54 protein-coding genes, 1 tRNA gene and 1 riboswitch (2 of these 56 running past the window's edge) are annotated in these 56,482 nt (G+C 61.0%); of the genes, 26 read left to right on the forward strand and 29 right to left on the reverse strand.

The window, feature by feature from the left end; genetic code table 11:
• Together FHT93_RS07210 and FHT93_RS07215 are read right to left on the reverse strand one after the other, a co-directional pair.
• Positions 1–375: the start of a LysR family transcriptional regulator gene (locus FHT93_RS07210; RefSeq protein ID WP_113210670.1), read on the reverse strand. The gene continues 525 nt to the left of window position 1, outside the view; 375 of the gene's 900 nt are visible here — the first part of the coding sequence; its start codon is at positions 373–375; its stop codon lies beyond the left edge, outside the window.
• A 106-nt stretch (positions 376–481) separates the two neighbouring features.
• Positions 482–1,897 (reverse strand): DUF882 domain-containing protein, encoded by a 1,416-nt coding sequence (locus tag FHT93_RS07215; RefSeq protein WP_183846885.1) that lies wholly within the window; start codon positions 1,895–1,897, stop codon positions 482–484.
• A gap of 289 nt (positions 1,898–2,186) precedes the next feature.
• On the opposite strand from FHT93_RS07215, the gene FHT93_RS07220 reads away from it, so the two are divergent.
• The 5 genes from FHT93_RS07220 (at position 2,187) to FHT93_RS07240 (ending at position 7,528) form a co-directional block, all read left to right on the forward strand.
• Complete coding sequence (locus FHT93_RS07220) at positions 2,187–3,491, forward strand: hemolysin family protein (RefSeq protein WP_183846887.1); 1,305 nt, start codon at positions 2,187–2,189, stop codon at positions 3,489–3,491.
• Positions 3,492–3,613: 122 nt separating this feature from the next.
• The gene (locus FHT93_RS07225) at positions 3,614–5,518 is read left to right on the forward strand and encodes a potassium transporter Kup (RefSeq protein ID WP_112546810.1); all 1,905 of its coding nucleotides are present in this window, start codon (positions 3,614–3,616) and stop codon (positions 5,516–5,518) included.
• Positions 5,519–5,716: 198 nt separating this feature from the next.
• Positions 5,717–5,884 carry a hypothetical protein gene (locus FHT93_RS07230; RefSeq protein WP_018114511.1) on the forward strand — a complete coding sequence of 56 codons (168 nt, stop codon included), beginning with the start codon at positions 5,717–5,719 and terminating at the stop codon, positions 5,882–5,884.
• A 116-nt stretch (positions 5,885–6,000) separates the two neighbouring features.
• Positions 6,001–6,204 (forward strand): hypothetical protein, encoded by a 204-nt coding sequence (locus FHT93_RS07235; RefSeq protein ID WP_018114048.1) that lies wholly within the window; start codon positions 6,001–6,003, stop codon positions 6,202–6,204.
• A 301-nt stretch (positions 6,205–6,505) separates the two neighbouring features.
• Positions 6,506–7,528, forward strand: a complete 1,023-nt coding sequence (locus tag FHT93_RS07240) for a GlxA family transcriptional regulator (protein ID WP_112546808.1) — start codon at positions 6,506–6,508, stop codon at positions 7,526–7,528.
• Positions 7,529–7,654: 126 nt separating this feature from the next.
• On the opposite strand, the gene FHT93_RS07245 is transcribed toward FHT93_RS07240, so the two are convergent.
• The 9 genes from FHT93_RS07245 to FHT93_RS07285 all read right to left on the reverse strand — a co-directional run bounded on the left by FHT93_RS07245 (position 7,655) and on the right by FHT93_RS07285 (position 20,631).
• Complete coding sequence (locus tag FHT93_RS07245) at positions 7,655–8,986, reverse strand: diguanylate cyclase (RefSeq protein ID WP_029616363.1); 1,332 nt, start codon at positions 8,984–8,986, stop codon at positions 7,655–7,657.
• A 204-nt stretch (positions 8,987–9,190) separates the two neighbouring features.
• Positions 9,191–10,021: a response regulator gene (locus FHT93_RS07250; RefSeq protein ID WP_029616362.1), complete on the reverse strand. Its 831-nt coding sequence runs from the start codon at positions 10,019–10,021 to the stop codon at positions 9,191–9,193.
• 168 nt (positions 10,022–10,189) lie between these two features.
• Complete coding sequence (locus FHT93_RS07255) at positions 10,190–12,703, reverse strand: FAD-dependent oxidoreductase (protein ID WP_112969326.1); 2,514 nt, start codon at positions 12,701–12,703, stop codon at positions 10,190–10,192.
• A 237-nt stretch (positions 12,704–12,940) separates the two neighbouring features.
• Positions 12,941–13,216 (reverse strand): hypothetical protein, encoded by a 276-nt coding sequence (locus FHT93_RS07260; protein ID WP_112546805.1) that lies wholly within the window; start codon positions 13,214–13,216, stop codon positions 12,941–12,943.
• Positions 13,217–13,316: 100 nt separating this feature from the next.
• The gene (locus FHT93_RS07265) at positions 13,317–15,950 is read right to left on the reverse strand and encodes a mechanosensitive ion channel family protein (protein WP_183846889.1); all 2,634 of its coding nucleotides are present in this window, start codon (positions 15,948–15,950) and stop codon (positions 13,317–13,319) included.
• Between the two features lie 90 nt (positions 15,951–16,040).
• Positions 16,041–16,598 (reverse strand): DUF924 family protein, encoded by a 558-nt coding sequence (locus FHT93_RS07270; RefSeq protein ID WP_112546804.1) that lies wholly within the window; start codon positions 16,596–16,598, stop codon positions 16,041–16,043.
• A 21-nt stretch (positions 16,599–16,619) separates the two neighbouring features.
• The gene (locus FHT93_RS07275) at positions 16,620–17,669 is read right to left on the reverse strand and encodes a histidine kinase dimerization/phosphoacceptor domain -containing protein (RefSeq protein WP_018114385.1); all 1,050 of its coding nucleotides are present in this window, start codon (positions 17,667–17,669) and stop codon (positions 16,620–16,622) included.
• 275 nt (positions 17,670–17,944) lie between these two features.
• The gene (locus FHT93_RS07280) at positions 17,945–19,390 is read right to left on the reverse strand and encodes an MFS transporter (protein WP_183846891.1); all 1,446 of its coding nucleotides are present in this window, start codon (positions 19,388–19,390) and stop codon (positions 17,945–17,947) included.
• 161 nt (positions 19,391–19,551) lie between these two features.
• Positions 19,552–20,631, reverse strand: a complete 1,080-nt coding sequence (locus tag FHT93_RS07285) for a glycosyltransferase family 2 protein (RefSeq protein ID WP_112969323.1) — start codon at positions 20,629–20,631, stop codon at positions 19,552–19,554.
• A 189-nt stretch (positions 20,632–20,820) separates the two neighbouring features.
• Here FHT93_RS07285 and FHT93_RS07290 point away from each other — a divergent pair, with 189 nt between their 5' ends.
• Positions 20,821–21,510, forward strand: a complete 690-nt coding sequence (locus FHT93_RS07290) for an isoprenylcysteine carboxylmethyltransferase family protein (RefSeq protein ID WP_183846893.1) — start codon at positions 20,821–20,823, stop codon at positions 21,508–21,510.
• A gap of 15 nt (positions 21,511–21,525) precedes the next feature.
• Here FHT93_RS07290 and FHT93_RS07295 read toward each other — a convergent pair whose 3' ends face one another.
• The 8 genes from FHT93_RS07295 to FHT93_RS07330 form a co-directional block, all read right to left on the reverse strand.
• A complete protein-coding gene (locus FHT93_RS07295; protein ID WP_112546800.1) occupies positions 21,526–22,179 on the reverse strand; it encodes a DUF1442 domain-containing protein in 654 nt (217 codons plus the stop codon).
• 227 nt (positions 22,180–22,406) lie between these two features.
• Positions 22,407–22,482, reverse strand: a tRNA-Lys gene (locus tag FHT93_RS07300).
• Between the two features lie 127 nt (positions 22,483–22,609).
• Positions 22,610–23,521, reverse strand: coding sequence for a PhzF family phenazine biosynthesis protein (locus tag FHT93_RS07305; protein ID WP_018115611.1), 912 nt, complete (start codon positions 23,519–23,521; stop codon positions 22,610–22,612).
• A gap of 62 nt (positions 23,522–23,583) precedes the next feature.
• Positions 23,584–24,318 carry an NUDIX hydrolase gene (locus tag FHT93_RS07310; RefSeq protein ID WP_183846895.1) on the reverse strand — a complete coding sequence of 245 codons (735 nt, stop codon included), beginning with the start codon at positions 24,316–24,318 and terminating at the stop codon, positions 23,584–23,586.
• Positions 24,315–25,424, reverse strand: coding sequence for an endonuclease/exonuclease/phosphatase family protein (locus FHT93_RS07315; protein ID WP_183846896.1), 1,110 nt, complete (start codon positions 25,422–25,424; stop codon positions 24,315–24,317). Before FHT93_RS07315 ends, FHT93_RS07310 begins: the two co-directional genes overlap by 4 nt.
• A gap of 124 nt (positions 25,425–25,548) precedes the next feature.
• Positions 25,549–26,568 (reverse strand): ABC transporter ATP-binding protein, encoded by a 1,020-nt coding sequence (locus FHT93_RS07320; RefSeq protein ID WP_183846898.1) that lies wholly within the window; start codon positions 26,566–26,568, stop codon positions 25,549–25,551.
• Positions 26,556–28,250, reverse strand: coding sequence for an iron ABC transporter permease (locus tag FHT93_RS07325; protein ID WP_183846900.1), 1,695 nt, complete (start codon positions 28,248–28,250; stop codon positions 26,556–26,558). The genes FHT93_RS07320 and FHT93_RS07325 overlap by 13 nt, the downstream gene beginning before the upstream one ends.
• Before the next feature lie 7 nt (positions 28,251–28,257).
• Positions 28,258–29,235: an ABC transporter substrate-binding protein gene (locus FHT93_RS07330; RefSeq protein ID WP_112969317.1), complete on the reverse strand. Its 978-nt coding sequence runs from the start codon at positions 29,233–29,235 to the stop codon at positions 28,258–28,260.
• A gap of 224 nt (positions 29,236–29,459) precedes the next feature.
• Here FHT93_RS07330 and FHT93_RS07335 point away from each other — a divergent pair, with 224 nt between their 5' ends.
• From FHT93_RS07335 to FHT93_RS07345, 3 genes are all read left to right on the forward strand, one after another.
• The gene (locus FHT93_RS07335) at positions 29,460–29,771 is read left to right on the forward strand and encodes a hypothetical protein (RefSeq protein ID WP_183846902.1); all 312 of its coding nucleotides are present in this window, start codon (positions 29,460–29,462) and stop codon (positions 29,769–29,771) included.
• Between the two features lie 195 nt (positions 29,772–29,966).
• A complete protein-coding gene (locus FHT93_RS07340; RefSeq protein ID WP_113147419.1) occupies positions 29,967–31,025 on the forward strand; it encodes an aldo/keto reductase in 1,059 nt (352 codons plus the stop codon).
• A 94-nt stretch (positions 31,026–31,119) separates the two neighbouring features.
• Positions 31,120–32,163 (forward strand): DUF2278 family protein, encoded by a 1,044-nt coding sequence (locus FHT93_RS07345; RefSeq protein ID WP_183846904.1) that lies wholly within the window; start codon positions 31,120–31,122, stop codon positions 32,161–32,163.
• Positions 32,164–32,187: 24 nt separating this feature from the next.
• On the opposite strand, the gene FHT93_RS07350 is transcribed toward FHT93_RS07345, so the two are convergent.
• On the reverse strand, positions 32,188–33,405 hold the full coding sequence (locus FHT93_RS07350) for a PLP-dependent aminotransferase family protein (RefSeq protein WP_183846906.1): 1,218 nt from the start codon (positions 33,403–33,405) through the stop codon (positions 32,188–32,190).
• Between the two features lie 303 nt (positions 33,406–33,708).
• On the opposite strand from FHT93_RS07350, the gene FHT93_RS07355 reads away from it, so the two are divergent.
• The 4 genes from FHT93_RS07355 to FHT93_RS07370 all read left to right on the forward strand — a co-directional run bounded on the left by FHT93_RS07355 (position 33,709) and on the right by FHT93_RS07370 (position 36,136).
• The gene (locus FHT93_RS07355; RefSeq protein ID WP_029616541.1) at positions 33,709–34,806 is read left to right on the forward strand and encodes a branched-chain amino acid aminotransferase; all 1,098 of its coding nucleotides are present in this window, start codon (positions 33,709–33,711) and stop codon (positions 34,804–34,806) included.
• Between the two features lie 171 nt (positions 34,807–34,977).
• The gene (locus FHT93_RS07360) at positions 34,978–35,187 is read left to right on the forward strand and encodes an AbrB/MazE/SpoVT family DNA-binding domain-containing protein (protein ID WP_112546792.1); all 210 of its coding nucleotides are present in this window, start codon (positions 34,978–34,980) and stop codon (positions 35,185–35,187) included.
• Positions 35,187–35,564 (forward strand): type II toxin-antitoxin system VapC family toxin, encoded by a 378-nt coding sequence (locus FHT93_RS07365; RefSeq protein ID WP_183846908.1) that lies wholly within the window; start codon positions 35,187–35,189, stop codon positions 35,562–35,564. The genes FHT93_RS07360 and FHT93_RS07365 overlap by 1 nt, the downstream gene beginning before the upstream one ends.
• Positions 35,561–36,136 carry a class I SAM-dependent methyltransferase gene (locus FHT93_RS07370; RefSeq protein ID WP_113115134.1) on the forward strand — a complete coding sequence of 192 codons (576 nt, stop codon included), beginning with the start codon at positions 35,561–35,563 and terminating at the stop codon, positions 36,134–36,136. Before FHT93_RS07365 ends, FHT93_RS07370 begins: the two co-directional genes overlap by 4 nt.
• A gap of 51 nt (positions 36,137–36,187) precedes the next feature.
• Here FHT93_RS07370 and ilvC read toward each other — a convergent pair whose 3' ends face one another.
• Both ilvC and FHT93_RS07380 read right to left on the reverse strand, forming a co-directional pair.
• The gene (gene ilvC, locus FHT93_RS07375; protein WP_018115625.1) at positions 36,188–37,207 is read right to left on the reverse strand and encodes a ketol-acid reductoisomerase; all 1,020 of its coding nucleotides are present in this window, start codon (positions 37,205–37,207) and stop codon (positions 36,188–36,190) included.
• A 46-nt stretch (positions 37,208–37,253) separates the two neighbouring features.
• The gene (locus tag FHT93_RS07380; RefSeq protein ID WP_018115626.1) at positions 37,254–37,919 is read right to left on the reverse strand and encodes a TetR/AcrR family transcriptional regulator C-terminal domain-containing protein; all 666 of its coding nucleotides are present in this window, start codon (positions 37,917–37,919) and stop codon (positions 37,254–37,256) included.
• Positions 37,920–38,091: 172 nt separating this feature from the next.
• On the opposite strand from FHT93_RS07380, the gene FHT93_RS07385 reads away from it, so the two are divergent.
• Positions 38,092–38,448, forward strand: coding sequence for a DUF4087 domain-containing protein (locus tag FHT93_RS07385; protein ID WP_018115628.1), 357 nt, complete (start codon positions 38,092–38,094; stop codon positions 38,446–38,448).
• A gap of 3 nt (positions 38,449–38,451) precedes the next feature.
• On the opposite strand, the gene FHT93_RS07390 is transcribed toward FHT93_RS07385, so the two are convergent.
• A complete protein-coding gene (locus FHT93_RS07390) occupies positions 38,452–39,363 on the reverse strand; it encodes an AraC family transcriptional regulator (RefSeq protein WP_112969311.1) in 912 nt (303 codons plus the stop codon).
• 200 nt (positions 39,364–39,563) lie between these two features.
• On the opposite strand from FHT93_RS07390, the gene FHT93_RS07395 reads away from it, so the two are divergent.
• From FHT93_RS07395 to FHT93_RS07410, 4 genes are all read left to right on the forward strand, one after another.
• Positions 39,564–40,610 (forward strand): NAD(P)-dependent alcohol dehydrogenase, encoded by a 1,047-nt coding sequence (locus tag FHT93_RS07395; RefSeq protein WP_018115630.1) that lies wholly within the window; start codon positions 39,564–39,566, stop codon positions 40,608–40,610.
• A gap of 618 nt (positions 40,611–41,228) precedes the next feature.
• Positions 41,229–41,708 carry a DUF992 domain-containing protein gene (locus FHT93_RS07400; protein ID WP_113148504.1) on the forward strand — a complete coding sequence of 160 codons (480 nt, stop codon included), beginning with the start codon at positions 41,229–41,231 and terminating at the stop codon, positions 41,706–41,708.
• 29 nt (positions 41,709–41,737) lie between these two features.
• On the forward strand, positions 41,738–42,013 hold the full coding sequence (locus FHT93_RS07405) for a hypothetical protein (protein WP_018115632.1): 276 nt from the start codon (positions 41,738–41,740) through the stop codon (positions 42,011–42,013).
• A gap of 52 nt (positions 42,014–42,065) precedes the next feature.
• A complete protein-coding gene (locus FHT93_RS07410; protein ID WP_183847608.1) occupies positions 42,066–42,779 on the forward strand; it encodes a hypothetical protein in 714 nt (237 codons plus the stop codon).
• 157 nt (positions 42,780–42,936) lie between these two features.
• Here FHT93_RS07410 and FHT93_RS07415 read toward each other — a convergent pair whose 3' ends face one another.
• Positions 42,937–44,202 carry an NAD(P)/FAD-dependent oxidoreductase gene (locus FHT93_RS07415; RefSeq protein WP_183846910.1) on the reverse strand — a complete coding sequence of 422 codons (1,266 nt, stop codon included), beginning with the start codon at positions 44,200–44,202 and terminating at the stop codon, positions 42,937–42,939.
• Between the two features lie 88 nt (positions 44,203–44,290).
• Positions 44,291–44,752, reverse strand: a complete 462-nt coding sequence (locus FHT93_RS07420) for an Lrp/AsnC family transcriptional regulator (protein ID WP_029616542.1) — start codon at positions 44,750–44,752, stop codon at positions 44,291–44,293.
• Between the two features lie 150 nt (positions 44,753–44,902).
• Between FHT93_RS07420 and FHT93_RS07425 the strand changes: the two genes are divergently transcribed.
• The 4 genes from FHT93_RS07425 (at position 44,903) to FHT93_RS07440 (ending at position 48,689) form a co-directional block, all read left to right on the forward strand.
• A complete protein-coding gene (locus FHT93_RS07425; protein WP_183846911.1) occupies positions 44,903–45,625 on the forward strand; it encodes an aspartate/glutamate racemase family protein in 723 nt (240 codons plus the stop codon).
• Positions 45,626–45,785: 160 nt separating this feature from the next.
• Positions 45,786–46,703, forward strand: coding sequence for a bifunctional helix-turn-helix transcriptional regulator/GNAT family N-acetyltransferase (locus FHT93_RS07430; RefSeq protein ID WP_112546783.1), 918 nt, complete (start codon positions 45,786–45,788; stop codon positions 46,701–46,703).
• A gap of 60 nt (positions 46,704–46,763) precedes the next feature.
• Complete coding sequence (locus FHT93_RS07435) at positions 46,764–47,387, forward strand: TetR/AcrR family transcriptional regulator (protein ID WP_183846913.1); 624 nt, start codon at positions 46,764–46,766, stop codon at positions 47,385–47,387.
• Between the two features lie 93 nt (positions 47,388–47,480).
• The gene (locus FHT93_RS07440) at positions 47,481–48,689 is read left to right on the forward strand and encodes an MFS transporter (protein WP_183846915.1); all 1,209 of its coding nucleotides are present in this window, start codon (positions 47,481–47,483) and stop codon (positions 48,687–48,689) included.
• Between the two features lie 88 nt (positions 48,690–48,777).
• On the opposite strand, the gene FHT93_RS07445 is transcribed toward FHT93_RS07440, so the two are convergent.
• A complete protein-coding gene (locus FHT93_RS07445) occupies positions 48,778–49,224 on the reverse strand; it encodes a helix-turn-helix domain-containing protein (protein ID WP_112969306.1) in 447 nt (148 codons plus the stop codon).
• Positions 49,225–49,345: 121 nt separating this feature from the next.
• Between FHT93_RS07445 and FHT93_RS07450 the strand changes: the two genes are divergently transcribed.
• Positions 49,346–50,233, forward strand: a complete 888-nt coding sequence (locus FHT93_RS07450; protein WP_183846917.1) for an SDR family oxidoreductase — start codon at positions 49,346–49,348, stop codon at positions 50,231–50,233.
• Between the two features lie 124 nt (positions 50,234–50,357).
• Here FHT93_RS07450 and FHT93_RS07455 read toward each other — a convergent pair whose 3' ends face one another.
• A complete protein-coding gene (locus FHT93_RS07455) occupies positions 50,358–51,110 on the reverse strand; it encodes a pyridoxine 5'-phosphate synthase (protein ID WP_183846918.1) in 753 nt (250 codons plus the stop codon).
• Positions 51,111–51,559: 449 nt separating this feature from the next.
• On the opposite strand from FHT93_RS07455, the gene FHT93_RS07460 reads away from it, so the two are divergent.
• On the forward strand, positions 51,560–52,252 hold the full coding sequence (locus tag FHT93_RS07460) for a MerR family transcriptional regulator (RefSeq protein ID WP_018115643.1): 693 nt from the start codon (positions 51,560–51,562) through the stop codon (positions 52,250–52,252).
• A 74-nt stretch (positions 52,253–52,326) separates the two neighbouring features.
• Here the strand turns inward: FHT93_RS07460 and FHT93_RS07465 are convergent, their stop codons facing one another.
• Together FHT93_RS07465 and FHT93_RS07470 are read right to left on the reverse strand one after the other, a co-directional pair.
• On the reverse strand, positions 52,327–53,454 hold the full coding sequence (locus tag FHT93_RS07465; RefSeq protein ID WP_007817773.1) for an ATP-dependent RecD-like DNA helicase: 1,128 nt from the start codon (positions 53,452–53,454) through the stop codon (positions 52,327–52,329).
• A 59-nt stretch (positions 53,455–53,513) separates the two neighbouring features.
• Positions 53,514–54,821, reverse strand: a complete 1,308-nt coding sequence (locus FHT93_RS07470) for a Mur ligase family protein (RefSeq protein WP_183847571.1) — start codon at positions 54,819–54,821, stop codon at positions 53,514–53,516.
• A gap of 32 nt (positions 54,822–54,853) precedes the next feature.
• A riboswitch (ZMP/ZTP riboswitch) is annotated at positions 54,854–54,934 on the reverse strand.
• A gap of 172 nt (positions 54,935–55,106) precedes the next feature.
• Between FHT93_RS07470 and FHT93_RS07475 the strand changes: the two genes are divergently transcribed.
• Positions 55,107–56,138 carry a sensor domain-containing diguanylate cyclase gene (locus tag FHT93_RS07475; RefSeq protein ID WP_112546775.1) on the forward strand — a complete coding sequence of 344 codons (1,032 nt, stop codon included), beginning with the start codon at positions 55,107–55,109 and terminating at the stop codon, positions 56,136–56,138.
• A 91-nt stretch (positions 56,139–56,229) separates the two neighbouring features.
• Positions 56,230–56,482, forward strand: partial view of a hypothetical protein gene (locus FHT93_RS07480; protein ID WP_018115647.1) — the 5' portion only. The gene runs 128 nt beyond the window's last position; the window shows 253 of its 381 coding nt (coding positions 1–253); the start codon lies at positions 56,230–56,232; its stop codon lies off the right edge, out of view.

A 56,482-nucleotide genomic window follows, 5' to 3' on the forward strand; every position in this document is an offset into this window, starting at 1 on the left:
GATCTGCGCAAAGCTCTTCAGGATCTGCGGCAGCAAGCGCTCGCCGATATCCTCGGGCGCGCCGAGCCGCACCACGCCGCTAAGCTCGGGCATGATGAAGCGCGATACCGCCTCGTTGGAGAGCGCCAGGATATTGCGCGCGTAGGACAGCAGCATTTCACCATGCTGCGTCAGCGTCACCGAGCGCGCATCGCGGCGAAACAGCGTGACGCCGAGTTGCTCTTCGAGCTTCTTGATCTGCATGGAAACAGCCGATGGCGTGCGAAACACGGTTTCGGCCGCTGTCGAAAAATTACCGGTCTCTGCGATGGCGACGAACGTGCGCAACACGTCATTATCGAGCAGAGGAATGGGACGGCGAAATGGGATAGTCATCGTCACATCTTTCAATTTTTCTGAATGACCAAGGTGTATCATTCTATTTGATTGAAAGTCAATCTGCTCCCTATTTTGAGGGTGATCGCGATGAGCCGATCAGAGTTCAGCCCTCGGTGCCGAAACGGCTGGTCTTGAAGCTGGCCCCAGCAGCACCCGAAGCAACCGTCCTGCCCTCGCCCTTCGGATAGGTATTGCCAATCATGGAAGGAGCGGTGAGTTCAACCGAGGTTTCCGGAGACCGCACCGCCCAGGCAATCAGCGCTCGCGCGGACATTTCTCCGACGCCGCCCGAAACATGCTCAGACGCGGAGACCGGCAATACCGCGATCTGCTCCGCCGTCGGTGCGGGATGGGTCAACCGGTCGGCGACGACAGACGTGTTGGCGGGCTTGCGGCCAACGACGAAGCGCGTGAAGTCGGCCGTAGCCGGCTGGACGGATGCAAACACCGGCGCAAGCGTGGCCGCAGGCGGCGCAGACACGGACACCGGCGTCTCGCTCTCGACGGCCTCGACCTCGACCGGGCGCAGCATCGGCAGCGGAACGGTGAGCGAGGCGAGATCGGCAAATCCGCGGTCGGCAACCGCCCGGTCCTCGGGTTTGGCAAGCTGCGGCGCAAGTCCGATATCGGCCCGCTTTTGCGGCGTCGGCAGCATGGCGGTGACAAGGCTTCCGGTCACGACGGGATCGGGTGCCTTAACAGGTGCTGTCGCGCGCGCCGTCAGCAGGGCCGGTGCCGCTGCCTTTGGCGTTACCGGCGCATCGTCATCCTCATCCTCGCTCGCCGCGATTTCGATCGGCGCGGAGCGGATGCCCTTCTTGCGCTCGGCAAGGGCTACCTGATAGCCCGGCAGCGGACGGCCGTCCGCCGGCAGGTGGATCGTGCGCCCGTCCGGGAAGAGCCGCGCCAGCTCCTGGCGCGACATGCGCGGCCAGGCGCGCACATTGCCGACATCGAGATGCACGAAGGGCGAACCCGAGGTCGGGTAATAGCCGACCCCGCCGACCTGCATCTGCATGGCGAGCCCGCGCAGCGTCGCAAGCTTGACGCCGGGAATATAGAAATCCATCGCCTTGCCGAGCATGTGCTGGCTGCGCTTGGCGACACCTGTATTGCGCGAACGGTTGCGCAGCATGTTGTTGGTCGCCGGCGAGCGGTAGGCGGAGACGACGTGGATCGTCTCCTTTGCCCCGCTCTTGCGATAGACTTCCCAGACGAGATCGAGCAGCCGCGGGTCCATTTTGGCCGGCTCGTTGCGCCGCCAGTCACGCAGGAAGCGGTTGATCTGGTTGAGGCCGCGCTGGTCGTACTTGCCGTTGCGCTTGAAGACGATAGTCGCCCGCTCGCCCGTATGCGTGAAGTACAGTTTCAGTGCCCTGTCCTCGGCCGCTGCCTCGCCCGCTCCGGCTATGACGGCAAAGACAAAGGCCGCCACGACCGCCAACCGATGGGCGACGACAGACAGAAACCACGCACAGGCGGTCGTCGGAATGGCGGCGATGGCTTGATGAAGGGACACAGGCTTCGTCCTTGGTGCGAGACACGAAAACATCACAGGCACCGCACACGCGGGCGGCGTTAAGCCTTCATTATGGTCAACAGATCCTTAAGAGGGGGTTTATGAGCCGCCGATTATACGACGCTCGGTTTCAGGCAGATGCCATCCTGCGTTTCCGAGGCGGCGCCGGAAGCGAGAAGTCCGCCATAATTATCTTGCCAAGTGCCCATGATCTTCGCTCGGAACTCTCGCAAAGCGATGCGAGATCGCATAGTTTCGACGGATCGTTATCATCAAAACAGGCCAAAGTTTGTATACCGAAATAGCCATCGTCATTCTTCTCACCATTCTCAATGGCCTCCTTGCAATGTCGGAGCTCGCAATCGTCTCCGCCCGCCCGGCACGCCTCAAGGTCCTGGCGGACCAGGGAAGCAGAGGAGCACGACTGGCTCTGCGCCTGGCTGAAAATCCCGGGCGTTTCCTGTCGACGGTCCAGATCGGCATCACCCTCGTCGGCGTGCTGTCGGGCGCCTTCTCGGGCGCGACACTCGGCGCACGATTCTCCACCTGGCTCCTGGCGCAGGGCCTTCCCGATGCCTGGGCGGACGGGCTCGGCGTCGGTACCGTCGTCGTGGCGATCACCTATCTTTCCCTCATCATCGGCGAGCTGGTGCCCAAGCAGATGGCCCTTCGTGCGCCGGAAGCCGTGGCCGCCAGGGTCGCGCCGACGATGACCTACCTGTCGAAGGCGGCTCTCCCGCTCGTCTGGCTGCTCGACGGCTCGGGCAAGCTCGTTCTCGCCCTGCTCGGCCAGTCCGGAAAAAACGCCGATGGCGTCACCGACGAGGAGATCAAGACCGTTCTCGCCGAAGCACAGAGCGCCGGCGTGATCGAGATCGGCGAATCCGCCATGATCACCGGCGTCATGCGCCTTGCCGACCGGCAGGCCCGCGCGCTGATGACGCCGCGTCGCGACGTCGAGCTGATCGATATCGAAGATTCCGCCGAGGAAATCCGCAAGACCATCCAGTCGACGTCGCGCACGCGACTGCCGGCCCGCAAGGGCAGTTCCGACGAGGTTATCGGCGTTCTCGCCGTCAAGGATTATTACGACGCGCTCGCCGCCAGCAGGTCGGTCGACATCATGACGCTGGTGCGCGACGTTCCGATCATCTCGGACCTCGCTCCCGCCTCCTCGGTGATCGAGGCGATCAGGAGGTCGTCGCAGCATATGGTGCTGGTTTTTGACGAATATGGCCACTTCGAGGGTGTGATCACCTCGGGCGACATCCTGGAATCGATCATGGGCGTCTTCGGCGATGCGGCCTCCGGCGAAGAGCCGGCGATCAAGCGGCGCGATGACGGCTCCTACCTCGTGTCCGGATGGACGCCGATCGACGAATTCTCGGAATTCATGAACTTCCCGCTTGACGAAGACGTCGAATATCAGACCGTCGCCGGTCTCGTTCTGGAAGAACTGAAGCATCTTCCCGAACTCGGGGAGACCTTCGTCAAGAACGACTGGAAATTCGAGGTCATCGACCTCGATGGAAGGCGCGTCGACAAGGTTCTCGTCAGCGCGCTTGCAAAGGATGAGGCACGGGCGGAGATATGACCCGCGCGTCGCCAGTCCGGACGCAATCTGCATGATGCATTCGCGCGCAGCTTGGCGCGCGTTCGACATGCCTTTCTCATCGTGCCGCCCCATATCTATTCCTGTAAATCAAGGGAAGCTCAATGTCCGCCACGACGACGCACGAAGCAGACCGGCCTCAGCACGGCCAGCAGAAGTTTGCCGCGCTTCTGCTCGGAGCTGTCGGGGTGGTCTATGGCGATATCGGCACGAGCCCGCTCTACGCTTTCCGTGAAGCGCTCCGGCCCTTCGCACATGACGGCGTGACCCCGAACGAGGTCATCGGCCTGATCTCGCTGATGATCTGGACGCTGACGATCATCGTCACCTTCAAATACGTGCTGTTTCTCCTGCGGGCCGATAACGAGGGCGAAGGCGGAACCCTGTCGCTGCTCGCGCTGCTGATGAAGAAGACCAGCCGGCATGCGACGATCTTCTTCTTCGCCGGCATCATCGGCGCAGCACTCTTCATCGGCGACGCCATGATTACGCCTGCGCTGTCGGTCCTCTCGGCGCTCGAGGGATTGAAGCTCGTGACCCCGGTCTTCACACCCTACATCCTGCCGGTCGCCATCGCGATCATGCTGCTGCTTTTCCTGGTGCAATCGGTCGGCACCGCCTCCGTCTCGAAACTCTTCGGCCCGATAACGCTGCTCTGGTTCGTCGTCATGGGGCTCGGCGGCCTCATCCATCTCGCTGACGATCCCGCGATCTTCGCAGCGCTCAATCCGCTCTATGCCTTCGACTTCATCACTCATGCCGGTCTCGTCGGCCTCATTGTCCTCGGCGCCGTCTTCCTGACAGTGACGGGAGCCGAAGCGCTCTATGCCGACCTCGGCCATTTCGGCAGGAAACCGATCCAGGCTGCCTGGTTTGCCGTGGTCTTCCCGTCGCTTGCGCTGAACTATCTCGGCCAGGGCGGGCTCGTCCTGGCCAATCCTCAAGCCGTCTCCGATCCGTTCTTCCTGATGTTTCCGGAATGGGCGCTGCTTCCCGTGGTCATTCTTGCGACCGCTGCCACCATCATCGCCAGCCAGGCAGTGATCACCGGCGCCTTTTCGCTGGCACGCCAAGCAATCCATCTCGGCTTCCTGCCCAGGCTTGAGATCTGCTTTACCTCGGCTTCCAATACGGGCCAGATCTATGTGCCGGCCGTCAATATCGCGCTCCTGCTCGGTGTCCTTGCCCTGATCTTCGCCTTCGGCTCCTCCGAGGCACTAGCCACGGCCTACGGAATTTCCGTCACCGGCGCGATGGTCGTCACGACGATCCTCTCCTTCCAGTTTCTCCGTGTCGTCTGGGGGTGGACGGTGCTCGCTGCCGCTGCCGTTCTGCTGCCGCTCTTCCTGCTCGAAAGCGTCTTCCTGGGCGCCAACCTCCTGAAGATCCACGACGGCGGCTATGTTCCGGTGCTGATCGCCGGTGCGCTGATGATCATGATGTGGACCTGGAAGAAGGGCACCATGCTCGTTCGCGAGAAGGCGGCAAGGAACGAGATCCCCTTGGTGCCGTTCATCGCCTCGATCGAACGCAAGTCGGACCACTCTCCCGTCCAGGTGCCGGGAACCGCGATCTTCCTGACAAGCCTCACCGACATGGCTCCGGGCGTGCTGCTGCACAATCTGAAGCACAATCGCGTCCTGCACGCCCGCAACGCGATCCTCAACATCAAGACCGCTCCCCGCCCCTATGTGCCGGAGGCGGAGCGGGTAACGATCGAGAGGCTCTCGGACCGCTTCATCAAGATCCAGCTCCTCTTCGGCTTCATGGAAGACCAGGACGTTTCCAGGGCCTTGCCGCTCTGCCGCAAGGCCGGCTTCGATTTCGAGATCATGTCGACTTCGTTCTATGTCGGAAGACGCAAGCTCGTCGGTGATCCGAACACCGGCCTGCCGGCCTGGCAGGACCGGCTCTTCATCGCCATGGCCGGCTTTGCGATCGACCCCTCGGACTATTTCCAGCTCCCCAGCAACCGCGTGGTGGAGCTTGGCGAGCAGATGGTCATCTGACGGCCGCCGCATAGCTCATCCCATCCGTCGACATGTCGACCGAGAAGGCGTCGGCCGGGGCTGAAGCCAGCCTATGGCGCGCCCCTATGATCTTTCAATTTCGCTGAACCTTAAGGCCAGTTCATTTCATTTGTTTGAACCAGCCCGAGTACCTATATTTTAGTTGTGACGATGAGGCTGAAGAAAAGGAGGCCGATCATGTCGCAACTGGCAGGCTTCAACATTCTCCAGGCTTTCTTCGCGTTTCGAGCCCGCATGTTTCGGGTGGCGGCACGCGAACGGATCAGGCAGGAATTGAAGCATTATCCGCCGCATCTCGCGGCCGATATCTGCGCCCTGCCCGCCCTGGACGAGCAGCAGCGATAGTTCAAAATCGCTTATGGTACTTATAAAATCTATTCGTTTGAATGATGAGTACCGCAAGCGCATATTTCATCTCAAGGATACGGCGATCCCGTGTCTCGCAAGGAAAGGAAACGGCAATGTCCTCGATCACTTACAGAGATGGCGGCAAGAGCCTGTCATCCTACCGCACACATTCTTCGTTCGGTTCCTATGCTGAAAAGCTCGTGCGCGCATGGCGCCGCTGGCAGACGGAACGTCAGATCGAATCCATGCCCCTAGACATCCGCAAGGATATCGGCTGGCCGAGCGCCGATGAGACTGGCAAGAACCGAGCTCACTAACGACAGGGCTCGTGAATGCAAGATCATGCAATGAATGCGACATACCTCCCAAGCTAGAGGCGGTGCCTGTCCCAAGCAGCACCGCCTTTTTCATGTCCGTCGCCTGCCTTTCCCCGGTGAATTTCATAAGACCACCCCGCCGCAGCGACACTTTTTGCTTCGCTCGCGCCGCAAATCTCCTGTCATGTCGCAGATTTGCTCTTCCTAGCCGCATTTTTCCATGCCAGTGTCGCTTTTAGAACATCGGAGCGACGCATTCCACGCGACCAATATGCAGTCGCCCTCGAGCATGGATTTTCCAATGAACAAGATGCAGCTCAAGAAACGTTCCGTAGTCTTCTTCATGGTCCCTCAATTCACCATGCTGCCCTTTTCGGCGGCGGTGGATACACTGCGCATCGCAAACCGCATGCTCGGCTATCAGGCCTATACGTGGCGCCTGACTTCCGTCGACGGCGAAAAGGTCTATTCCTCCTGCGGCATCGGCGTGGAGGCCAATTCCTCGCTCGCCGAAGAGCGCCGCCATCTCGGCGGGGAAAACCGGCCGGGCATGGTGCTCGTCTGTTCCGGCATCGATGTCGAGACCTTCAACAATAAATCCGTCAATGCCTGGCTGCGCGAATCCTACAATCGCGGCGTTGCCGTCGGTTCGCTCTGTACGGGCGCGCATGTGCTTGCCCAGGCGGGTCTCCTGAATGGCAAGCGCTGCGCGATCCACTGGGAAAACCTTCCGGGGTTCTCCGAGGCGTTTCCGCAGGCCGAGGTCTATGCCGACCTCTACGAGGTCGACAACAATCTCTATACCTGTGCCGGCGGCACGGCCTCGCTCGACATGATGCTGAACCTCGTCGGCGAGGATTTCGGCGAAAGCCTCGTCAACCGCATCTGCGAACAGCACCTGACCGATCGCGTGCGCAACCCGCATGATCGTCAGCGACTGCCGCTGCGCGCCCGCCTGGGCGTCCAGAATGCCAAGGTGCTGTCGATCATCGAACTGATGGAAGGCAATCTCGCCGAGCCCCTGTCTCTGCTCGAAATCGCCGAGGGCGCCGGCCTGTCGCGCCGCCAGATCGAGCGCCTCTTCCGCCAGGAAATGGGCCGGTCCCCTGCCCGCTACTATCTGGAAATCCGTCTCGACCGCGCCCGCCACCTGCTGGTGCAGTCCTCCATGCCGGTCGTCGAAGTCGCCGTCGCCTGCGGCTTCGTCTCCGCCTCGCACTTTTCCAAGTGTTATCGCGAACTCTACCAGCGCTCCCCGCAGCAGGAGCGCGCCGACCGCAAGATGACCATGGCAACGGCCCGCCAGCAGGCAGTCGCAGCTTAATGCAGTGACTGCAGTATGATGGAATATGAAAGGCGGCTCGGTGGCCGCCTTTTTTGATTTGCGGCAGCACTGCCACCGTCATGGTCGCGCCTGTCCCGAGGAGGACGGCGCACGCGAATTGCGCCCTTACTGCGCCGCCTCTTCCGTCATCTTGGCATCGGAATAGACAAGGTTACGCCCCTTGTGCTTGGCCATGTAAAGAAACTGGTCTGCCGCGTTCAGATAGTTTTCGAAGGTCTCGTAGCCGGCGATTTCGGCCACGCCGATCGAGACTGTCACCGACAGTTCCTCATCGTCCGCCGTCACCTTCAGACGGGAAATATCCGAGCGGATCTCGTCGCAGAGCTTGGTGGCCGCAAGCGAATCCATCTGCGGGAAGAGGATCGCGAATTCCTCGCCGCCGAGACGCGAGAGAAGATTGTCACTGCCTTCGAAGATCGTCTGTAGCCTGTCTGCGACGGCCTTCAGCACCTTGTCGCCGATCTCGTGGCCATAGGTGTCGTTGAGACGTTTGAAATGGTCGATATCGAGAATGGCAACCGCGCTCGACATTTTCAGGCGCAGGCATTCGTTCACCAGCTTCGGGCCATTGTCGTAGAAGTAGCGCCGGTTATAGAGGCCGGTCAGGTAATCGCAGGCGGCCGCCGCGCGCAGCTGCTTCATCTGCGTCAGCGTCTCGACATTGTTGGCGATGCGGCACTGCAGCTCTTCGACGACGAAGGGCCGGTAGACGAAATCGCTGGCGCCCGCCTTCAGGAAACTTGCCGACAGCATGCGGTCGTTCGACGAGGAAACGCCGATGACGCGCATCTTGTCCGAGCCGAACCGGTGGCGGATGCGCCGCGTCAGCTCATAGCCGCTCATATCTGGCATATGATGGTCTGTCACGACGAGTTCGATGTCGCCGAAGGCTTCGAGTGCCGCGAGCGCCTCGAGGCCGGAACTGGCCTCCACCACCATATATTGCTGCGCCCTCAGCAGATCGACCAGCACCTGGCGCGCCGATGGCACGTCATCGACGACGAGCACGCGCGTCTTGCGGTTCATGATCGCCCGGCGCACCGTCGCGACCAGATTGTCGAGCGCGAACTCGTTATCCTTCAGCACATAGTCGATGACATTGCGTTCCAGGATGCGGGCACGCGTATTGAGATCGAAAGTCGCCGTGAAAACGATGGCCGGAATATTGTGCTCGATCATGCAGTCGAGCGCCTCGCCATAAGGCGCGTCAGGCAGGTTCAGGTCAACCACGGCCATGCCGTAGTCATGGCCTTCCTGGGAGAGCTCCTCGCGCAGCGCCTTCAGCGAGGAACAGCATTTGACATTGAGATTGAGCTCGGTCTGGAAGCGATGGCGGAGCACGGCCGAAAACATCCGGGAATCTTCAACCAGTAGTACACGAACTCCTCCGAACCGAGGACCCGAACCATCTCGCTGAAACTCCCCCTGGAATGCCACAGCTGCCTATCCCCCGACGCGCCCGGAGGGCTCGACTCGCCCTCTCTCATAACGCGCTGGACGATAACCGAGAGCCCCTCCTCCGTGAAGGGGACAAATGGCGGTCGCAATACCTGTGATTGCAAGAATATGCGCCGCCTTTGCGCCACCCCGATGAAGACCGATCATCGGGCCGCTTCTCTGTCGCTGATCTTCGCGGCCGGGTCAGGCAACAGCGCGTTCCCTGCGCATCGACTGGATCTGCAGAAGCGTATCCAGGTTCTGGTTGACGCGGCAGTAGAATTCCTCGTCGATGAACGGGCGCAGCATGAAATCATTGCCGCCGGCCTTCAGGAACCGCGCCGAAAGCAGCCGGTTCGATGAGGAGGAAACGCCGATGATGCGCAGCTCGTGCGAGCCGATCGTGGCGCGGATGCGGCGCGTCAGCTCGAAGCCGTCAATATCGGGCATGTTGTAGTCGGTGACCATCAGGCCGATATCGCGGTTGGCCTTGAGGATCTCAAGCGCCTTGGCGCCGCTCTCGGCGGTGCTGACGCGGAAATTATAGCGCTTCAGGCGGCTGGACAGCAGCGCGCGGGCCGTGGCGCTGTCATCGACGATCAGCACGTGATGGCGATGGTTGGTCAAGAACCGGCAGATCGACTCCGCCAGGAGATCGACGGCAAAGATATTGTCCTTGAGGATATAGTCGACGATATCCTTGGCGAGCAGCTTGTCGCGCATGCCTTCCTGGAAAGTACCGGTAAAGACGATCGTCGGGATCGACAGGTCGACCAGATATTCCAGCGCCTCGCCGTTTTCGGCGCCCGGCAGGTTGATGTTGGAAATCGCCAGCGTGATCGGGTCTGAAGACTTGTCATAGGAAAGCTGCAGCTCTTCGAAGCTGCGGCAGATCTCGACGTCGATGTCGAAGAGCTCCTTCAGGCGCTTTCCGATCATCGAGGTGAAGACGTTGGAATCTTCAGCGAGGATAATACGCGCGCCGGCAAACATTTCTCCGGAATATTGCATTCCCGAAATACCTAGAAACGCCATGGCAAACCTTTAAAGTGGAAATTGTGTCCCCGAACGAAACGGTTACGTGAATTCATTTGAATAATTATTAATCGGCTTGCCATGGCCAGCGATGAAAAAGGCGGCCGATGGTGCGGCCGCCTTTTTCTTCTTCATATGCTTAAGAAACTAGAACAGGTCACAAGGCGGTCAGGCGCGAAGTGCCGCGTTCTCCGTATCGAACGGGCTCTCGCCGACGACGGTGGCGTTGTAGGTGGTGCCGAGGATCTTGATCTTCAGCTTCGTGCCTTCCTTGGCATAATCGGGCCGCAGCATGGCAAGCGCGAGCGAGCGGTTGATGCGGAAGCCGAACGTACCATTGGTGGCGCGCCCGACGAGCTCGCCCGCCTCGTTGTAGATCGCCTCCGAGCCGCGCGCATCGACGTCGTTGCCGGTCTCGACGACCAGCGTCGCGAAATTCCACTTCAGGCCCTTTTCCTTGTAGGAGAGCAGGCCCTCGCGGCCGAGGAATTCCTTCTCCGGCTTGATGAAGCGGTCGAGGCCGGATTCATAGGCATTGTACTCGATCGACATTTCGCGCGGGATCAGTCGATAGGATTTTTCGACCGACATGGAAAGCATGGCGCGGATGCCGAAGGGCTTGATGCCGAATTCGGCGCCGGCTTCCATCAGCTTGTCGAAGATGTAGTTCTGCATCTCGATCGGATGATGCAGCTCCCAGCCGAGTTCGCCGACGAAGTTGACGCGCAGCGCATGGGCGCTCGCCGCACCGACCGAGATCTCCTTGCCCGAAAGCCAAGGGAAATCCTTGTTGTCGAGGCTCGTGCGCGTCAGCTTCTTCAGCACATCGCGCGACTTCGGCCCGGCAAGAACGAGCACGCCCCAGCCTTGGGTGATCGGCGTGAACTTGACGCTGCCGTCTGCCGGCAGGAGCTTGCGCATATAGTCGTGGTCATGCGCCTCATAGGCGCCCGCCGAGACGAGATAGAAAGTGCCGGGCGCGCTTTCATAAACGGTGAATTCTGCGCGCACGCCGCCTTCCTTGGTCAGCATGTGGCAGAGCGCGATGCGGCCGCGCTTCTTCGGGATCGCATTGGCGAAGATCGATTCCAGCCATGCGCGCGCGCCGGGACCGGTGACCAGCGCCTTGGCGAAAGCCGACATGTCGAGCACGCCGACATTCTTGTTGACGTTCATGACTTCGTTGCCGACATGCTCGAAATAGTTCGAGCGGCGGAAGGACCACTTTTCCAGAATGCGGCCGTCTTCGGTCGGGTCGGAATGATTGTGGTTGGTCAGAACGTCGGCGCCAACGCCGATCTGGTCCTTCGGCAGGTCGTAGCCCTCGGGCGCAAACCAGTTGGCGCGCTCCCAGCCATAGACGGAACCGAACACGGCGCCGAGCGCCTTCAGGCGATCGTAGACCGGCGTCGTCTTCAGCGGACGGGCGGCGGCGCGCTCCTCGTCCGGATAGTGCATGGTGAAGACGTTGGCATAGGCCTCCTCGTTCTTGGCGATGAGGTAGCCCTCCTTCGCATAGGGGCCGAAGCGGCGCGGATCGACACCCATCATGTCGACGGTCGGCTCGCCATCGACGATCCATTCGGCAAGCTGCCAGCCGGCGCCGCCGGCCGCGGTGATGCCGAAGGAATGGCCTTCGTTCAACCAGAAGTTCTTGAGGCCCGGCGCCGGGCCGACGATAGGGTTGCCGTCAGGCGTATAGGCGATGGCGCCGTTATAGACCTTCTTGATGCCGACTTCGCCAAAGGCCGGCACGCGGGCGATCGCGGTTTCGATATGCGGCATCAGGCGCTCGAGTTCTTCCTGGAAGAGCTCATATTCGCTGTCATCGGAGGGACCGTTGACATAACAGACCGGTGCGCCCTGCTCGTAAGGGCCGAGCAGCAGCCCACCATTTTCCTCGCGCATGTACCAGGCGCTGTCGGCCTCACGCAGCACGCCCATTTCCGGCAGGCCCTTTGCCTTGCGGGCCAGAATATCGGGATGCGGCTCGGTGACGATATACTGGTGCTCGACCGGGATGACGGGAATGTTGATGCCGACCATATCGCCGGTCTTGCGGGCGAAGTTGCCGGTGCAGGAGATGATGTGTTCGGCGGTGATCTCACCCTTGTCGGTCGTCACCTTCCAGAGGCCGTCAGCCTGCTGCTCGATGGCGGTGACCGTCGTGTTGCGGTAGATCGTGGCACCACGGTCGCGCGCGCCCTTGGCAAGCGCCTGTGTCAGGTCCGCCGGCTGGATATAGCCGTCATCGGGATGCTGGATGGCGCCGAGCAGCCCGTCGGTCTCACAGAGCGGCCAGATCTCCTTCACCTGCTCAGGTGTGAGGATATTGACCTTCACGCCGATCGTCTCGGCAATGCCGGCATAGTACATGAATTCGTCCCAGCGATCCCTGGTGCGAGCGAGCCGAATGTTGGAAACCTTGCTGAAACCGACATTCATGCCGGTTTCCTCTTGCAGTTCCTGATAGAAGCGCACGGAATATTTGTGGATCTGGCCGACCGAGTAGCTCATGTTGAAGAGCGGCAGCAGGCCGGCTGCATGCCAGGTCGAGCCTGATGTCAGCTCCTTGCGCTCGATGAGCACGCTGTCGCCCCATCCCTTCTTCGCAAGGTGATAGAGCGTCGAAACGCCGACGACGCCGCCGCCGATGACCACTGCCCGCGCATGTGACTTCATGGAGAAAATACCCTCTTCTACCTGATATCCGGCAGCCCATACCGGATGAACTCCCAATATCCGGCTTCTCGAGCCGGACGAACCATCTTCGCGAACTATGCAGTGAGGCCTGCGTCATGAGAGGCCTGTTTACGACATGGGAAAAGCTTGCCGCGACGATGCGCAAATAGACAAGCGTCAAAAGCCACGAGGCTCAAAAATTCATAAAAATCGATGGTGGCCGGGCGCAAGCCGCCGTCATTTGATGACGGCGGAACCCTTGACGATCTCGATCGTCTCGTCGCCGGAAAGCCCGATACGGTCGCCATCGGGCGTCGTCATGAAGCAACCGGAAGGACAGAACCGTTCGGAAGCGCCGGCGTCGACGACGACTTCGACGCGGTTGCCGCCCTCGGTGACGGTCAGCACAACCGGGGCCCCGTCCTTGTTGGTAACGGAGGCTGCCAGTGCGAAAGATGTCGTGGAAAGGAGAAGAAGAAATGCGACTGCGGATCGTGTCACGGTATGCGACATAGGCTTTACGCCCTCCCCTGGGCGCTCGTCGCTGCGCCTGCAGCGATCGATTGCCTGAGGTTATAGCGCAAAACCCGTGAATGAGCGCTGAATGGCCCGTTCAGCCTTTGAGCTTGCCGTCCGCCGTCTTGCTGCGCAACTGGCGCACCGGCCGCTCGTCTTCTACCGTTTCTATATCCTTGACCTCGTCTTCAGCCGCGGCCTCTTCGGGCTCATCGGGCTTTTGGACGAGCACCTTCTCCGCCTCCGCATTTGCCTGCCGGTGAATGGTCAGATCGCTCTGCGGCAACGGGATCTCGATGCCCTCCGCCTTGAAGCGCCTGAGGATCTCGATCCTCAGATTGTTGCGCACCGTCAGGCCGTCGCCCATATCGGCCAGGAAGAAGCGCAGCTCGAAATCCAGCGAATAAGGTCCAAAGCGCAGGAACTCCACATGGGGCTCGGGATTGCGCAGGATCAACGGCACGGCCGCTGTCAGCTCCAGCAGAATATCCATCACCTTGCGCGGATCGGCCTCGTAGCTCACGGAAACCGGGATTTCCGAACGGCCGAGCTTGTTGCGATGCGTCCAGTTGCCGACGAGCCCGTTGATCAGATCCGAGTTCGGCACGATGATCGACTGCTTGCGGAAGGTCTCGATTTCGGTGGCGCGCACCGAGATGCGCTTGACGATGCCTTCGGCGGTGCCCGAAACGACATGGTCGCCCACCTTGAAGGGGCGCTCGACCAGCAGGATCAGGCCTGAAACGAAGTTCGACACGATATTCTGCAGGCCGAAACCGATACCGACCGAGAGTGCCGAAGCAACGAGCGCAAGGTTCGAAAGGTCGATGCCGGCAGCCGAAACGCCGAAGATCGCCGCCAGGCCTACGCCGAGATAGCCGATGCCGGTCTTGACGGAATTGCGCACCCCCAGATCGACATGGCTGCGCGCCATGACATTGCTGTCGAGCCATTTCTGCACCCAGCGCGTCGCGAGATAACCGCCGGCAAAGAGCAGGATGCCCGTGAAGATGCCGAGCAGCGAAATGCTGATGCCGCCGAGCCGCACCTCTGTGAATAGCCGGTAGGCAAGCAGCTGCAGATCCTGCACATGGAAGCCCCAGAGCAGCAGGATGAGCGGAATGCCTGTCAGGAGTGCCACGGCGTAGATCAGGAGGCCGACAACCAACCCCACCTGATCGATCGCAACGTCGCCAAGCTTGAAGCGGGTCTGCAGGAAGCGCCCGAGGAACGTATCGGCGAAATTGTCCTGCCGCGAGATCGCCTTGCCGAGCAGCAGGCCGATATAGGTGGTGACGATGATGGCACTGGTGATGATGAGCTGCGTGGCGACGAACCGCGCCAAGCCCACATAGCCCGAGAGCGCTGCAAGGATGAGGCCTGCACCGAAAACACGCAGCAGGATCGCCATGCCGCGCGGCCAGTGACGGCCCGGCGCATCGGGATCGCCATTCTTCGCCAGCATCGGCTTGCCGAAGGAAACGGCAATCAGGATGAGGCCGATGATCAGCGCCGCAAGCAGGCTGCGTACGACCGTCAGAACCAACGGCGATCCCATCGCCTCGCCGATGGCGCCGAAGAGATAATCGAGCGCGTTGACGACGGCCATGGCGATCAGGCAGTAGCCGACCGAGCGGGCGCCGAGATTGGAAAGGCGCACCAGACGCCAGGACGGATCATTCGGCGCAAAGACCGCGTTGACGAAACGGCCGACGAAATAGACGAGGCCGATCGAGCCGAAAAGCGCGCCGATCACAGGCGTGATATCGCTTCTCAGCACATTGAAGCCGTCGAGGAAGATCAGCGACGTCACCAGCAGCACATCCAGCGAAGCCGTGCGGATCAGCGTCGACCAGAAGGCAAAGGAAAGGCGGCTGATATAGGAGGGTTCCTCGACATGGAGATCACGCCGCAGATACTGGCCGAAAAGCCGGTAGCCGCCGGAAAGCAGGATAAGGGCCGTCGCGAGCGACAGGAAGATCGCTGCAAACAGCTGCAGGCTCTTGAATTTCCAGACGAAGGTAATCCAGCTCGAAAGCGTCTGCAAAAACTCGCCCGCCTCATCAACGAACGCACCGACCGCATCGTCGATGACGGAGGCGGAAATTTCGGTGCGCCGGAACAGCGTATCGGCAAAGAGCTGGCGCCGCGTCGCCGTGATCACGTTGGAAAGCTTGGTGATCGCGATCGACAGATTCTCCGCGTCACCCGTGACGGCATTGATCTGCGAGCGTTCCGCCGTCAGCGCATTTCGCTCGTCGGTGACGATCTGCGCTTCCGGCGGCTGGCCGTCCTTCGGCGGCTCGCCAAGTTCGGTCAGGCGGCTCTTGATCTGGTCGAAACGCGGGCGCAGGCTGACGGATGTCGCGATAACGCCGCGGCCGAGTTCATCCGTCTGGCCGGCAAGCTCCACGAGAGCATCGTCATTGTCGGCATTCTGCTTGACGCGGTCCTGCAGCGAGACAAGCTGGTTCTTCGCCTTGTCGATATCCTTCAGCGCCTGATCGAGTGCGCCGTTGGCAAGGGGCGCCTCTGTTGCGGCCGCCGGAGCTGGCGCCGCCTGGCCCGGAGCTGCCTGGCTTGGAGCTGTCTGGGCCGGAGCGGACTGCGTCTGTGCCTCGGCCGCCGGCTGAGGGGCCTGCGCGAAGACGGCCTTTCCATCGAGGTGCAGGCCGGCAACAGCCAGCGACAGCAGAAGAACGGTGCGAAACAGCCAATGTGTCAAGCGCAAGAAGCCCCCGGGTGGATTCGTATCAGAGGTAATTGACCGCTTCTTATAGGAAAGAAAGGCGACAGAAAGGCGGAATTCCAAGGTAATGGCTCAGAAACCGGAACCGGGAAGCGCCAGATACGCCAGTTCGGCCTCGCTCGACTCCCGTCCGACGATAGCGTTGCGATGCGGAAAACGCCCATATGTCGCGATCACGTCCCGGTGGCGAAGCGCATAGTCGCGAAACTCCTCGTCGCCGAGTGCGGTGAAAAGCACGACCGAACGATCCTGCTCGACGAGGTCTTCCGCATGTTCGAACGGCATGTAGAAGAAGGTCCGCTGGATGCCCTCGAGGGCGTGGTCGGCGCCGACGGCAAGCGCCATCTTCGCCTCGCGCAACGCCAGTCCGTCAGTCGAAAAGGCAAGCGGTGTCGCCCGGTAGATATTGCGCGGAAACTGGTCGAGCACGATCACGGCCGCAAGCCGGCTTTCCGGGGTGGAGCGCCATTCCTCGGTAACGCTGCGGGCAAGCGACAGGTGGGTTGCGCGGAACCGGGCCCGGATCTCCTCGTCCAGTTCGGCGGTCGAGCCGAACCATTCCTTCCGGCTGCAGCGAACGAACCAGAAATCGTAGACTTCGTCAGGCGTGCAGACGATATCCGTGTTCATGATGCCTCCCCAGGCGTCAGGTCAGCCTATGGAAAAGACCAGTATCGCCCTCGTGCCGCGATGCTCCGGATCGTAGACAAGTTCGGATTTCAGGCTGCCCGCCATTGCAGTCAGGATTTTCGACCCGAGGCCGGTTCCCTTCGCCGGGCCGGAGGGATCAAAGCCCTGGCCGCCATCCTCGACGGTCACTTTCAGCACATCGCTATCCTGTTCGACGATAACATTGATCTCGCCCGAGCTGCCATCCGGATAGGCATATTTAAAGGCATTGGTGACGAGTTCGCTGACGATCAGACCGAGCGTGATGACCTTGTCGGTCGAGAGATTGACCGGCTGGGCTGTCAGCACCACGCGGTGCGGCCGCTTGTCGTCGCGTATCGAGGTCTCGAGCTCGGTCAGAAGGCTGCTCAGGTATTCATCCACCTGCACTGTGCCGACCTGCCGGTTGGTGTAGAGGCGGCGGTGAACGCTGGCGATTGCGTTGATGCGCATCTGCGTTTCCTGCAGCGCATCGACCGCCACCTGATCCTTGGTCATGGAGGACTGCATCCGGATCAGGGCGCCGACGAGGCCGAGACTGTTGGCAATGCGGTGATTGACTTCGGCAAGCAGCATTTCGGCATGATCGCGCTGCTGTCGGATCACCTCCTGCGCCTGCGCCGTATCGCGGCGGAAGCGCGCCCGCTCCAGCCCCTGTTCCAGCGCCGCAGCCAGAAGATCGAAATAATCGGGCGAAATGCCTTTCAGCACATAGTCGTCCGCGCCAGCCTTCAGGGCTGCAACCGCAATGCTCGTATCGCCGGAGCCGGTGGCGTAGATGACAGGCGGATGATCGGGCAGCGCCATGATGCGCGGCAGGATTTCGAGGCCGGTTTCGGCTTTCAGGAAATGATCGAGAACGACTGCATCGATGCCCCCCTTGGCGAGCCGCTCAAGGCCCGTTGTCCCGTCGCTTGCCCATTCGAGCGTAAAGCCGCGACGGCCGAGGTTCTTCTGCATCAGCAGCGCCAGCGCCTCGTCATCATCGATATAAAGGATACGGATTGCAGCATCCGTATTGGACTCGCTCATTCTGCCTCCGGGCGTTTTCCCGCAGCAATACCGGCTGTGAGGCCGCCGAGTCGTTCTGCATGTGACTGTCGTATTGCATCGACAGGCGCGCGTAAACAGCACCTAGCCTTTGGTATGATGTGACGCCTGATGCCAGACGGATCGAAGGAAAATGCCATCGGAAATGTCGACCCCTGCCCCGGCTGCAGCCGGAAGCCCCTCTAAAAAAATTGCGAACACGAATACTGAAAACCAGGTTTTAAACGCAAGGAGAGGCAAATGGTTCCGCCCACTGATCAGCTTTTTTGAAAGCGGCGGTGGTGCGAAACTTCGGCACCCGCGTCGGCAGAAAGCTGCAGGAACCGCAGGCAAGATAAAAAGCCGATCATGCCGACCACGAAGAACGCCCAGCGGAAATCGCCAAGTGCAGGGCCGGCGGCACCGCGCAGCCCCGAGGAAGTGTTGAGCACGGCGGCCGCAACGGCAACACCGAGCAGCATGGAAATCTGCTGCAGCATGCTCGACAGCGTCGAAGCCGAACTTCTCTGCGACGGGCCGATATCGGCAAAGGACAGCGTGTTGAGCGCCGTAAACTCCATCGACCGGGAAAGCCCGGCAACGAGGAGTAGCGCCGAAATGACGACCTCAGGAGTATCAGGCGTGAGAAAGCCGCAGCCGATGATCGAGCCGGCTGCAATGACGCCGTTGCAGAAGAGCACGTTACGGAAGCCGAAAAGCCGCAAGAGCGGCGTCGTCACCGTCTTCATGCCGAGATTGCCGAGGAAATAGACCAGGAGATAGGTGCCGGCAGCAATCGAGCTCAGACCAAAACCCAGCTGGAAGAGCAGCGGCAGCAGGAACGGCGTCGCATTGATCGCCGTGCGGCAGGCCGTGCCCGCCGAAAGCGTCGTCATCGAGAAGGTCTGCACCCTGAAGGCGGCGAGATCGAGCAGCGGATTGTCGACCCGCCGGAAATGCCGCGTCGCCATGACGGAAAACACGATACCGGCGCCAAGCAGCACGATGAGCGGCAGTAAGCCGCCCTCCCATTTGACCGATAGTTCGAGCCCGGCAAGCAGCAGGGTCAGGCCGGCCGCGCTCAGGAAAAAGCCCTTTACATCGAGCGGCCCGACACTCTCTTCACGCTGCTCCGGCACGAAGCGCAGCACCAGCGCGATGCCGATCATGCCGATCGGGATATTGATCAGGAAGTTCCAGTGCCAGCTGGCATAGGTGGTGATGAAGCTGCCGAGTACCGGGCCGACGACGGGCGCCGTCAGCGCCGGCCAGGTGATCAGCGCGATCGCCTGCACCAGCTCGGACTTGCGGGCGTTCTTGAGCACGATGATACGCCCAACCGGCGTCATCAGCGCACTGCCTACGCCCTGCACCGCACGCGCAATGACGAATTCGGTGAGGCTTCCCGACAGGCCGCAGAACAGCGATGCCACAGTAAAAACGGCAATGGACGTGAGAAAGACGCGTCGCGCCCCAAACCGGTCGCCCAGCCAGCCTGAAAGCGGAATGAAGGCCGCCGTCGTCAGCATATAGACGGTTATGCCGATGCTCATAGCGACCGGCTGTACGCCGAAACTCGCCGCCATCTGCGGCAGCGAAGTGGTGACGATCGTGCCGTCGAGAATCTGCATGAAGAATGAAACGGCAACGACCAGCGCTACGATCTTGGCCTGACGGGCGCCGAACGCCTCATCTGTCTTCTCACTCGTCTGAACTGCAGTCATCGATCTGTGCGAATTCCGGATTACGGGAGAAAAGGCGGGAAACCGAAAGGCAGGCCGCGCGGAGGGATACCCGATCTGGATACGCCCCTTATTCGGGATCGGAAAGGAAAAATCCCGCGAGGGCCAATATTTTTGTCGCCCCGTGCGGCAACAATTCGGCATCAGCCGCCGACGGCAGTTTCAATCGGCTTTGCAGTTACGATTGCTGCCGGAAGCTTGCCGAGTTCCGACCTGCGGCTGGCCGTGTCGAGTTCGGAAAAGTTGTCGGCCAATTCAGACGTTACTTCGCCCTGCACCACGCAGTCGATCATGAACATCGGCCGGCGCTTGTGCTCCTGCACGAGGCGGCCGACATATTCGCCGAGCGTGCCGAGCGCGATCAACTGGATGGCGCTCAGGGCCGAAATGGCCGCCATGATGCTCGACCAGCCGGTGATGACATTGCCCTCGAACCATTGCACGAGCGTATAGACCAGGAGCCCGACCGCAAACACCGCCGATATCAGCCCCATCCACGCGCTAATGCGCAGCGGAATGATCGAGAAGCTGGTGATCGCATCGATCGCGAAGCGGATCATCTTCTTCAGCGGATATTTCGTCGAGCCGGCATAGCGGGCATCGCGCGTATACCGCAACGCCACCTGCCTGCCGCCGATCCAGCTCACCATTCCCCGGATGAAGCGGTGCCGTTCCGGCATGTTGAGGAGGATATGCACGATGCGCGCCTTCATCAGCCGGAAATCGCCGGTGTCCTGCGGGATCGAGATGGAGGTAAGCCGCGTCAGCAGCCGGTAGAAGACGGAGGCGGTGATGAGCTTGAACTTCGTCTCGCCCTTGCGCTCGCTGCGCTGCCCGTAAACGACGTCGGCGCCCTGATCCATGATCGCCATCATCTGGGAAAGCAATTCCGGCGGATCCTGCAAATCGGCATCGATAAGCAGCACGCGCTCGCCGCGCGCCACCGCAAGGCCCGAGGTTGCCGCGAGCTGATGGCCGTGATTGCGCAGGAGCTTGACGCCGAGTACCTGCGGAATGCCTGCCGCAAGCTGCGATATCACGCCCCAGGTATCGTCGCTGGATCCGTCGTCGACGAGGATGATCTCGAAAGATTGGCCGGCAACAGCCTGCGCAGCCGCCCTCGCCCGCCGGCAGAACTCTTTCAGTCCCTCGGCCTCGTTGTAGCAGGGTGCGACGATGGAAAGCTTCGTCTTCGTCTCGGCACCATCAACGGATTTGCCCATATCCACCGAACCTCCTTGCTCCCCGCAGGGCAGCATGACCAATCACCTGAAGGCGCAGAGGCAGCGCGCCCCTGGCCTGATGGTCGCAACCTGCACCTCCGGCAATGACTTGATATCATGCGTCTGCTTTGCAGATTCTAAAGGCAGAGCCACAAACTGAATTGCGCGGCATAAGCGCAAGGAGGCGTCATGCAGGATGCAGCACCCGATCTCGGCCGCAGGGCCGCCGAAGCCAATGCCAAGTTTCTCGTCGCCCTCGCCGTCATGGTCTTCCTGGCGGCAGGCACGCTCGCCTATTGGCAGGGCTGGCTGTTCTTCTTCAATTTCGCCGCCTGGTCGGCCGGCTCATCGGCCTATTTCTATTATCGGGACCCGGCACTCCTGGAAAAGCGCATGCGCGCCGGCCCTGCCGCCGAGACGGAACCGGTGCAGAAGCGCATCCAGCTCTTCACCAGCGTCGTCATGATCGCCCTCATCCTGGTTTCAGCGCTCGACTACCGCTTCGGCTGGTCGAACGTTCCGGCTTGGGCAGTCATTCTCGGCAATCTGCTGATCTCGGCAGGCTTCCTGTTCGTCGTGTTCGTCCTCAGGGAAAACACCTTTGCCTCCGCCACGATCCAGGTATCGGAGGACCAGAAGGTCATCTCCACCGGCCCTTACGCCCTCGTGCGCCACCCGATGTATGCCGCCGTCCTGCCGCTCGCATCCGGCATTCCGTTGGCCCTCTCCTCCCTGTGGGGGCTCGTTATCGTGCCATTGATCTTCATTGGCCTGATCCTGCGGCTCCTGGACGAAGAAAAGCATCTGCGCCGGGACCTGCCCGGTTATGAAGATTATTGCCGCAAGGTGAAGTACCGGCTGTTTCCCGGCCTCTGGTGAAAATCCGCCTGAGACTCAGGGCTCATAGCGGCTGACCTCCAGCCCCGATCCGACCGGCAGCAGCACGCTTGTTATCCCCGGCTTGGTCCTGATGGCCCGGGCATAGATCTTCACATCTTCAGTCACCGGATAAATCATGTTGTCGGCAACGATGGTCGCGCCCGCATTGAGCTTCGGATAGAAGGCTTCGAGGCACGGCAGGTAGAGATCCTTCCAGAGATCGACGAGCACGAAATCCACCTTGCCCCGCAATTCGCGGATCATCGCGACCGCATCGCCCACCCGGAAATCGATATGTTCGGCGAGCCCGGCCTTCTCGGCCATCGTCTGCGCGTAGGCGGATTTGTAGCCATGCACTTCCATGGTGATCAGCCGACCGCCGGTCGCCCGTGCGGCCTCGGCAAGCCAGATGCCGGAATAGCCGAAGGAGGTGCCGAGTTCGAGAATGGTCGGCGCCGTCAGGCTTCTGACGAGAATATTGAGAAACCGCCCCGTCTCCGGCCCCACCGCCCGCATCCGCTGATCCTGCCCGCCGTCGCGTCCGCCCGGCGCCTCCTGGCGCAGCGTGCCGCGCTCCTCGTCGATCCGCTGGTGATAGGCACCGAGCACTTCGAGCACCTTCTGATCCGGCCGATGTTCGCCGACATTGCTCTGCTTGTCATCGCTCATTGGCATTCCTCCCAGAGATAGGCCTGCGAGGCAGGATACCGCAGCGGCGACCTCGCTCCAGCGAGTTAAATACCGGGGGCGTCTTCGGGCAAGGGCAGAATGTTTGGAAAGCGAAAACCGCTGATTTCCGCAAACAGAGGCGGTGGATTCAGAAAAACAGAAAAAGCCAACAAGCCTTTGATATCAAAGGCTTTATTTCTGAATCCTGTTCTCTTTGAAGGAGAATTTGGTGGGTGATGTAGGGCTCGAACCTACGACCCGCTGATTAAGAGTCAGCTGCTCTACCAACTGAGCTAATCACCCGTACCGTGCTTGGCTGCGCGGTGTGACGGGGCATATAAATAGGATCGTCCGGCTTGTCTAGCGCCCTGTCGAAAATTCTTTGGTTAATTGCAAAGTTTTTTTGTCAGGGGCCGGAAATCCAATGAAATCAAAGGTCGAGAGTGCCGGTTGCAATCCGCACCGCCTGACCGCCGATCCGGGCGTTCGAAATCGTCCCGCCTTCGATATCCATATGCAGGTGGATGAAGGAGGGGCGGCCCATCTCCACGCCCTGCTCGATGAGGATCGGATGATGCCCGTCCGTCAGCCGGTCGAAATGGTTGATCGCGCCGGAGAGAGCGGCGGCTGCCGAGCCGGTGGCCGGGTCCTCTGAAATGCCCATGCCGCTTGCAAACATGCGGGCATGGAACTTGGCGACATGGTTCACGCCGCCGCGGCAATAAATATAGGCCGAGGCGAGAGCGCCGTCGACGAAGGGCACGGTCTTTTCCCAAAGCTGCGGATCGAACTCCAGCCGCTCTGCCGCGCCGACGTCGTGAACCGGCACCATCAGGAAGGGAACGCCGGCGCTCCAGATCGACGGCACGTGATTCTCGAAGCCGATCTCGGTGGTCTTCAAGGACAGCGCATCGGCAATGCCGAGCCTGTCGAGCGGCAGTGGTATCTGCTGGGATTTACGCGGCAGGTCGAATTCGGCAAAGCTCGCCTCGCCGTCCCTGAGCCTGACGGCACAGCGCACCGGGCCGACATTTTCTTCGAGCACCGAAACGAGGTCGAGGGTAGCGGCCTCGTGTGCCCGCTCCGCCAGCGCGATCGCCGTGCCAACGGTGGGATGGCCGGCAAAGGGCAGTTCGCGGCCGGGCGTGAAGATGCGGATGCGCGCCGTATAGGCGGGATTGTCCGCAGGCTGCACGAACACCGTCTCGGAGAGATTGGTTTCGCGGGCGATAGCCTGCATCGCCTCGTCCCCGAGTCCCCCTCCATCAAAGATCACGGCCAGCGGATTGCCGGCAAGCTTGGTGTCGGTGAACACGTCATAGACGCTGTAGCTTAACGCCACATCGGCCTCCCTGGATGGTCATCGAAGCGCCAACCTGCCCGACCGCACGCCTGAGTGCAAGATTACCTGTTGAAATACCAGTCGATGATTGGAAGCATGGCGACGTTGTAAGGCTGCGCTGCCGGATCGGCGGAACGAATTGCGACAGCGCCGGATATTTCCTTGTCGTCGGCGACGAGCATATGCCTGCCAATGAAATCGACCATCTCGTCGGCCGTCATGTCGAAGCGAAACAGCTTGAAAATCGAGACCGAGCGTCTCACGTGGCCGGCATAAAGCCCCTCGTCCGCAACGGCATCCGAGAGATCGAGACCCGTCTCCTCCATCACCTCGCGGGCCATGTTGCTGTCGATATCACAGCGTCCGTCGACGATATCTTCGGGCTCCAGCGAACCGGCTGCAAAATAGACCTGGCCGGGATTGGCCGTATGCGCCCCCATGCGAATCGCGACCAGCGCGCCGTCGGATGATTCCAGCACGGGATAGGCGAAGAGATGGATGGCCCCCTTCCGATCCGGCTGCCTGCGCCACCACATGAAGGTCGAGAAAGGAACGGTATGAGCCTCGCTCGAAATTCCTTCTTCGGAGAGCTTCAGCCGGTGCTGCAGCACCATGCGGCCATCGAAGAGCGCCGGATTGGCGGCAATTTCCCGCTCCCAGTTCTCGCGGATCGCTGACCTGTTGGCAATGAGCAGCGGATGATCGCCGTCGAGCACACGCAGGTTGGTGCCGGCGATCGGAAAAATGGTCTGTTCCGGCGGAAAGGCTGAAAGGTCTTCTGAAAAATTTGGTGTCATATGAGGTCCAGTGTCATGACGACGGGGCAATGGTCGGACGCCTTCGGCCTGTCCCACCCGGCGCGCGGGTAGCGCTCCACCTCCTGCCCCGGCGGGAAGATGGTGCGGTAGGGCTGTCCGTGGCGAATGATTTCGGGGATGCGCTTCGCATTGGCGGCAGCAAGTGCCGGCGACAGCCAGAGATAATCGAGCTGGCAGAGCCACTGCTCCTCCGGCCCGCGCGCATGATAGAGCGTCCAGCGGTCGAGCGGCTCGCGGCGGCGCACGACATTTTCGGCAAATCCATCCTGGCTGAAGACATCGAGCGCGCTCTCGGCCTCGTCCCGATGCTCGAACCGGTATCCTGTCCCGCGCCGGCCGATGACATCGACCCGCTCCTGATAATCGTTCATGTCGCCGCAGATGGCGAAGTTCTTTTTCGCCGTATGGCCTGCGCCGAATCTGTCCTCGATGATACGGCGAACGGCGCGCGCCTCCGCCCGGCGGATCGGCAGGGTCGATTGCCGCCCGTCCAGCCCGTCGCGCGGATTGCCCATTGACTTGAAATGCACGACATAGAGCGTCATCGGCACACCGCCGATCCTCAAATCCAGTTCCAGGCAGTCGCGCTTGAAGATCTTGTCGTCGAGCCGATTGGTCTTGCCGATCTCCTCGTCGAAGAGATCGAAATCACGATAGGTAGCCATCGCGTGGCTCTTGATGTCCCTGAGCTCGATCTTCTGCCCGTCGCGCGTTTCCTCGCGCATCAGCACGGCCACGTCGATGCCGCGGCTGTCATTGCCCTCGACCAGGTATTTCTGCCGGTAGCCATTGCCGACCATGCGGTAGAGATAGCCATATTCGAAGGCCTGAAGTGCTGCCATGTTGTCGATTTCCTGCAGGCAGAGAATATCGGCATCCGCATCGGCAATGGCGAGCGCCGTCATCTGCCTGGTGTCGTCGGTGGATGCGATCACCCGCGCCTGCTCCAGCTGCTGGTAGACGCCTTCGTTATTGACCTCGAAAAGTTTGATGACGCGGTCCTGCCGGAGCTGGTTGCGATAACCTGTGAAATCGAAGCGCGTCATCAGGTTTTCGACATTGAAAGTGGCAAGGCGAAGCGACATCGGGCATTCTCGGTTGGAATCACGGATACAACTAAAGCAATCCCAGCAAAAATGTGCAGCGGTTTTCCCGGAATTGCATGAAGACACCTAGACCCGAAAGCGCGCTTCGCAAACCCATTCGTCTTCAGAGCCGCCAGCCGGCGCGGATGACGACGTGCACAACTTCGTCAGGCACGACCGCCACGCGGCTGTAGGCGCGCAGCGCCTGGCCGTTGCCGAGCGTGAGCTTCACGGCATAACGCTCGCCTTCGAAAAGCACGGATTCGACGGTTGCCGGAGCCCCCTCGCCGCCGATAACGACATCTTCCGGCCGCACCAGAATATCCGCGCCATCGATATTGGCCGCATGCAGCGCCCCCTCGAGCTCGTCCCACTCGAGCTGACGTTCGCCGCCCATGACCGGCAGCGTGATGATCGCGCCCCGGCCGATCAGCCCGCCGACCATGCGTCCTTCCGGCCGCGCATAGATCTCGGCCGGCGGTGCCACCTGCAAAAGCTTGCCTTCCGACATGACGGCAACATCGGTGGCCAGTGCCATCGCCTCGCTCTGGTCATGCGTCACATAGATCATCGTGGCGCCCGAGCGCTGGTGGAACTCACGGAACGTCTCTTCCATCTCCTGCTTCAGATGCCGGTCGAGATTGGCGAGCGGCTCGTCAAGCAGCACGACGTCGGGAGATGTCACCAGGCAGCGGGCAAGCGCCACGCGTTGCCGCTGGCCACCTGACAGATCGGCCGGACGCCGCTCGGCATAATCGACAAGACGCACGGTCGACAGCGCTTCCCGCACCCTGGCCTTGTAGGCCTCGCCGGAGATGCCGCGCACCTTCAGCGGATAGCCGACATTGTCGGCCACACTCATATGCGGCCAGAGCGCGTAGGACTGGAACACCATCGCCATGTTGCGCTTTTCCGGCGGCAGCGATTGCGAGGCATCGGCCAGCAGCCGTTCGCCGAGATAGATCGATCCGTCGCTCGGCGTCTCGAAACCTGCGATCATGCGCAGCACCGTGGTCTTGCCGCAGCCGGAGGGGCCGAGCAGCGCGAGAAAGCCGCCCTCGCGCACATCGAGCGAAAAGCCGCTGACAGCCGCTCTGCCCGTGCCGAAATCCTTGGCCACCTGATTGAGGATCAGCTTCGCCACGGCACCACTCCCTTGGGCAGATGTTTCGCCAGAAGCTCCAGAAGCAGCATCATGGCGACGACCATGAAGACGACGAGCACGGAGAGAGCCGATGCAAGATCGGCACTGCCGCTGTCATCGAGATTGTAGATGGCGACGCCGAGTGTCTGCGTGCCCGCCGACCAGAGCAGCGCCGAGATCGTCAGCTCGTTGCAGGCAATCAGGAAAACGAGGATGACGGATGCGCCGGCCGCCGGCGCGATCAGCGGCACGATAATATCCTTCAGCCGTCGGAAGAAGCCGGCACCGGAAAGCCGTGCCGCCTCTTCGAGCGCCGGATCGAGCTGATGAAAGGCACTGACGACAGGCTTCAGGCTGACCGCAAAGAAGGAAGAGAAATAGGCGATGAGAATGATCCAGACCGTGCCGTAAAGTGTCACGTTCAGCACCGGAACAGGCGCGGCAAAGACGAGGATGAAACACACGGCCATGACGATGCCCGGCAGCGAATAGGGTATTTCCACGAGGCTGGAGACGATGCGCGACAGCCCGTCCCTGCGCCGCGTCAGTACATAGGCCGCCAGCACCGTGACGAAGAGCAGCCCGACCGCCGCCCCGCTTGCGAGCGAGAGCGAGTTGACGAAGGCGGTACGCGTTACCGCCTGCCGGAAGAGAATCTCTTCGAAAGCATGGAAGGTCATCGTCTTGAAGGTGAGCGGCACGCCATAGGCAGGCACCAGAGCCCCCGCGACCAGCGCGAAGAAGGGAGCGGCCAGCATGAAGAACAGCACGATCCAGAGCAGCGGCGTGAAGAGGAGCTTCCACCCGCCAAGCTCGAAGGCGGCCGTAGCACCCGAAAGCCCGATGACACGATAATCGCGCCCGCGCAGCGCCCGGTCCTGGATCGCCAGGCCCGCAACCGAGATCAGCGCGATAATGGCCGACAGCAGCGCCACATCGCCGAAGGTGCGGCCGGTAAAGGCGGTGAATTTCGAGAAGATCAGCGTCGGCAGCGTGAAGATCGAGGCTGGAATACCGAGAATGGCCGGGATGCCGAAATTGCCGGTGCAGGAGACGAAGGAGATCGCAGCCCCGGCAATCACGCCCGGCAGCGACAGCGGCAGGATGATATCGCGGAAGACCCTGAGGCTCGACGCACCTGACAGCCGCGCCGCCTCCACCCCGTCGCGCGGCAGGGTCATCAGCCCTGCCCTCAGCGCCAGATAGACGAGCGGCGCGTGCTGCACGCCGTAGAGCAGCGCAATGCCGCCGATAGAATAGAGCGGCTGCGGCGACCCCAGCGGCGGCGCGATATGCAGTGCCTTCAGAAGCGGGCTCGACGGCCCCGACATCTGCACCCAGGCGAGCGCCGTCACCTGCGGCGGGATCATCATCGGCAGCACGAAGAAGAAGCTGAGCGGCCCCTTGGCCGGGATATCGGTGAGCGTCAAGAGATAGGCGAAGGCGCAGCCGATAACGAGCGAGATGACCGTGCCGAGGACCGCCGTGACGATGGTGTAATAGACGGCCGACCAGACCATCGGGTCCGAAAGGACCACCATGACGCCGCCATTGGCAAAGGCGGAAATGCCGACGATCGCGAGCCGCGCCAGGGGCAGCACGCTGAGGAAGAGAACCACCGAAACAATAAAAGGAAACAGCCAGACGGGCTGGCTGCTTCCTGCACGTATATAGCCCTGCATGGGTCTATTATTTCGAACCAAACAGATCCGTAAAGGTCTTCAGATCCTTGTCGGTATTCTTGAGAGCCTCGGCGGCATTGATGGGCAGAACCTTGATCGTATCACGTGCCGGGAAGCCGTCAGGCAGCTTCATGCCGTTGCGAGCCGGGATATAGCCGAGCTTGAGGAAACCTTCCTGGCCCTTTTCCGAGAGAACGTAATCGACGAACTTCTTGGCGGCATCGGCATTCTTGGCGCTGGCGAGAATGCCGACCGGCTCGGTCACGGCCGAAACGCCTTCGCTCGGGAAGACGAACTCGACCGGAGCACCCTTGGCCTTTTCGCGGATCGGCAGGTAATCGACGACCATGCCGTAAGCCTTTTCGCCCGAAGCAACGGACTTCAGCACCACGCCATTGCCGCCGGACGCGACAGCAGCATTGTCGGCGAGCGACTTGTAGAAATCCCAGCCGAGGCCTGGAACGGCGGCGAGCGTCTGGGCGTGGATGAGAGCGGCACCCGAGGCGAGCGGGCTCGGCATGGTCACGAGGCCCTTGGCTTCCGGCTTGGCAAGGTCTTTCCAGCTCGTCGGCTTCATGGCGGCCGACGTGTTGTACATGATGCCTGTCGTGATCAGCTTGGTGGAATAGTAATAGCCGTCGGCATCATAGAGCGCGGCATCGTAGTTAGCGGCTTCCGGCGACTTGTAGGCAAGCAGCTTGCCGTCTTCCTTCAGGCGCTCCAGCGTCACGACATCGGCGATCAGCAGGACGTCTGCAACCGGGTTGCCGGCCTGAATTTCAGCCTGCAGCTTCGCCATGATCTTCGGCGTGCCATCGCGCACCCAATCGACCTTGATATCGGGATTGGCGGCCATGAAGCCATCGACGGTCGCCTGCGCGTCTTCGTTCGGCTGGCTGGTGTAGAGAACGAGGTTGGCAGCGGAAGCCGGGATAGCGAGAAGGCTCGCGGCAAGAAGTGCTGCGGCGGAAACTAGAGTTTTCATGGAAGGAATCCTCGAATGATGATGCCCCTCCTTATTGGGGGTGTTTTACAGCGGTGTGACAGGAGACTGCAGCTCGGCTCCAGCCGGCGAAGCCGATATCCTCACACAATTTTCGATGAGAGACCTGCTGTCTTTGTCGATAGCGCCGCAAGATAATCTAAACTTAAGATTGCACGATATAGATCTCTATAAAACCAAGCCATTTTCAACAGCCTGGAGTTTGCATGAAGATCCGAATTGTAACCCTGCTTGCCTGTGCAATTCTCGCCGCATGTCAGACGGCAGACGGTAAAACGTCCAAAGATTTGAAGGATTATCCTGAGGCTTTAGCCTACAGGGACTGCATGTGGTCGCGCGCAGTTGCCTATGCTCCGCAGAACGGCTCGCCATTGGAATTGGGCTTGATCGCTGCCAACTCCTGCAGTTCCGCACGTCAGGCCCTGCTCGACGCCGTCAGCAAAAATGAAAGACCGGGTTTCATCCGCGAATTGTCGCGCCGGATTGAGCACAGCAACCGCTCGTTGCAGCGGATATGATCATCGCTGTGAGGACAAGGAAATAGCGCTGGTTGCGGGCAACATGCCTCGCGCTCGCATAGAAATCCGTTGTCTAATACGCTCGCACAGGCGTCGGCAAAGGCGTAAATTCACGCAGGCGTGAACAGCATCGCGCTTGCCTCGGCAGTCCGTTGCGGTACGTCAATCAGGCCATTTTCAAGAGGAGGAATTTCAATGGAATATCGTTTGCTCGGCCGTTCCGGCCTTAAAGTTTCCACCGTGACCATGGGCACGATGACCTTCGGCGGCGTCGGCTGGGCCAAGACCGTTGGTGATCTCGGCGTGCAGGAAGCCCGCCGCATGGTCGATATCTGCCTCGATGCCGGCGTCAACCTGATCGACACGGCCAATGTCTATTCCAACGGCGAATCCGAGCGCATCATCGGCGAAGTGTTCGGCGGTAAGCGTCCCGATGGCGTATTGCTCGCCACCAAGGCCCGCTTCGGCATGGGCGACGGTCCGAACGATCGCGGCCTGTCGCGCTATCACCTGATCCGCGAATGCGAGGCAAGCCTGCAGCGAATGAAGACCGATGTCATCGACCTCTATCAGGTCCATGAATGGGACGGTCAGACGCCGCTCGAAGAAACCATGGAAGCGCTCGATACGCTCATCAAGCAGGGCAAGGTGCGCTATGTCGGCTGCTCGAACTATTCCGGCTGGCACATCATGAAGGCGCTCGGCGTCGCCAATGAAAACAAGTACCAGCGCTTCGTCAGCCAGCAGATCCACTACACGCTGGAAGCCCGCGACGCCGAATACGAACTGCTGCCGATCTCGATCGACCAGGGCCTCGGCGTGCTGGTCTGGAGCCCGCTCGCCGGCGGCCTTCTCTCCGGCAAGCACCGCCGCAATGCCGCCGCTCCCGAAGGCACCCGCCAGTTCGCCGGCTGGACCGAACCGCCGATCCGCGACGAAAACCGCCTCTGGAACATCGTCGAGACGCTTGTCGCGATCGGCCAGGAACGCGGCGTTTCCGCAGCCCAGGTGGCGCTCGCCTGGCTGATCGGCCGCAAGGCGGTCACCTCGGTCATTATCGGCGGCCGCACCGAAGCCCAGTTCAAGGACAATCTCGCCGCCGCCGAGCTGAAACTGTCTGCCGACGAGCGCAAGCGTCTCGACGATGTCAGCGTGCCGCCGGTCATCTATCCCTATTGGCACCAGCTCAACACGGCCAACGAGCGGCTGAGCGAAGCCGACATGGAACTCTTCGCCCCGCATGTGAAGAAGTAAACTCTCCAAAACGTTGCATGGCGGGTAACCGGCGTCACAAAAGATGCAATTCCGCCATGCTATCGTGAACCTCGCCCCCACCACGAGGTTCATCATGCTCCGGAATTACAAGGTGCTGAAGGGTACGGCTTCGGCGCTCGCCCTTGACGACGACAACGATCCCCATATCGAAATTCGCCTCGAGGCCGGTGACGTCAGCTATCGCATCGCCATGAACGTGCGCTCGAAGGAATCGCCGCACGATCTGCTCTATGCGAATGTCATGGACTTCCAGCACGCGGAGCTGACGGCTGAGCTCGCCGCCTTGCCGATGGGCCTCACGGATATCAGGGGCGACCGGCAGGATCTGGCGATCGACTATGTGCGCGGCGGCATTATCGAGCGCGAGGACATGGATGTTGCGCCCTTCCAGCTCGACGGTCCGAAGAACGACCTGCGCGATTTTATCGAACCCATCGTACAGGAAGGCATCGCCGACAAGTCCATCCACTTCTACGCCTTCGGTGAAGCCTGGGGACCTGAGAACAACAAGCCGGACGAATATTTCGGATTCGAGCCCGGCAATGGCATCCACGACATCCACATGAACCAGGGTGACAGCGGCAGCTTCCGCGCCACCAACGCCCCCAATCAGGACGGCGCGCTGCTGATCCATTTTTCCGATGAGGATCACTGGGCGGCGATCTTCCTCGGCTTCCAGTCGCAGAACTGGAATACGGACGCCAATACTGGCCATCCTGTCGGCGACAACAGGGGCGGTCAGGGCCGCGGCGAAGGCACCCGCCGGCCGCAACCGATCGTCGCCTCGTCGCTGCGCATCATCGCCGCCATGATCAACCCGGTGAACCACCCTGACGGCACCGAGGACGAGACGGTGACGATCATCAACCGGTCGGACGTCGCCATGTCGATCGCGGGCTGGTCGCTGGAAGACGGCGAAGGCCGCCGCCAGAAGCTCTCGGGCTCTCTCGCATCGGGCGAATTCCGCACAATCACGCTTGACCCGGAAAATGGCGGCCCGCAGCTTGCCAACAAGGGCGGCGACATCATGCTCGTCAATGCCGACGGCGCGGTCGCCGACCGTGTCGGCTACGGCAAGAGCGAAACCGCCAACGAAGGCTGGACGACGATCTTCTGATCGCCGCCCATGCATCTCGACATATCAGCCGATCTCGCTGGCGATCAGCTGGCCGAGACGGCTAATGCCCTCCTCGATCATCCTCTCGTTGGCGCAGGAGAAGCTGACACGAAACGTGTTGGCGCCCGAACCGTCGGCAAAGAAAGCCCGGCCCGGAACGAAGGCGACCTTGGTGCTTTCGAGCGATTTGGCGAGAAGCTTCGCGCCGTCCATGCCCTCCGGCAGGGTGACCCAGATGAACATGCCGCCTTCCGGCTTCGTCCAGCTTGTGCCTGATGGCATGTATTTTTCAAGCGCCGACAGCATGCAATTCCGCCGCTGGCTGTAGGCGGCCCTGATCTTGGCGACCTGCGCGTCGAAACCACGCTCGGCAACTTCCGAAATTGCCATCTGGTTGATGGTCGACGAATGCAGATCCGCCGCCTGCTTCATCAGCACCAGCTTGCGGATGACAGGCGCATTGGCAACGATGAAACCGACGCGAAGGCCGGGCGCCAGTGTCTTGGAGAAGCTGCCGCAATAGATCGTGCGCGTATCGTTGATATGCCCCTTCCGCGCAATTTCCAGCGCCAGGATCGGTGGGATCGGATCGCCGTCATACCGCAGCGATTGATAGGCGGCATCTTCGATGACGGCGATGTCGAGCTCTTCGGCAAGATCGAGAACTTTCTCGCGACCCTCGCGATCGACAGTTTCGCCGGTCGGGTTGGAGAATTCGGCCGAGAGATAGGCGAACTTCACCTTGCCGCCCTTCTGGGCAGCCGCATCGCGATAGGAACCCGGCGTGCGGTTGCCGCCTGGTGTCAGCTGGTCGTAGGCGGGCTCATAGGCATTGAAGGCCTGCAGCGCGCCGAGATAGGTCGGCCAGGTGACGAGCGCCGTATCGTTGGGCGACAGAAACAGCTTGCCGAGATAATCGAGGCCCTGCTGCGAGCCTGAGACGATGAAGACATTCTCGAGTTCGCAGGGAATGCCTAAGTCGGCCATCTGCGTGACAAGCCATTCGCGCAGCGGCTTGTAGCCTTCCGATACCGAATATTGCAGCGCCGAGTTCACCGCCGCACTGTCGAAAATATCCGCATAGGCCTTCTTGAATTCCTGATCTGGAAACAGTGCCGGGTCCGGAATGCCGCCGGCAAAAGAGATGATATCCGGCCGGTCGAGAAGTTTCAGAAGCTCGCGGATTTCCGAAGCGCGCATCCGTGACGAGCGCGTCGCAAACATTGAATCCCAGTTCAGCATGGGGTTTCCTCATCTTTTTTTATGTTGTTTGCAGATCACCATGCCGCGCAATTTATGTCAACAATACTGACCTATTTTCTTGTCACTGTGACAAGTCGGTGATCCGGCAGTCCGACGCCTTGGCGCCAATCTCCAGGATTTCACGCAGCCAAACCGATGGTCTGCGTCATTGGCTCAACATTCGCCACATCGCTGAATTATTCGTCCGATCACGAGCAAAATCGGCTCATTCAGACCTTTCCAAAACCGGCCCGGCGGCAGTAGTGTGCCGGCCATTATTCAATGGACTATCAAGGTGCCAGCATGACCGCGACGTCGACCTCTCATGAAATCACAATCGAATTCCACAAGTCTCCCGTCTCCGACGCCGACCGCATCAAGGCACTGGAAACACCCGGCTTCGGCAAGATCTTCACGGATCATATGGTCCTGGCACGCTGGACCGCCGACAAGGGCTGGCACGATGCGAAGGTGACGGCGCGCCGCCCGCTGGAGCTCGACCCTGCAAGCGCCGTCCTGCACTACGCCCAGGAAATCTTCGAAGGCATGAAGGCCTACAAGGCGGACGATGGCCGCATCCTGCTCTTCCGGCCCGAAGAGAACGCCCGCCGTTTCGCGCAGTCGGCCGCCCGCATGGCGATGCCCGCCGTGCCGGAAGAACTTTTCCTGAAGGCGGTCGAAGAACTCGTCCGTGTCGACAAGAACTGGATACCCTCGGGCGATGCCAGCCTCTACCTGCGCCCCTTCATGTTCGCCAATGAGGCTTTCCTCGGCGTTCGCCCGGCCCAGGAATATATCTTCTGCATCATCGCCTCCCCGGTCGGCGCCTATTTCAAGGGCGGTGCCAAAGCCGTTTCCCTCTGGGTCGAAACCGCCTATACCCGCGCAGCCGCCGGCGGCACCGGTGCTGCAAAATGCGGCGGCAACTATGCAGCCAGCCTCGTCGCCCAGGCTGAAGCGGCCAAGAAGGATTGCGACCAGGTCGTCTTCCTCGACGCGGCAGAACATCGCTGGGTCGAAGAGCTCGGCGGCATGAACGTCTTCTTCGCGATGAATGACGGCTCGATCGTCACCCCGCCCCTCGGCGGCACCATCCTTCCCGGCATCACCCGTGCCTCGGTCATCGTGCTCGCCAAGGAAAAGGGCCTGCGCGTCGAGGAACGCCCCTATTCCTTCGAGGAATGGAAGGCCGATGCGGCGAGCGGCAAGCTCGTCGAAGCCTTCGCTTGCGGCACGGCAGCCGTGCTCGCGGGCATCGGCCTGGTTCGCCATGCCGACGGCGAATTCAAGGTCGGCGACGGCCAGACCGGCAAGCTGACATCAGAACTGCGCCAGCAGCTCGTCGGCCTGCAGAAGGGCGTCACCAACGACGAGCGCGGCTGGACCCGCCGCGTTCTCTGATCTCAATCCTGGATATCGGAAATGCTGCCGCGTTCCCGATAGCGATTCTCAGGTAAAACAGAACTTCGAAACCGGGCTTATCGCCCGGTTTTTTATTGCGGAAAACCACCCACCATTGACGGCAGCGAACCATGTTCTTACCCTATAGCGATCGATAGAGGAAAGGTAAGAATGGCAACAGCAACTCTCTCTGCAAAGTTCCAGATCTCCATTCCAAAGGAAGTGCGCGAGCAGCAGCACTGGTCCGCGGGCCAGGAATTCGTGTTCATCCCGAAGGGCAAAGGCGTTCTGCTCATCCCCGTCCCTGAACTCGCCGATCTCAAAGGCATCGCCAAAGGCGCCGACCCCGCCAACTATCGCGACAGGAAAGACCGTTTCTGATGCGCGTCGTCGATAGCTCGGCCTGGATCGAGTGGCTGACCCAGGGCCCTGCAGCGGATCGCCTGCAGGGTGAAATGCCCGCGCGGACAGAATGCATTGTCCCCACGATCGTCCAGCTCGAGCTCGCCAAATGGCTGGAGCGCGAACGCGGTGAGGACGCCGTCGATTCCTTTTTCGCCTATACCGCCACCTGCGTCATCGCGCCCCTTGATACGGCCCTCGGCCGCCGCGCCGCCGAAGTGTCGGCCAAGCGCAAGCTCGCGCTCGCCGATGCGATCATTTACGCCACGGCCGAATTGCACGATGCCGATGTCCTGACACTGGACGCTCATTTCAAGGATCTGGACCGTGTGGTCTATATCGGGAAGAATCCATGACCACTTCCTTCTACGACGACAACGCCGAAACTTACGCCGCTCGCGATCGCAAGCCGCCTACCGCAAGGCTCGATGCATTCCTCGCCGCACTACCCGAGAAGGCTCGCATCCTCGAACTCGGCTGCGGTGGCGGACAGGATTGCGCCTATATGCTGTCCAAAGGCTTCGACGTTACGCCGACGGATGGTTCGGCTGAGCTTGCTCGCCAGGCCGAGAAGCTGATCGGCAGGCCCGTCAAAATCATGCGTTTCGAGGAACTGTCCGCACATGAGGAATTCGATGGCGTCTGGGCCGAAGCGAGCCTCCTGCACGTACCTCGCGCAGATCTGCCCGGCATCCTCACTCTCATCCGTAGCGCCCTGAAGCAGGACGGCGTCTTTCATGCGAGCTTCAAGGCCGGTACCGCCGAAGGCCATGACAGCTTCGGGCGCTATTACAACTATCCTTCGATGGAATGGCTGCAGACATTGTTCGATGCCGGCGGCTGGAGGGATATCTCGATCAACGAGGTAGATGGCGGCGGCTATGACGGTAAACCGACCCGCTGGCTGCATCTTGCCACCCGCAAATGAAAAGGCCGGAGCTTTCGCCCCGGCCTCTCGTGATTACTGTCCTGAAGTCGCTTAGTTGACGGACTTGTCGACCAGCTTGTTCTTGCCGATCCAGGGCATCATGGCACGCAGCTTGGTGCCGACTTCCTCGATCTGGTGGCTGTCGTTCAGACGACGGATGCCCTTGAAGCGTGCGCCGCCGGCGCGGTATTCCTGCATCCAATCCGACGTGAACTTGCCGGTCTGGATGTCGGTCAGGACGCGCTTCATCTCGGCCTTCGTCTCGGCGGTGATGATGCGCGGACCGGAGACATATTCACCCCACTCGGCCGTGTTGGAGATCGAGTAGTTCATGTTGGCGATGCCGCCTTCATAGATCAGGTCGACGATCAGCTTCACTTCGTGCAGGCATTCGAAATAGGCCATTTCCGGAGCGTAGCCGGCTTCGGTCAGCGTTTCGAAACCAGCGCGGATGAGTTCAACGAGACCGCCGCAGAGAACGACCTGTTCGCCGAAGAGGTCGGTTTCGCATTCTTCGCGGAAGTTGGTTTCGATGATGCCCGAACGGCCGCCGCCAACGCCGCAGGCGTAGGAGAGAGCGAGTTCAAGTGCATTGCCGGAAGCGTTCTGGTGAACGGCAACGAGGCAGGGAACGCCGCCGCCCTTCTGGTATTCGCCGCGAACCGTGTGGCCCGGACCCTTCGGGGCGATCATGACGACGTCGACCGAAGCCTTCGGCTCGATGAGGCCGAAATGAACGTTGAGGCCGTGGGCAAACGCGATGGCAGCGCCGTCACGGATGTTCGGAGCAATCTCGGCCTTGTAGATATCGGCCTGCAACTCGTCCGGGGTCGCCATCATCATCAGGTCGGCCCAGGCGGCAGCTTCGGCAACCGTCATGACCTTGAAGCCGTCGGCTTCAGCCTTCTTGACGGTCGGCGAACCGGCCTTGAGCGCGATCGCGACGTTCTGGGCGCCGGAATCCTTCAGGTTCAGCGCATGGGCGCGACCCTGCGAACCGTAGCCGATGACGGCGACCTTCTTCGACTTGATGAGGTTGAGATCGGCATCACGATCGTAATAGACGCGCATTGAAATTCCTTCCCTTTTGCTTGTCTGTTGACTGTCAGAAAAGCGGTCAGCCGAGGATCGGCATCTCCGCCAGAACTTTCTCCGTGCCGTAGAGGCGCAGGAAGGCTGTCACCGCCTTCTCCGCCTGACGCGCGGTATCCTTGAGACCCGGCTCGCCGAGCAGCATGCGCACATGCAGGTCGGAAACGATGAGGCCGTATAACGTATGATAGGCTTCGTCGGCATCATGGAAGCGCAGCAGCCCTGCCCTCTTGCCGGCATCGATCAGTGCCATGGCGCGGCGGTCGATCTGCCGGCGGCCGCGTTCGAGCAAGAGCTTGCCGAGCTTGGAGCCGTCGCGATGCGAATCATGTGCACTGGCATGGCCGATCGCCAGCCGGTTGAGCGCCAGCGACACGTCGCCGGCCAGAACCTCGAGCAGGTCGCGGGCGAAAATCACGAGATGGTCGTGCAGGCTCGTATAGGTCAGCCGCTCGCCGCTGCGCTCGAACGTGCGCACCTTGCTCGCCTGATAGGCGATCATTGCAGACAGAAGACCGTCACGGTCGCCGAACCATTTATAGAGGCTTTCCTTGGAGCAGTTGGCCGCGCGCGCCACACCCGAGGTCGTCAGCGCTTTCTCCCCGCCATCGACGAGAAGCTGCAGCGCCTGCTCCAGAACAGCGTTCTGGCGTGGCGAAAACTCGCTCGGCTCTGCGACATCGACTGACACGGTTTCAACTCCCCATTTACGTACCGTACGGTACGGTTCGTGGCGTTTATGCGCCAGATGGCAGGCCCTCGTCAAGAGCCATCAGGAGATTTTTCATGTCATATGAAACAGCGGAATTCGGCTGTTCGAAGGCAGGCAAATAGCTGAACCTGAAAGCCAAGGAGAATCGCTCATGAAAACAACAGCCCTCACCGTTGCCCTGTCGCTTGCGCTTGCCCTTCCGACCCTTGCCGCCGAGACGCGCTGCGGCTGGATCCAGAACCCGACGCCCGGCAACTGGTGGCTGGACGATGCACAAAACACCTGGACGATCATGACGCAGGGCGGCAACGATGAACCCGAGGGCATGGACCTCATCCCCGACATCTCCGAGCGTGATTACGTCAAGACCAACGGCAATTACGGCTATGCCTGCGGCTGCATGAGCGTGGAGACCGACGGCGAGGAACGCATCACGCAGATCCTCTCCTTCCGCCAGCTGCCGCTTGCCAAGTGCCGCAACGACAAAGCGCTGAAATTTCCGGGCTGAGGCTTACTCGGCTGCTGCCATGACCTCCCGCGCGCCGTCGACATCGCGCGACGGCGACGCGCCGTAGAGGCGGCTATATTCACGGCTGAATTGCGACGGGCTCTGATAGCCGACGCGGTGGCCGGCAGTGCCGGCATCGAGCCGTTCCACCAGCATCAGCCTGCGCGCCTCGTGCAGGCGAAGCTGCTTCTGATACTGCATCGGCGTCATCGCCGTCACCGACTTGAAGTGGTGGTGAAACGACGACGCGCTCATGCTGACATGCTCGGCCAACTCCTCGATACGCAGCGGCCGGGCGAAATTCTCCTTCAGCCAGGCAACGGCGCGCGCGATCCGGTTGCTGTGGCTGTCGGCCGTCGCGATATTGATCAGCCGTTCGCCATCGGGGCCGGTCAGGATGCGATAAAGGATTTCCTGCTCGATCAACGGCGCCATGGCTGGAATTTCGCCTGGACGATCGAGCAAGCGCAGCAGGCGCACGGCAGCATCCAGAAGCTCCGGCGGCGCGACGTTGACCGTCATGCCGCGCTGCCCGTCGGTATGGGCGGCCGGACGCGGAATGTCGATGCGGCTCAAGAGCTCCAGCAGCTTTTCGGAATCGATTGCGAGCCCGAGACAGAGATGCGGCACCTCGGGGCTGGCCTCGGCGATGCGCCAGGCAACCGGCAGATCGAGCGAGGTCAGCAGATAGTCCCCGGTTCCGTAACTGATGAACTCATCGCCAAGGCGCAGGCTCTTGGCGCCCTGCAGCACAAAGGCAAAGCAGGGCTTGTAGCTGCTGTGCAGCGGATCGCTGGGATTGGAGCGGCGGCTGATGTGAAGATTGCCGATCGATGTACGAAACTCACCGTCACCAGGCGCAAACCGCATCGCGATATCGACGATTTCCCGATAGGGGCTGAAGGGCAATGTCATGCGGCAACTCTTTCTGTCTCAGGCCTGCGATCTGATCCCAATTTAAGACTGCTTTTCCATTTCGCAAACAGGTGGCCAGCTCACTTTTGCAGGATCGTGCAAAAAGCTGAGAGTATCGCTCTAACGCTGCTGCAAGGTTCCGCGCAATAGTTCAGCCACCCCTTTCACCCCACCCTCCCAAATCGGAAAGGAAGGCACCCATGCCTATTGCCAGAGGTTACGCCGCGACTGACGCTTCCAAGCCGCTGACCCCTTTTACCTTCGAACGCCGCGATCCTAACGAGGATGATGTCGTCATCGACATTAAGTTTGCCGGCATCTGCCATTCGGACATCCACACTGTCCGCAACGAATGGAAGAACGCTGTCTACCCGATCGTTCCGGGCCATGAGATTGCCGGCATCGTCAGGGCTGTCGGTTCCAAAGTGACGAAGTTCAAGGTCGGCGACCGCGTCGGCGTCGGCTGCTTCGTCGATTCCTGCGTCGGCTGCGCCACCCGCGACGTCGACCGCGAACAGTACATGCCGGGCCTCGTCGGCACCTACAACGAGTTCGAAGCCGACGGCAAGACCCGCACCCAGGGCGGCTATTCTGACTCGATCGTCGTCAAGGAAGGCTATGTCATGTCCATCCCGGACAACCTTCCGCTCGATGCATCCGCACCGCTTCTCTGCGCCGGCATCACGCTCTATTCGCCGCTGCGCCACTGGAATGCCGGCCCCGGCAAGAAGGTCGCGATCGTCGGCATGGGCGGCCTCGGCCATATGGGCGTCAAGCTCGGTGCGGCCATGGGTGCCGATATCACCGTGCTCTCCCAGACGCTGTCCAAGAAGGAAGACGGCCTGAAGCTCGGCGCCAAGGAATATTACGCCACCAACGATCCGGAGACCTTCACCAAGCTCCGCGGCGCCTTCGACCTCGTCATCTGCACTGTCAGCGCCGAGATCGACTGGAACGCCTATCTCGGTCTCGTCAAGGTTGACGGCGCCTTCGTCGTGGTCGGCGTTCCCGAAAATGCGATCCCGGTCCACGCCTTCTCGCTGGTCCCCGGCCGCAAGAGCATTTCCGGCTCGATGATCGGCTCGATCAAGGAAACCCAGGAAATGCTCGACTTCTGCGGCGAGCACAACATCGTCTCCGAAATCGAGAAGATCAACATCCAGCAGGTCAACGAGGCCTATGAGCGCGTGCTGAAGAGCGATGTGCGCTACCGCTTCGTCATCGACATCGCCTCGCTGGCAGCCTGATGAAACAAAAGGGCGGCTCTCGAGCCGCCCTTTTCATGTCCGTATCCTGCACTGATGGCGACAGCATCGTCAGAGCAACTGCCCGACAGGCTCTGCCCGTGGAGCTGGGTGCGGCGGCATGAGCGAATGCCCGATCATCCGCTCCCGAACGCGAGATTCTCCCCGTTCCCCCACGCATTCTCGCTGAGGCTGCAGCGACGAGAAGATCACAACCAGCCCTTCCCAAAGACCGAACTCCCCAAGTCTATCCAGCGCGCGCAATAAGTAACTGCCTGGATAAATGTTCTATTTACGACTCATTATGTCGCTCAGGCATATTTCGGCATATCAAAGCCAATGTATGTTCGCGATGCCTCATAAAGCAGTCAGTAATGGGCGGATATAATTGAAGTATCCGTAGTAGCATCCGGCTGCGTACATACGTCGGGCCGTCGATTTCGTATATCTGCAACTTCAGAAGACCGATGCTCAAAACGACGATCTAGACCTCCGTCGTACCTTTACTTTCTCGCATTGCCTGTAGGGACATTGCCGCAGCACTCCCTACGACGGCCGGCCTGCCTGACAGTAGCTGCGCGTCCTGCCTTGTCGCAACTTGATGGAAAAGGGGACTTCATCATGAATATATCGAAAAGCACCGGTGGAATAATGCTTGTCCTTGCCATGCTGGCCGCGACTGCAGGGCCGGGCCATGCCGATGTTGCAAAGATCGGCATCCTCTCCTGCGACGTCTCGAAGGGCGTCGGAGAGATATTGAGCCGCAAGCAGTCACTCAATTGTCAGTTCAAGCCCGATGGCGGACAGCCCGAAAACTACACCGGCAGCATCGATGAATATGGCATCGAGCTTGGCAAGGTGGATCAGGGCCATCTGATCTGGGGTGTCGCATCCGCAATGCGCGGCGTCCCGAAAGGCGCGCTTGCCGGCAAGTATGTCGGCGTCGGCGCAGGTGCATCCGTGGGCGTCGGTGTCGGGGCCAATGCGCTCGTCGGCGGCAACGATCAGTCTTTCTCTCTGCAGCCGCTTTCCGTTGACGGCGAAACCGGCATCAACATCGCAACCGGCGTGCTCCGGGTGACACTGACCACCTCCGAATAGACAACCCAACCGCAGCGAAAGGAATTGACATGCCTGAACTCATTCTCGCACGCCGAAATCTCCTTGCCGGAATGGGCGTCGCCTTGGCTGCAGGACCGGCGGCAACGCTTGCGGCCTCACCTGCCATGGCTAACCAGGGCAATATGGACGCGGCGATGCGTGCCCTCGAAAACGCTCTCGCTGCCTTGCGTCGCGCCACTCCCAACAAGGGCGGGCACAAGGAGCGGGCCGTCGGCCTCATCGAGCAGGCCATGGCCGAAGTGCAGGCAGGCATCGCCTATGCCGCCGAGCATGGTGGCGGCTAGGCGGCTACCGCATCGACCAGTGGCAATCAGCATCCCCAAAAGGAAGTTATCGATGACACGCACATCAACGATCGAACTGTTGCTTGCAGCTACTCTAGCGTTGCTCGGCGGCAGCGCTCTCGCTCAGGACGCAGCCCCGAAGCCGCATGTTCCGCTCGAGAAGACTGTCGGCCAGGTCAGTCGCCAGGGACCGGTCGCATCGCTGATCGTCGTCAATTCGGATGGCGCAAAGCTTGAAGGAGACAAGCTGACCCTGACGGGCGTCTCCTCAAACGCCATCATCTTCGCAGACCGGCCCGTCCGGGCGGCCGGCCATCTGGCAACGGACGAACTCGTCAAGCAATGGGGGACCGGACCTGACAATTTCGATGCGGATCCACCCAATGCCACGGTCTCCGTCCTCGGCGGTGGCTCAAACATTGCCGATGCTGTCGTCACGCTGAAATCGCCCAAGCTCGAGCGCACGACGCTGACTTTCGACGTTTCAGTGCTGGAAGGGAGCCTTGCCGGCGCCTCCGGACCTGCCGCCGTCTTCATCGATCATTGGCGCGGCTGGAACAATGCCGGCTGGTATGGCTTGGGCCTTGCGACAGGCGCCGCCTTTGGTCTGGCGGCCCGTCCGGGCTATGCAGCGCCCTACTATCCCCCTCCGTACTATCCGCCGGTCGAAGCCAACCCCTGCCCTCCCGGCTACTGGCTCGGCCCGTGGGGACATTGCCGCGACACGCCCTATCACGGCCGCCTGCCCAACGGCAGCTGGCAATAAGCCGGTATGAACGGGCGGGATAGAATTCCCGCCCTCGAGACACGTACAGTCATGCCCTACAGCCGCGCAATTTCCGGATAGCCCGGTAACATCCGTATCCAGCCGGAGTGGACGATATTTCGTCAGCGCCGGCTGTCGCGACTGGGTGCGCCTTTTGCTAGCCGTCGTCGCGCATCGTCTCGCGCTGGGTGATCAGCCGGGCGCTGTGCTGGCCGCTCATATAGATCCAGAACCAGTTCCAGGCGACGCTGAAACGCGAGCGGGTGCCGATCAGGAAGTAAATATGGGCAAGACCCCAGATCCACCAGGCAAGCCAGCCCTTGAGCTTGAAAAGGCCGAAATCGATGATCGCCGCACTCTTGCCGATCGTTGCCAGGCTCCCCTGATGGAAATATTTGAATGGCGCAGGCGCGGGTTTGCCGGACATGCGCGCCCGGATCACCTTCGCAACATAACCGCCCTGCTGCTTGGCAGCCGGCGCAATGCCCGGCACCGGCTTGCCATTCTCCTGGGTTACGGAGGCCGTGTCACCGATCACGAAGACATCCCGCAGGCCCGGTGCCGTCAGATCCTTTTCGACGATGGTGCGCCCTGCCCGGTCGGCCGGCACTCCAAGCCAGAGCGCCGCATGCGAGGCCTGCACGCCCGCCGCCCACACGATGGTCCGGCTCGGAATGAAGGCCTCACCCATGGTTACGCCATCGGCAGTGCACTGTGTCACCGGCGTTCCCGTCAGCACCTCGACACCGAGTTTTTCGAGCGCCTTCCGCGCATAGGCCGAGAGATCCTCTGCAAAGGCAGGCAGCACGCGTGGGCCTGCCTCGATCAGCACGACACGGGTCTTGCGCGTATCGATATTGCGGAATTCCTTGGGCAGCGTGAAATGCGCGAGCTCCGCAATAATGCCGGCAAGCTCGACACCAGTCGGGCCTGCGCCGACGATGGAAAAGGTCAGGAGCGCATCGCGCACCGCGGGATCGCTTTCCACTTCCGCCCGCTCGAAGGCAAGCAGCACGCGGCGGCGGATCGTCGTCGCATCTTCCAGCGTCTTCAGGCCGGGTGCGACCGGTTCCCATTCGTCATGGCCGAAATAGGCATGCGTGGCACCGGTCGCCAGCACCAGCGTGTCGTAGTTCAGCACCATGCCGCTGCGCAGCGTAACGGTCTTTGCTTGTGCATCGACGCCATTGACCTCGCCGAGCAGCGTCGTCACCTCGGGCCGGTCGGCATAGAGGTGGCGGATCGGCCAGGCGATCTCGGAAGTGGACAGGATCGTCGTTGCCACCTGATAGAGAAGCGGCTGAAAGAGATGATGGTTGCGCCGATCGATCAGCGTGATCTTCACGCCCGCCCCCTTCAACCCGTTGACGAGCTGCAGCCCGCCGAAACCGCCGCCGACAACGACGACATGATGTTCGCTCATGACCCTACCCTTTCGTCATTTCGCTGCAGCAAATGTCGCCTTTCACAGGAAGGATTCAACCGCCGTTTCAGCATGCCTGCCCACGACTTCAGGCATAGGAGACAGGTATGGAGGTGCCGCTCTTCATCAGTTCCATGGAGATCGAGGCAGAGACATCGAAAAGCTCGATGCGGCGTACGATGCGCTTGTAGATGACGTCGTAGTGCTCGACGCGCGGCAGCACGATCTTGAGGATGTAATCGTAGTTGCCGGTCAGCCGGTGCGCCTCGACGATCTCGGGGATATCGCTGATCGCCCGCCGAAAACTCTCGGTCCACTCGTCGGAATGATGTGCGGTCTTCACAAGCGCGAAGACGGTCGTCGGCACGCCCATCTTCTCCCGATCGAGCACGACGATGCGCCGCGCGATATGGCCGGTCTCTTCCAGCCGCTGGATGCGCCGCGAACAGGCGGAAACCGAAAGCGCCACCTGTTCGGCAAGCTCGGTCACGGAGATGCCTGCATTCTCTTGCAGGATATCGAGAATCCGCCTGTCGCGATCGTCGATCATGAAAAGTCCACGCTGAAATTTTGCAGAGAAATCGAAAATGGTGCAAAAGTATAGCACAGAACGATGCAAAAGAACAAACAACGCAAACACATCGCGCCCGATCTGCAGCATCATCAGGACATCAGAAAACACTCCAGGGAGCGAGCATCCATGAAAACAATCGGCCTCATCGGCGGCATGAGCTTCGAAAGTTCGGCAGTTTACTATCGTCTCATCAACGAAATGGTGCGTGAGCGCCTGGGCGGCCTAGCCTCTGCCGAACTGACCATGCATTCGGTGAATTTCGAAGAGATCGTTGCCCTGCAGAAGGCCGGCGCCTGGGACAAGGCTGCCTCGCGCCTCGGCGATGTTGCGTTGCGCCTGCAGATTGCCGGTGCCGATTGCGTGCTGATCTGCACCAACACCATGCATCTGATCGCGCCCGAGGTTGCGACACATATCTCCGTGCCGCTGATCCACATCATCGACGAGACCGCGAAGACGATTCACGCAGCAGGCTGCAAGCGCCCGCTGCTGCTCGCCACGCGCTACACGATGGAGCACGGCTTCTATACCGAGCGCATGAAGAGCCTCGGCCTCGACATCGTCGTGCCTGATGCCGCCGACCGCACCATCGTCCATGACATCATCTTCAACGAGCTCTGCGCCGGCAAGGTGCTCGACAGCTCGCGGGAAAAACTGATGGCCGTGATCGAACGCGCCCACGCCAAGGGCGCCGATGCCATCATCCTCGGCTGCACCGAGATCTGCCTGATCCTCGATCCCGATCATCTGCCCCTGCCCGGCTTCGACACGACGACGGTCCACGCCCGCGCCGCCGTCGATTTCGCGTTCGAGGGAGAACTCCCAAACGAAGAAGAAGACGCGGCCTGAGTCACCAATTTAGTTGACTCAGTCAAATAAAAGCAGCAGGGTTTCGATAGAACGCCGTGCGTCCATTCTGACGCACGGTGTTCTATCTCTTTGAATCTGCGCATCAGGCTTACCGAAAATCGAAACGGATTTTCGGGCCGATGCTGTAGGAGACCCTGCCATGACCGATATTGCCCTCATCGAGTCCGCCCGCGAATTCAATCGCTTCTACACGAACTTCCTCGGCCTTCTTAACAAGGCCTATCTCGATACCCCCTTCACGCTGACCGATGCGCGCGTGCTCTTCGAGATCGGCGCCCATGATGGCGTCAATGCCGGCGTCCTCGCCCGCGACCTGCAGCTCGATCCCGCCTATCTCAGCCGCATCCTCAAGCGCTTTCGCGAAGAACACTTCATTGAGGCAACGCCCGATCCGGCCGATCAGCGCAGCCAGATTCTGACTGTCACCGCCAGGGGTCGCGCCCAGTTCGAAGAGCTCGGCAGCCGCTCCAACGCCCAGATCGCCGCCCGCTTCAATACGCTCGCCGATGGCGAGCCGCAGGCCGCCATTGCCGCCATGCGAACGATCCGCGCGATCCTCGACCCTCAGGCAAAACCGGCAGCCCCCGTCATCCGCCCGCATCGCGCCGGCGATATCGGCTGGATCGTTCAGAGCCAGGGACGTTTCTATGCCGAGGAATATGGCTGGGACCTGCGCTTCGAGGGGCTGGTCGCCGACGTCGCCGGCAAGTTCCTCGCCAGTTTCGATCCCGAGATGGAATATTGCTGGATCGCCGAGCGCGGCGGCATCAATCTGGGCTCGGTGCTGATCACCAATGGTGGCGATGGCATTGCAAAGCTCCGCCTGCTCTATGTCGACAGGGCCGCCCGCGGTCTCGGTCTCGGCAGACAACTCGTCGACGAGTGCATCGCCTTCTCCCGCCGCAAGGGATACCGGCAGATTTCGCTCTGGACCAACGACTTCCTCCACACCGCCCGTGCCATCTATCAGAAGGCCGGCTTCCGGCTTGTCTCCGAAGAGAGACATCGCATGTTCGGCCCGGAAGCGAACGGCCAGACCTGGGTGCTCGACCTCTGATTTTGCTGCCTGGCAGAAATTTTACTTGATTTGGAAACGATCATTCCCTAATTAGGCGCCATGACCGTTGACACCCTCACACCTGACCCGAAAACCCGCAGCCGCGGCCGCCCGCGCGAATTCGACATGGACTCGGCACTCGATGCGGCTTTGCGCGTCTTCTCCGAGCGCGGCTACCATGCCGCCTCCATCAGCGAATTGACCGAAGCCATGGGCCTTGCCTCCGGCAGCGTCTACAAGGCTTTCAAGGATAAACGCGGCATCTTTCTTGCCGCCTTCAGACGCTATCGCCAGCTCGGCCGCGGCCGGCTGGAGACGAAGATCGCATCCGTAAAGACGGGCCGCGAAAAGGTCTTCCAGATGGTCCTGTATTACGCCGAGCTTTCCCACGGCGAAGCGGGCCTCAAGGGCTGCCTCGTCGTCGGTGGCGCAAACGACATTTCGCTGCTCGATGAGGAAGCCGCGGAACATGTGGCCGCCGCCTTTTCTGCTGATGAAAAGCTGATGGCCGATCTCATCCGCATCGGCCAGGCCGATGGCACGATCCCGTCAACCGTAGATGCCGATACCACGGCCCTCACATTTCTCTGCCTGACGAAGGGCTTTCGCGTCATCGGGAGGACGGGACGCGCCGAGAAAGAGATGATGGCTGCGGCCGAGGCCGCAATGCGTCTCGTAACTTGATGACAGAAATACCGTCATCCGGTCAGGGATCGGGTGGCGGCAAACGATAAAATTGCATTCAATCCTCCCAATCATTGCCTATTGGAGTTTCTGATGAGCGTTTCAGCCACCACTCAGGATGCGGCCTTGCCTCGCGCCCTATCCCCTTGGCTAACCTTCCTTTTTGCAGCCTCCTGCGGCTTCGTCGCCGCCAACCTCTATTACGGCCAGCCACTGGCAGGCCTGATCAGCGCCGATCTCGGTTTCTCGCCTGCCGCAACTGGCCTCATCGTCACGCTCACGCAGATAGGCTACGGTCTCGGCCTTCTGCTCCTGGTGCCGCTTGCCGACCTCTTCGAAAATCGTCGTCTCATCCTGACGCTGACTGTCGGCTCCGCACTTGCCCTCGTCGGCGCGGCATTCTCCTCCACGCCCGGCATGTTCCTGACGGCCTCGCTCTGTATCGGTCTCGCCTCGGTCGCAGCGCAGGTCCTCGTCCCCTTCGCCGCCAGCATGGCGCCGGACGCGACGCGCGGCCAGGTCGTCGGCAATGTCATGAGCGGCCTGCTCTGCGGCATCATGCTCGCCCGCCCCTTCGCGAGCCTCGTTGCCCAAGCCTCGTCCTGGCATATGGTTTATTACGTCACTGCAGCGGTCATGATCGCCCTCGGCATCGTGCTGCGCGCCAACCTGCCGGTCCGCGTCCCCCACACCAAGCTGCGTTACGGTGAGCTGCTGGCCTCCATGGGCCATCTGGCGGTGAACTCGCGCGTCCTGCAGCGCCGCGCCCTCTATCAGGCCGGCATGTTCGGCGCCTTCAGCCTGTTCTGGACGACTGCGCCGCTGCTGCTCGCCAGCCCCGCCTTCGGCATCTCGCAGAGCGGCATCGCTCTCTTTGCGCTTGCCGGTGCCGCCGGCGCCATTGCCTCGCCGATTGCAGGCCGTCTGGCCGACCGCGGCATGACGAAAGTCGCATCCACGCTCGCCATGCTGCTCGGCATGGGCTCCTTCCTCATCAGCCACTTCGCCACCGATGGCTCGCTGATGGCGCTCATCCTGCTGACGGCTGCTGCGATCCTCCTGGATTTCGGCGTGACCACCAATCTCGTCTGCGGCCAGCGCGCCATCTACGGGCTGAGCCCGGAACATCGTGGCCGCTTGAACGGCCTCTTCATGGCGACCTTCTTCACCGGCGGCGCCATCGGTTCGGCGCTCGGCGGCTGGGCCTATGCAACGGGTGGCTGGACGATGGCGGCCTGGATCGGCTTCTGCTTCCCGGCAGTCGCCTTCCTGTTCTTCCTGACGGAAGGCCGCGAGAGGTAATCATTTCCGGATCAGGCGGCTTGTCCGCCTGATCCCCTAAAGCAATTCCAGCAAAAGTGTGCAGCGGTTTTGCGTCCGGAATTGCGCTCTACACAGCATCGGCGTCGAAGCGAAGCCGGGCGGCCCGAACTCCGTCATGGTTCGCTTCGGCCCAGTTCAGAAGCTGCGACAGCGCCGTATAGAGCGAGCGGCCCAAATCGGTCATACGGTATTCCACGCTCGGCGGCTTCGTCGGAAAAACCTCCCGCTCGATATAGCCGTCGCGCTGCAGGTCACGCAGCGACTGGGTGAGCATGCGCTGGGAAATATCCGGGATCATCCGGCGCAACTCGCCGAAGCGATAGGGCTGCTTGGCGAGCGCCTCCAGAAGCAGGGTCGACCATTTGCCGCCGATCTGCTGCAACACATCCCGCACCGGACAATTGGTGAAATCCAAACTGGCAAGATCGATCTCGCGCCGCGCGCCGCCCTGCCCGTCCGCAGGTCCTGCCGACTGGCGCGTTCTATCCTTCAGGCTAACGATGGTTCCTGCCATGAGCTGGTTCCCTTTTGGTAACGAACTCCCGAAAAACTGCCTTCTTTACAGCCCCGGGTCAATTCCTATTCTAGCGTTACTCTCTTTTTGAGACCACCTGTCAACCACTGTAGAGGATATCATGAGCGAAACCATTCTCGTCACCGGCGCAGCAGGCCAGCTCGGCCAGCGTGTCGTCCATCACCTGATCGAAAGCTACAAGGTCGCTCCGGCGAACATCATCGCCGCGACCCGCAGCCCGGAAAAGCTCGCCGGTCTCGCTGCCAAGGGTGTCGTCACCCGCAAGGCGGATTTCGATGATGCCGCCGGCCTCGAAACCGCCTTTGCCGGCGTCGACCGCCTGCTGATCATCAGCACTGACGCGCTCGACACACCCGGCAAGCGCCTGATCCAGCATAAGGCCGCCGTCGCCGCCGCCGTCAAGGCCAAGGTGAAGCACATCACCTACACCTCGATGCCGGCCCCCGATAATTCGCTCGTCACCTTCGCGCCCGACCACCTCGGCACCGAAAATGCCATCAAGGAAAGCGGCATCCCCTACACGATCGTGCGCGACGCCTGGTATCACGACAACTACATGCACAGCATGCCGCACAATCTGCAGGCCGGAAAATGGTTCACCTCGGCGGGTGACGGCAAGATCTCGACCATCTCGCGTGACGACTGCGCACTCGCCATTGCCTCGGTTCTTGCAGCCGGCATCTCGGCAAGCGCCATCTACACGCTGACCGGCAAGCAGTCGTTGACATCAAAGGAAATCGCCGCCATCGCCACCGAGGCCACCGGCAAGCCGCTGGACGTCGTCACCGTGACCGACGAGCAGCTCGGCCAGGGCCTCCGCGGCGCCGGCCTGCCGGGCTTCGTTGCCGACATGCTCGTCTCTGCCGACGCCAATATCCGCGCTGGCAAGTTCGACATCGTCACCGATGACTTCACCAGGCTGACGGGCAAGGAACCGCAGTCGCTGAAGGATTACTTCATCGCCAACAAGGCCGCTCTCATCGCCTGAGCCGGCCCGCAGCATCGGCCCGAAGATCGGAATCGATTTTCGTAAGAGCGGCCTTTGTGCGTCCGAGTGGACGCACGCCGCTCGAATGCCCGCCCTTTCATCCACCGAGGGCGGGCCTTTCTTGTCAGATTTTCTGGCCGCATGCCCGGCAGAAGCGGCGTACCGTTTCCGCCATGCCATATTCCAGCGCATCGGCCGTCAGCCCGTGGCCGATCGAAACCTCGGCGAGATCGGGAATGCGCTTCACCAGCGCTGGCAGGTTGTCCACCGTCAGGTCATGGCCGCCATTGACGGCAAGGCCGAGGGCAAGCGCCGCATCCGCCGTCTTGCCGAGCCCTTCGAGGATCGGCCCCGCCCTTTCAGGCGCATCGTAGCAGCCGCCATAGGGGCCGGTGTAAAGCTCGATTCGGTCAGCACCCGTCGCTTTCGCGGCTTTCATAGCCTCCGCGTCGCCATCGCCATCGGCAAAAAGCGAAACGCGGAATCCCATCTTCTTCAGCCGTCCCACCACATCGGTCAGGAAAGCCTGATGCTTGCGGAAATCCCAGCCGTGATCGGAGGTCGCCTGCGAGGGATCGTCAGGCACGAGCGTCACCTGCTCGGGCTGGGCCTTGGCGCAGAGCTCCAGGAATTCCTCCGTCGGATAGCCCTCTATATTGAATTCGGCCTCCGGAAACTCGTCATCGATCAGGTTGCGAATGACCGGAAGGTCGGAAAAGCGGATATGCCGCTGGTCCGGCCGCGGATGCACGGTCAGGCCCGAAGCGCCGGCCTGCAGCGCGATGCGCCCGAGCCCTTCCACGCTTGGCCAGGGCAGGTCGCGCCGGTTGCGCAGCATGGCGATTGCATTGAGGTTCACGGAGAGTTTGGCGGGCATGGCGATATCCGTCTGGGGTGGGGACTGGCCCTGCTTTTAAGCCAAGGCGACAGCGAAGGCCAATCAGATTCGCGTATGCATTCATGCCTGGCCTTGATGGCCACGCCTCCCACGACGACCGGCATCATCAGCGTACCGGAAACAGTAATTTCCGTTCCCTTCGAAGATCATTCGTGAATGGCGGAAAACACTGTGGTTCCTCTATACCACACACCCGAGCAAGAGGTGGACCGGGATGCCCTGACATTGCTATCCCATTTAAAAACGGTTATTTTTAGCACTTACAAAAGAAACCGTCCGCGCATAAAGTGGGCGCTGCGTAAACGAGTCAAGTACGCCGAGTACTGCTTCTTCCAACGATAAGAACGCTAGAGGAAACCCCACTCGCCGCGCTCCGGAAGCAACTGGCAAAGCCGCATGAGGTGCAACTACCTGCCCCAGGAGGGTTCATGCCAGACGGTTCCAAACGTTTGTTTGCTGCCGCCGGTATTGCTTCGGAGGCCCGGTCGAAATACCGGTTCCTGCCTTCGGCTGCTTTGCCGCCGGATATTCCACAAGGTCCCGTTGCCATCGCCGACATGGCGAACGCTTTCGGCGTCACGCACAGGACATTGCATTTCTACGAAGAGAAGGGCCTGATTTCCGCAAACCGCATCGGCCTGATGCGCGTTTACGATCAGGATGACGTCATGCGCATGGCGGTCATCACCGTTTGCCGCGAAACCGGCATGCCGATCGCGGTCATCCAGGAGCTGATGGAGGTCTTGCGCAGCGCAGTCTCACAGGAAGAGGCCGAGTCGATCTTCCGCGAGGCCCTTTCCCAGCGCAAGCGCGAGCTGACGGCCGAGATGTCGACCTTGCACCGGCAGTTACAGCAGGTGAGCGATCTTCTCGAATATGACAGCAGTCTCGACTTGCCGCCGATCAACGACAACAGGGATCCGGCAAGCCTGACCGATCAGGAGCGACAATGCCTGGAGCTGATGTCAGAGGGCTATTCGACACAGCGCATTGCCCGCGCCCTCGACCTCAAGCATGAGGAAGCGCGCGGACTGGAAGCCAACATCATTCTGAAATTCCATGCCAACAACCGCTTCCAGGCCATCGCCAAGGCGGTTCTCCTCGGCATCGTTCAGGCTTGATTCTCCCCACACTGGCTGCGGCCGCCACCGCATCCCGCACGACCGTGATCGCCAAACTTTAGGGAACGTCCAGTTTAGCGGACAATCGTCAGCGTTTCTGCTGCACGTGTAATCGCGGTGTAAAGCCAGCGCTCGCGCGTATCGCGGAAAGCCCAGCTTTCGTCGAACAGCACGACATTGTTCCACTGCGAACCCTGTGCCTTGTGAACCGTCAGCGCATAGCCGTAATCGAACTCGTCATAGCGCTTGCGTGTGTTCCAGGGGATCTCGCCTTCCACATTCTCGAAAGCCTGTTTCAGGAGCTTGATCTTGGCAGCCCCCCGATCCATGTCGTCATCTTCGGGGCGCACCAGCAGATTGATGCCCGGCTTCGTCGTTTCCTTGGAAGAGGTCATGACCTGCCAGAGCGAGCCATTGAGCAGGCCCTTTGCCGGGTCGTTGCGCAGGCAGACCAGCTTGTCGCCGGTTTGTGGATGTTCGGTTGTAAAACCCTTGAGTTCCCGCAGGCGCTGGTTATAGCGCCGCCGCGTCTTGTTTGTGCCGACAAGCACCTGATCGGCATCCATCACCAGCGGCTGCGTCACCTCGTTCTTCGAGATCACCTGCGCCTTGCCGTAGTCGCCATACATGATCTCGTTGCCCTCACGCACCTGCATGGCGAGCTTGATGATCGGATTGTCGCGCGCCTGCCGGTGGATGTCCGTCAACAGATAATCCGGTTCCTGGTTTGTGAAAAAACCGCCGCCCGTGACCGGCGGCAGCTGGCCGGGATCACCGAGCACCAGGATCGGCGTGCCGAAGCTCATCAGGTCCTTGCCGAGCGCCTCGTCCACCATCGAGCATTCGTCAACAATGATCAGCGCAGCCTTGGCGACCGGGCTCTGGCGGTTGATGGAAAACATCGGCGCGATCGAAGTCTTGCCGGTTTCCTCGTCCTCCACCTCTTCCTCGCCGCGCGGCCGATAGATCAGCGAGTGGATGGTCTTGGCGTTCGACGCCCCGCGCGAGCGCAGTACCTGTGCGGCCTTGCCGGTGAATGCGGCAAACAGCACATCTCCGTCCACATGCTCGGCAAAATGCTTGGCAAGCGTCGTCTTGCCCGTTCCGGCATAGCCGAACAGACGGAAGAGCGGCGACCTGCCCTCCTTCAGCCAGTTCGAAACGGCCTTCAGGGCTTCATCCTGTTGCGGGGCGAATTGCATGGAAGCGACTTGGCAGGATTCGCCTCGTATAGGCAAGACGGAATTTTCCCTGAGGCGAGCTAGCTCTTCACCGCCTCGTTGATGACTCGTTCGCGCAGCAGGCCGACGAGATAGAGCGATCCCGTCAGGATTACCCAAGCGCCGGAGTTGGCTGCCCGTTCGAGCGCCTTTTCATAGGCAGTCTGCGGATCCTCGATCACTTCGCTCGCGAGACCGATCTGACCGGCAAGCCTCTGCAATTCGGCAGGAGAACGGAAACGATCGGAGACCGAGGTGAAGATCGGCGAGACGCCATGGCGGCCCATCACCTCGAGAAGCCCCGCTGCATCCTTGTCGGCCGCGATCGCCACGACAGCAATGCCAGATCCGGCAAATCCTTCCATGGCGGAGAGATCGTCGAGCACTGCTTCGAGATTGAACGGCACATGTGCCCCGTCGAGCGCAACGGCAACATTGCTGGCCGCGGCACGCCCCCGGACAGGCACGGTAAATCGCTCCAGCCGCCCCGGCAGCTGCGATTCCCGCTCGGCCTCGGCATCAACAAGCCATCCGCCGACCGCCTTGCCCTCGCGCGCCCTGACGCCGAGTTCACCGAGCACATCGAGCGCCGCACCCGCGACTGCGGCATTGCGCCCGGCAATCGTCGACGCTTGCGAAAGATCCGGCCGGATCAGACGCGCATCGATCTCGGCCGCCCGCCTGGCTATCACCGCCCCCGCCTCGTCATCCGCTTCAAGCGGTGTCACGACAGTCGTATGCGGCTTGATGATGCCGGCCTTTTCGAAGGCAATCGCCGCCCGCGTCTTGCCCAAAATCTCCGTATGTTCGAGGCCGATATTGGTGACGATCGAAACATCGCTGTCGACGATATTGGTCGAATCCAGCCGGCCACCGAGCCCTGTCTCGACAACGGCCCATTGAACGCCCGCATCGCGAAAAATCAGGAAACCCGCCGCTGTCAGTATGTCGAACCAAGTTGCAGCCTCGGCTGCCGTCCCTTCCGCCCTTGCTTCCCTGAGCGCATCGAGCCCCAGGAACAGCGCCTCGGCGAGCACGGCCTCCTCGACCGGCTGGCCGTTGACGCTGACGCGCTCGGAAATATGCTCCACATGCGGCGAGGCATAGCGCCCGACGGAAATTCCGGCATGGCGTAGCCCTGCTTCCAGCAGCGCGCAGGTCGAGCTTTTGCCCTTGGTGCCTGCCACATGGATCGAGCGGAAGGCGCGGTGCGGATTGCCGAGACGCGCGGAGAGATCGAGGATCGGTTCAAGCCCGACACGCATTTCGCCGCGCGGGCGTTGTTCCCAATTGGTGAGCTGATCAAGTTGCGAAAGGGCTTCGATAAGGCGGGGATTCTGGTTCTGCATGGGGGGCATGGCACAGGTTACAGGAGTTACTATCTTGGTGCCCAGGCGAGCGGCAGCGGCAGCCTGCGCTTCCCGATGGTTCTCCATCTGTCTCGCCAGTCACACAGACGAACCGACACTAGAACCTTTCCATCGCCCTGCCTAGCCTCGCTAGCGTCATCGGCAGCGCCCCGCCGCGACACCGCCCGCGGCAACTGCCAGTTAACGCTGGTGAATTTTAGCCCTTGCCGAGATTTTCAATAGGGCCATTTCTATCCTCTGTCTTTGACAGAGACGGAGATCCGAGTGGGGCAGACGATCCGAATTCCAGTCAACGAACCGCAGCGACTGCTTGCCGTGCGCTCGCTGAGCGCCATCAGCAGCAGCCCGACGCCGGAGCTTGCAGCACTTGCCGAGCTCGCCAAGAATGCATTCGCAATGCCCTATGCCGCCGTCAACATCGTCGATGAGGACTGGCTGCGCATTGCCGGCGAAGCGGGCATGCAGCTTTCCGAATGCCCGCGCGACCTCTCCTTCTGCACCCGCGTCGTCTTCGCCAACGACATGGTCGTCGTTCCCGATTTGGAACAGGATGCGGAACTCAGCACCGCACCCTACGTGACAGGCCCGCCGCATTTCCGTTTCTATGCCGGTGCACCTCTGGAACTTGAAAGCGACCTGGCAATCGGCGCGTTCTGCATCCTCGATCAGAAGCCGCGGCTCTTCACCGAACAGGAGGCCGCCAATCTTCGCCGTTTCGCCCGTGTGGCCAGCGCGCTTCTGCGGCTGCAGAAGGCGAATTTCGTCATGGGCCTTGCCGAAAACAGCCTGCGCACCGCCGCCATGACCGATCCGCTGACAGGCTTCCTCAACCGATCGGCGCTCGATGCCATCGTCGACCGGGCGCTGGAAGCAGCCCTTGCCTCCGGCCAGACCTTTGGCGCCCTCTATCTCGACATGGACGGCTTCAAGTCGATCAACGATACGCTCGGTCATCATATCGGCGATGAAGTGCTGCGCGAAGCGGCAAGCCGCATTCGCTCGGTCATCCGCTCCGGCGATATCGTCATCCGCATGGGCGGCGACGAATTCGCGATCTTCGTTCCGAACCCGCCGAACACCGAAGCGCTTGTTGCCGTCTCCGAACGTCTTCTCGCGACCTTCCGCAGCCCCTTTACCATCGAAGGAAACATCATCCGCGCCCGCCTGAGCATCGGTGCGGCACTTGCTCCGCTGGGCGGCCGCCGCCGCGCCGAATTGCTGCGCAACGTCGATAACGCCCTCTATCGCGCCAAGGCGGCCGGACGGGACTGCCATGTTGTTTTCAATCCGAACTGACGTTTGAAAAACAGACGGGAATAAAACCAAGCCCTGACGTGTCTCATGTCCGGTATCGCAAAAATGCGTGCCTAACCCGAGGAGAGAGACCATGAAGTCCGTGAAATTCCTGTCCGTGCTTGCAGTCGTCGCTGCCACCGCCACTGCAGCCTTCGCCGCCCCCGCCGTCACCGAAGTCGAAACGGCCAAGGGCAAGGTCCTCGCCGGCGAAAAGGGCATGACGCTCTACACCTACAAGAAGGACGAAAAGGGCGTCACGAACTGCTACGACAAGTGCGCAACCAACTGGCCGCCTTTCCTCGCTGCTAGCGATGCCAAGGCCGATGGTGCATACTCGCTCGTCG

It is taken from the genome of Rhizobium sp. BK379, assembly GCF_014193955.1.
Classification (GTDB): Bacteria; Pseudomonadota; Alphaproteobacteria; order Rhizobiales; family Rhizobiaceae; genus Rhizobium.

Excerpts from the sequence above, each read along its gene's own strand:
- FHT93_RS07270 (WP_112546804.1), bottom strand. The coding sequence starts at position 16,598 with ATGAACACGGATATCGTCTGCACGCCTGACGAAGTCTACGATTTCTGG.
- FHT93_RS07435 (WP_183846913.1), top strand. The coding sequence starts at position 46,764 with ATGACCGTTGACACCCTCACACCTGACCCGAAAACCCGCAGCCGCGGC.
- FHT93_RS07355 (WP_029616541.1), top strand. The coding sequence starts at position 33,709 with ATGACCGCGACGTCGACCTCTCATGAAATCACAATCGAATTCCACAAG.
- FHT93_RS07225 (WP_112546810.1), top strand. The coding sequence starts at position 3,614 with ATGTCCGCCACGACGACGCACGAAGCAGACCGGCCTCAGCACGGCCAG.
- FHT93_RS07275 (WP_018114385.1), bottom strand. The coding sequence starts at position 17,669 with ATGAGCGAGTCCAATACGGATGCTGCAATCCGTATCCTTTATATCGAT.
- FHT93_RS07330 (WP_112969317.1), bottom strand. The coding sequence starts at position 29,235 with ATGAAAACTCTAGTTTCCGCCGCAGCACTTCTTGCCGCGAGCCTTCTC.
- FHT93_RS07325 (WP_183846900.1), bottom strand. The coding sequence starts at position 28,250 with ATGCAGGGCTATATACGTGCAGGAAGCAGCCAGCCCGTCTGGCTGTTT.
- FHT93_RS07365 (WP_183846908.1), top strand. The coding sequence starts at position 35,187 with ATGCGCGTCGTCGATAGCTCGGCCTGGATCGAGTGGCTGACCCAGGGC.
- FHT93_RS07425 (WP_183846911.1), top strand. The coding sequence starts at position 44,903 with ATGAAAACAATCGGCCTCATCGGCGGCATGAGCTTCGAAAGTTCGGCA.
- FHT93_RS07430 (WP_112546783.1), top strand. The coding sequence starts at position 45,786 with ATGACCGATATTGCCCTCATCGAGTCCGCCCGCGAATTCAATCGCTTC.
- FHT93_RS07255 (WP_112969326.1), bottom strand. The coding sequence starts at position 12,703 with ATGAAGTCACATGCGCGGGCAGTGGTCATCGGCGGCGGCGTCGTCGGC.
- FHT93_RS07440 (WP_183846915.1), top strand. The coding sequence starts at position 47,481 with ATGAGCGTTTCAGCCACCACTCAGGATGCGGCCTTGCCTCGCGCCCTA.
- FHT93_RS07230 (WP_018114511.1), top strand. The coding sequence starts at position 5,717 with ATGTCGCAACTGGCAGGCTTCAACATTCTCCAGGCTTTCTTCGCGTTT.
- FHT93_RS07410 (WP_183847608.1), top strand. The coding sequence starts at position 42,066 with ATGACACGCACATCAACGATCGAACTGTTGCTTGCAGCTACTCTAGCG.
- FHT93_RS07260 (WP_112546805.1), bottom strand. The coding sequence starts at position 13,216 with ATGTCGCATACCGTGACACGATCCGCAGTCGCATTTCTTCTTCTCCTT.
- FHT93_RS07285 (WP_112969323.1), bottom strand. The coding sequence starts at position 20,631 with ATGGGCAAATCCGTTGATGGTGCCGAGACGAAGACGAAGCTTTCCATC.
- FHT93_RS07400 (WP_113148504.1), top strand. The coding sequence starts at position 41,229 with ATGAATATATCGAAAAGCACCGGTGGAATAATGCTTGTCCTTGCCATG.
- FHT93_RS07415 (WP_183846910.1), bottom strand. The coding sequence starts at position 44,202 with ATGAGCGAACATCATGTCGTCGTTGTCGGCGGCGGTTTCGGCGGGCTG.
- FHT93_RS07385 (WP_018115628.1), top strand. The coding sequence starts at position 38,092 with ATGAAAACAACAGCCCTCACCGTTGCCCTGTCGCTTGCGCTTGCCCTT.
- FHT93_RS07290 (WP_183846893.1), top strand. The coding sequence starts at position 20,821 with ATGCAGGATGCAGCACCCGATCTCGGCCGCAGGGCCGCCGAAGCCAAT.
- FHT93_RS07295 (WP_112546800.1), bottom strand. The coding sequence starts at position 22,179 with ATGAGCGATGACAAGCAGAGCAATGTCGGCGAACATCGGCCGGATCAG.
- FHT93_RS07335 (WP_183846902.1), top strand. The coding sequence starts at position 29,460 with ATGAAGATCCGAATTGTAACCCTGCTTGCCTGTGCAATTCTCGCCGCA.
- FHT93_RS07450 (WP_183846917.1), top strand. The coding sequence starts at position 49,346 with ATGAGCGAAACCATTCTCGTCACCGGCGCAGCAGGCCAGCTCGGCCAG.
- FHT93_RS07395 (WP_018115630.1), top strand. The coding sequence starts at position 39,564 with ATGCCTATTGCCAGAGGTTACGCCGCGACTGACGCTTCCAAGCCGCTG.
- FHT93_RS07310 (WP_183846895.1), bottom strand. The coding sequence starts at position 24,318 with ATGACACCAAATTTTTCAGAAGACCTTTCAGCCTTTCCGCCGGAACAG.
- FHT93_RS07240 (WP_112546808.1), top strand. The coding sequence starts at position 6,506 with ATGAACAAGATGCAGCTCAAGAAACGTTCCGTAGTCTTCTTCATGGTC.
- FHT93_RS07360 (WP_112546792.1), top strand. The coding sequence starts at position 34,978 with ATGGCAACAGCAACTCTCTCTGCAAAGTTCCAGATCTCCATTCCAAAG.
- FHT93_RS07445 (WP_112969306.1), bottom strand. The coding sequence starts at position 49,224 with ATGGCAGGAACCATCGTTAGCCTGAAGGATAGAACGCGCCAGTCGGCA.
- ilvC (WP_018115625.1), bottom strand. The coding sequence starts at position 37,207 with ATGCGCGTCTATTACGATCGTGATGCCGATCTCAACCTCATCAAGTCG.
- FHT93_RS07250 (WP_029616362.1), bottom strand. The coding sequence starts at position 10,021 with ATGGCGTTTCTAGGTATTTCGGGAATGCAATATTCCGGAGAAATGTTT.
- FHT93_RS07350 (WP_183846906.1), bottom strand. The coding sequence starts at position 33,405 with ATGCTGAACTGGGATTCAATGTTTGCGACGCGCTCGTCACGGATGCGC.
- FHT93_RS07455 (WP_183846918.1), bottom strand. The coding sequence starts at position 51,110 with ATGCCCGCCAAACTCTCCGTGAACCTCAATGCAATCGCCATGCTGCGC.
- FHT93_RS07315 (WP_183846896.1), bottom strand. The coding sequence starts at position 25,424 with ATGTCGCTTCGCCTTGCCACTTTCAATGTCGAAAACCTGATGACGCGC.
- FHT93_RS07460 (WP_018115643.1), top strand. The coding sequence starts at position 51,560 with ATGCCAGACGGTTCCAAACGTTTGTTTGCTGCCGCCGGTATTGCTTCG.
- FHT93_RS07280 (WP_183846891.1), bottom strand. The coding sequence starts at position 19,390 with ATGACTGCAGTTCAGACGAGTGAGAAGACAGATGAGGCGTTCGGCGCC.
- FHT93_RS07465 (WP_007817773.1), bottom strand. The coding sequence starts at position 53,454 with ATGCAATTCGCCCCGCAACAGGATGAAGCCCTGAAGGCCGTTTCGAAC.
- FHT93_RS07390 (WP_112969311.1), bottom strand. The coding sequence starts at position 39,363 with ATGACATTGCCCTTCAGCCCCTATCGGGAAATCGTCGATATCGCGATG.
- FHT93_RS07345 (WP_183846904.1), top strand. The coding sequence starts at position 31,120 with ATGCTCCGGAATTACAAGGTGCTGAAGGGTACGGCTTCGGCGCTCGCC.
- FHT93_RS07235 (WP_018114048.1), top strand. The coding sequence starts at position 6,001 with ATGTCCTCGATCACTTACAGAGATGGCGGCAAGAGCCTGTCATCCTAC.
- FHT93_RS07470 (WP_183847571.1), bottom strand. The coding sequence starts at position 54,821 with ATGCAGAACCAGAATCCCCGCCTTATCGAAGCCCTTTCGCAACTTGAT.
- FHT93_RS07405 (WP_018115632.1), top strand. The coding sequence starts at position 41,738 with ATGCCTGAACTCATTCTCGCACGCCGAAATCTCCTTGCCGGAATGGGC.
- FHT93_RS07420 (WP_029616542.1), bottom strand. The coding sequence starts at position 44,752 with ATGATCGACGATCGCGACAGGCGGATTCTCGATATCCTGCAAGAGAAT.
- FHT93_RS07340 (WP_113147419.1), top strand. The coding sequence starts at position 29,967 with ATGGAATATCGTTTGCTCGGCCGTTCCGGCCTTAAAGTTTCCACCGTG.
- FHT93_RS07370 (WP_113115134.1), top strand. The coding sequence starts at position 35,561 with ATGACCACTTCCTTCTACGACGACAACGCCGAAACTTACGCCGCTCGC.